A 57,671-nucleotide genomic window follows, 5' to 3' on the forward strand; every position below is an offset into this window, starting at 1 on the left:
GGATACAGTCGGACCGATGACGCGGACGGTTGCTGACGCGGCAGCGATGTTAGAGGTGCTCGCCGGCTATGATCCTGAAGATCCAGTGACGGCAAGAGGAGCTACTGCAATCCCAGATGAGGGATACACGGACTGCCTAAACGATGACGGTCTCCAAGGGGCACGAATTGGTGTCATCAGAGACTACTTCGATTTACAGGATGGCGAACTCGAGCTTGAGGAAGAAAACGAGGCTGTAGTATCGGTGCTAGAGAAGGCAATCGGCGATATAGAAGCCGAGGGTGCAACTATCGTGGACTCGGTCGATGTGATCGATCAGGAGTTCTTAAGTGGGGCTCGAGTCACTGACCTCGAATTCAAACGCGATCTCAACGCGTATTTAGAGAGCCTCGGAAACGACGCTCCCGTCGATTCAATGGAAGAGATACTTGAATCGGGACAGATACACCCGGAGGTAGCCGCGCGGATAGAAGAAGCAGGGATTCCCGATGTAGATGTCGAATCACTAGGAGAGAACCCCGACTACCTTGAGCGTCTAGTGAGGCGGACCGAAATCAGAGATATTGTACTTCAGACAATGGTTGAGCAGGATCTCGATGCGCTTCTCTATCCTCCATCGACGGTACCGCCAGTTTCAATTGAGGAAAACCAACCATTTAGCGAGATGAACTGTGAGCTGAGTGCGCATTCTGGCCTTCCTGCAATTGTTGTCCCCGCTGGATTCACTGGCGATGGACTTCCAGTAGGGGTAGAGTTGCTGGGACGCGAGTTCGCGGAACCAAGGTTGATTGAACTAGCGTACGCGTATGAACAGGCGGTCCAACATCGCTGTCCTCCCAACAAGTTCGGGCCACTTTAGACAGTGCTTGGCAGGGCTCATGCCGGGGGACACTATTGTTTTCGACCGGCCCGGAGGGCGGTCTGAGTCATATGGCAATGGCGGGAATTTCTTTCTTGATCGCTTTCGCGAGCGATGAACCACCCGCGTTCTTGATTCGTAGTAAGCTCACGATCGATGATTTCTTTCGGTAAGGCCCGGATCCGCTCAAAACTAACCAAAAACAAGAACTATAAGAAGTAAAGAAGGATTCAACAAAACACAGAGATATCAGCGCAGGCTGATGCGATATTAGCTATTGACAGCGTCAATGATTGTCGAATTGACGTAATTCCAGTCGGCTACGTCAGTATGACCATTTCGTGCGATGACCAGATCCTCCGACGGGATGACGTGGATTCTCTGATCCGATACACCCGATGCCCAGTAAGCATCTGCAGGCACATCCTCCTGGCTCTCTTGATTCGTATTCAACCACCAAAGGCCCCCATAGCCATCCTCGGCAGCTGATGGTTGTATGACTTCGTCGGTCCACCATGGTGGCAGCACCTGTTCGCCGGCGAACTGACCATCCTGAAGATGAAGGAGCCCAAATCTAGCGAAGTCTCGCGTAGTTGCCCAATCATGTCCCTGCATCAGGAAGTTTCCGTACGGATCCGGATCAACCACCAGGCTCCGTGCACCAATCTTGTCGAACAGTTTGTTTCGAGGGTAGCAGAGATGTTCTTTCGACCCCTGCTCTAGACCGATGGCTCCACGAACCACATCGTTCGCAGATAGGATTGGGTTAGAGTTCCGGTACTGAAATACCGTCCCTGGTGCATGTCTTAAGTGGTTATCTCTTGACCATTCGGCAGCATCGACCGCTCCGTAATAGACATAGATATGATCATCAGCAGGGCCCCAGGCGGGAGTTTCATCTTCTTCCTCCGCTGACCGGTTGAATTCCAATCCGCTAGTCATATCGAGTAGGTCTCTGACCCGGATGTCGCTTCGTGGATCAGGATATTCATCGTTGTAATAGTTGTTACCAACATGTGGGGGACCCCACGGGTCCTCCGATGTCGGGGGGTCTTTCGTCAGCCCTCGTGGACCTGGAGAGCGATCATCAGTATGCCATAGATCTACTGGTGCTGGATCATCCACGTTAATGTGGCCATCTTTAACCGCTGTTCCGACTACAGTAGACGCGATACTCTTCCCCATTGACCAACCAATGTGTCTGGTGTCTTGATCGAATCCCTCAGCATATCGCTCTCCAACAATTTTGCCGTCATAGATGACTACGACACCTCTGGTGAGTTGGGGATCCTCATAGCTCTCATTATCGAACAGTGCATCAAACGCATGCTCTAGGGTTCCGTAATCTACGTCCGGATGATCTTCTTCAATTGCATCTATGTCTCCCATCGGCCACTCCATCTCATCGGCTGGAGGCAGGTCTGTAGAAACGTCAACTGGATCGAAGAATACATCATCCTCCCCCCGCGGCAAAATGCTCACACCAAGACCTCCTCCGTGATGCACGGCTGTCCGTGGTGTCACACCATCGGCTGAGAGTGTAACCCGTTCAGCGTCGTAATCTATGTCGATATCAATATCTTCCCATCGATGGAGATGATTTAGGTGCCAATTGGCATTGAACTCGAACCCTGTCAAATCATTTCTGATATATTCATCGGGATCCCGACCGACAACGAATACTCCGTTAGCTAATTGCTTCGCATGCCACTGGAGACCATATTCGTATCGTCGCCGTTGCCATTCGCTTTCGAACTCCGGACCGGGTATTAGCATACCATCATCGATGGGCCAGTCATCGTAGTACGACTGTGCTGAGCCAGTACCCGGTTCTGAGCCGGTTGATCCACCGACTGTCGACGGTGCAAGAGCCATCAATCCAGTAGCACTTCCAAGCTTGAGCGCCATTCGACGACTGATATTCAATCCACGTTGCACCCCTTTATGCCTGTCATTACCTGGCATATCACTCTAATATTGTCAACTGTATGTAAAAGCGTTTATAATGTTAGTTTATATAAATTTATCATTATAAGATAGTAGGTGGAGCTGATGGTGCAACCATGGATAATCTGAATGTCCGTATCTCTGCCGACTGTGAAGACGTCCCGGAAGATTTTGCGACCAATCGCTTAAATTGGATTTCTCGCTACTTATCTCGTCTGAGAAGACTATTTCCAGTCCGATGAGATCGAGGTGACTATCGAACAAGGATACGAGATGAATCGATCCTCACTGCCTCGACTCCGAGCATCACAATCAGCAGACGGTATCGATATCGAAGTCGGTGGACGCGTACTACCGGTCTTGAGTGGACAGCTCTACTAACTCCATACGTCCTCCAGAGCGGTGCTACTGATGCTCTCTTCATACTTTCTCAAGCAGAAAGCATACAGTAGCACCTCCTCTAAAGGCAGCTGATGGCAGATCTCATCATTCAGTCGGCGGTCAAGAACACGCTCACTGACCACAACGTGTCGGCGGATTTCTACGACGCACTCGACAAGGAAGTCGAGGAGTTACTCGAGGATGCAGCCCAGCGAGCAGCTGACAACGATCGGAAGACGGTTCAGGCTCGCGACCTCTAAGACCGACGGTTTTCTAGTGAAGGAGTGGAGGTGGACTCTCAATGTAGCTGCGGTTCGTAGAGTTCCTTCTGAAGATTGGCTCAAGCAACATATCGGAATCAAGTACCACCCGTAATTGTCCGTCACACGACGGCGATCCGGCGATCATCGATACTTAACGGGCCACGAGCTTGGCCACATGAACGAGTGCTCGTACACAACTCCACCAGCGTCAGGAATAACGCCCTCCAGCAATAGGCGGGCTTTCGCACAGCGACAGCGCTGCACGCCCACTGAGAGCCCTCGCTGTAGTACCCCTTGTCCTGAGTGTAGTCGCCCAACATAGCCACGCTGTCGAAACGCTTGCCAGCCATGGGATGGGCCCGATCGTCTCACTCGTGACACACCGCATTTCCGATGACTAAAACCACAACGAGTACCAACAGTACCGCTAACCGACCAGCCTGCAACGACAAAGAAGCCACCCTCGAATCCATCTACAAACAACTCGAAACGCTCATCGACTGCGTCGAGAAACTCGAAGCCGAAGTAGTAGCTGACTGTCGGAGCGGTTTGAGCGTATAAATATGATTATTGAACGACTGTCACTGGTATCGATGAATTATGTGCTACTGTCTTCGCCACAGTCCCTATAGCAAGCTGCTTTGGATCAGACTTTCCATGAATACCAATAATAATGTGATCAATAGCCTGTTCTTCAGCACAAGCCATGATAGTGGCTGCTGGATCTCCACCGAGAGATTCTGTTGAGATATCTACGCCCTGTTCCGCTGCAGTGACCTCGGCATTACGTAATAGAGCGTCTGTAGTATCGACTCGATCTCGTTGATGGGGGATTTCACCACCATCGGAGAGTGAACGATCAGTCACTGCTTCGCCGGGATCAGCAGCAGTGGTGTCATCGACGTGCAAAACAGTGATTTGGGACGTAGGATGGATATCACACGCGAACTGAAGTGCGTGCTGCGCAGGTGTCGAATCGTCTAGCGGGATGAGAATATGAGTCGCCATATATCTCATCAACAGTGCCTCTACTATAATAGTGTTTTTAATAAAACAAACAGGACATAGATAATTCACAGAATACCTACTTGATTTGGCTACAATTCCAACATGGATAGCAGATTATTAGCGTATAAGTACGGTTTGTCATCCATGATGTGATTTTCTGTGACCACATTCCGTGCATACGTAATGAGAGATTCGCCACCCACCACCCGTTGTATATTGAGCTTGGTAGGAGTTTTTCGATTGACACTGTGAACAAACTCTTGGAGGGGTACTGGTTGCAGGCTCATTCCACGTTGAAGATGGAGTATCTTGCTCAGTCGTGGCTAAGAGATAGAACACTACCCAGCCGACCCAACCGAGTACGCCGAGTGATCCAAATAGAAGAACAATGTTAGGGACACTATTGTATTCAATAAGCACCCATATGAGCCCAATCCAGGCAGCAGAGACCAGCAGTATGCCCTCAAAAGAGTGTGACGAAATTGGACCGATCTTCACTTCCATTTGTTTGAGACCACTACACTAGGAACAGCCTTAATTGATAGCAGTGTCCGTGATTGGCCAGCGGCTGAAAGAAAGACTGATAATACACCGAAACGGCGAGGAAGGAATCGTATTAGTGGGTGAAGTATTTATTGAGGAAGAATATCTTTATTGTTTCCATTATAGAGAGATGTATTGCACAAGTTCCAGTTTCTGAAATCCCTTCCCTACAGACGATATCCCTGCCTAATCATCGGTCCTCAGAGCCATGAGAGTCAATCCAATATCTACAAAATACATTTCGAAATAAAAAGCTGTTCTCAAGCGGGCTATACGGCTGAGCAGAACACGATAGTTACTGTCAGCAGATTTCCAGAGTTTGGATGAATTTTGGACTGGGTTCGGAAAACGCTCTTCTATTGATTGGTGGTGGAATCACACGGTGTGGGCCCCTGGATTCAGACACTACCTGTGGCACACACGACATGCACGATAACAGCCGAATCGTGTGAATAATCAACAACAGAGACAGGACAGAACCAGACTATGACGGAACAATCAGAGACAAACGATGACGCAAAACAGATGCCGGACTTCTCACTCAATCGGAATCCCGAGAGAGAACCCGAACAGGCGCCTACCGCCGAATCCGAGAGCGGACAATCCCGCCGCGGATTTCTCGCTGCATCCGCAGCAGTTGGACTCGGCGCCGCAGGCATGACCGGGTCGGCTAGTGCCCACGACGGTGGCGATGATGAGAGCAGTAAGTACCATGATGACGACGACAACAACAACAAAATGAACGAGATCGAAGTCGACGCAGGCGCTGGATTCACCGTACAGGATATCGTTGATAACCCAGACGGGTTTTTCGTGGACGTCCACACCGAAGAGTTCGTTCCCGGTGCGATCCGGGGGCAAATACACGGCGAACCAGGAGATACGCAGTTCCTCGTGCAGGCCGACGGTGACCAAGTCGTTGACGGTGACTCTGGCGAGGTTGGTATCGGTGATCCAGAGGGAAGTGGTCTCTATGAGCTAGAGCTGCAGCCCGAGGAGAACATCATCTGCTTCGACATCGCCGTCGATGTGACGCCACCATACCAGAGCCCTGCGAACACAGCAACCCACATTCACGAGGCGCCGGAAGGAGAGGCTGGACCGCCACGTGTCGTATTCCCGGATCCGACGCCGAATGATCCGGAGGTACAGCAGGTCCGAGAGAGCGTTGGCTGCCTGCCTGGTGAGTTCGCGACCATGACAGGTGTGATGATTCCTGTCGAGGACAATCCGCGAGTTGACGCCGATAACGTCGAAAAGAAAGAAGTGTACATGCCAAAAGACAAGGATTGTTAACGAAGACGACTGGTGTCTTCCCACGATCCCTTCAGCCGGCCCCAAACGGAGAAACTACCGAAGGGGTCCCGCCCTGGGAATCACTCCGCTGACAATCATCACCCTCTCTACTTCCGGTCTTTGACCAACGGGGAGGAGGCGTGGCAACAGAATAATAAAAAACGACGAAATGGGGCTGTGAGCCCGATACACTGCACAGTTGATGAACAACTCGACGTAACCGAAGCTCGGAGAACACAATGACTGACCACGACGACGCGAACGATAGGACGAACCGACAAACCGGCCGAATGCCCGATTACCCACTAAACAGGAGCTGGTCGGCTGGTCTGCACGTGAGCAATGAAGCAACTAAAGAGGAGACTGACGCTGCTCGTCACAGCTCTTCTCGGCGTGGGTTCTTAGCTGGAACCGCGGCTGTGGGACTCGGCGCCGCCGGACTTGCCTCACCGGCCGGGGCCGACAACCACGACGATAGCGAGAAGGACACTGGAGACTCCGAAATCGAGGACGGTGCACGCATTGTTCACCTCTCGCCCGATGCTCCCATTGTGGACGTCTACGTCGACGGAGAGCTGTGGTTTGAGGATGTCGAGCCATTCGTGACCCAGACACCATACCTTGAGTACGTGCCTGGAACATACACGGTCCAGTTCACCCCTGCCGGCGAGGGGCCCGAGGCGGCGGTCCTCGAATCCGAGGTCACCTTCGAGGAAGGACGCTATACGGTTGCCGCCGTTGGCGAAGCCTGTGCGGGAAGCGACGAACCACTACGGATCGTTTCCTTCGAAGACGATACGACACCAACGTCGTCGGGACACGCCCGTCTCCGGGGTATTCATGCATCAGTCGACGCTCCACGTGTCGATGTCACCGTTCGAAACGGCGAAGAGACCGTCTTTGAGAACCTCGGGTTCGGAGAGGGGGATTACGGCGAAGTGGCGGCTGACGAAACGGTTCTTGAGATACGCGAGAGCGCGACTGGTGAAATCGTTGAGCGCTTTGAGATCGGGTTCGAAGCGGGGGCAGTCTATACGGTGTTCGCCCTCGGATACGTTGATCCAACTACTGCACCCGAAAGCGCGGTCGAAAACGCCTCGTTTGCACTTGGGATTACTGAGGACGCGATACCGGGTGAACGGTAAGCCGATGACACATGTTGTCTAGATTCCGAGTAGTTGAATGGTTCTTCTATGAGCGATCAGAATGAACCGCTATCATTACAGTGGCAAGTGGAAATAAAGAGAATAATGGAGGCCGTTCTCTGGTACGTGCTCACCGGAACTCGCGGGGGGCCGAACCGGGTGCGCCTCCTGCAGGCGATTAATGAACGGCCACGCAATGCCAACCAGTTTGCCGAGGCTCTCGACCTCGATTACACGACGATTCGCCATCACCTCGAGGTCCTGATAGACAATGGGATGGTTCGGAAGAGTGGCGGCGACTACGGCGCGGTGTATCTGACAACCGAGCAGGTCGACCACCATTGGGAGACTGTCGAAACGATCAGCGAACAGGTGGAATGAGTATGGACGAATTTGGGAAAGTGTATATCCGAACACAGCAGAAAGAGGGCGTGTAGATGGGTCCCTGGACAGCAGCCGTCGCTCCGATCATCGGCTTCCCTCCGCTCTCTCTCTCCCTCGTAGCGACGGCGTTGGCGCCGCTGCAGGCCGACCCCGGTATCTGGCCAACGGTCGCTCGAGTCTCGGTTACACTGAACGCTCTCCTATTGCTTGCGCTCGGCGCTCTGTGGGCGCGTAACTATTGGCAGTTCCGTTCAAAACACACGCTTGGGCTGTTCGTTTTCTCACTGCTGCTGCTTGCGGAGAACGTACTGGCACTCTACTATTACATGGCTGATCCGACACTCGCAACGTGGTTTGCGACCGCTGTACCAGCGATCGCATGGCGTGCGATGATGCTGCTTCACGTCCTCGAAACGGTCGCGTTGGTCTTTCTCACGTGGGTCTCGTGGGACTGACCAATTAATTCGTCTCTTAGGCGGCCTTCACTTCCCATTTGAGAAGAGGTAGATTAGTGTTCCCAATTCAGACGAGTGGATAGTCGTTGAGTAGAGTCCGCTTAGATCCTGTCTGACTTTGTGAGGACCACGTAGATCAGGTAGAAGACACCGAGTTTCGAGGCGACTGCAGCGGCTAATGGGAGGAGACCACCGGAGAGGAGGAACGCGGCAATCGAAGCTACCGACACGACGATAGCGAACACCAATAGCGATCCCGTCAGATACAGTCCTCGTGACTCTACTACCATGGGAGAACATAATGGGTGATAACAGATAACAACGTTTCGATTGAACAGAATAGCTGCTCTACACTCAGATTTGAGAACAACAAACAAGTCTTGGTACTATGCACTGAAGTTGACTATGACTTTAATGACAAAGTACTACTGACAGGGTAGCCGATGCGAAAGGCCCTCGTTCCTGGGTTGGTTGGGCCGAGAACTCAGTGGCGAACGCTGAGAGACGCAAACCCGCCCAACCGCAACGTAGTGGGTGTACTACGCTGCGAGAGATAGTCACACGCCCAACTACTCGGCCTTTCGGCCATTGAGTGAATTAATTGTCTATACCAGATGATCCACACTGATATTAATGAATTTTAGATTTGCAGGTTGAGCAGAAGAGAGATTATATCCGCAATCACTATCGATAAGTCACCGTGGCACTAAGCCACAATCGCACACCTCGAAAACAGACGGCCCGTGAGGGGTGTGCACACTCAGCGGGGCAGTCCCGCGAGTTCCCACGATTCCACTGAATCGGGTGGGCGGCCTGACACCCCGGACCGCTCCACCCGCTCGTTGCGCACTCTTGGTACTCTCGCCGTCGTGCTCAGCACCGGCAAAACAGTCCGAATCGGCCGCTTGCGCTCACTCCTGCACCCACCTATTTCACGATTACTTCCTCGGGGAGAGTTGATTTAGTCTCTTCCCAATATTATCAAAGAAGTAACGCTATCATCAATACGAGACCATACAAAACTCATGGCAAACCGAGATACCGACACCGGCGCCACGAATATGATGGACCGCGAGGCCGTTCTCACGCTCTCGGAGCAGCGTGAGGACATGGACGCGCTCGCAGAGGCTGCCGGCCGATGCGAAAGCTATCTAACTATCCTTGGGAACTACCAGCGCTACGGGCGACCCGAATAGGCTCAGGCGGCCACCTGCGGCTCTCAGCGACCGATTGCCTTTCGCGGTAGGGGCTTGACAGTGGGTCGCACCCCCGAACCAATGATCCCATCGCTGGGCAACCTATGGGCATGCGCACAGATACAATATAATAATTACTATATAAAATTTGGACTGAAATTGGTCCGACTTCGGAAAGTGTTTATTCAGTACTTCGGTGTTGGTATAGTCGCGTTCCCACGACTATGTCCGACGACAACTCACAGCAGCCAACCGGAATCGACCGCCTCACAACAACCGTCAACGACCAGCTCACCTCACGTCGGAGGTTTATGACTACTTCGGCTGTCGCTGGAGCGGGTGCACTTGGCATTTCGATGCCAGCAAGTGCTCACGAACACGGTGAGGGTAATGGTGATAATGGCGACGAGGATTCGATGGAAATGATGGATGAGGAAGACGAGCTTGATGACATTGGAATCCTGAATTTCGCGCGAACGCTCGAATTCCTCGAAGCCCGATTCTATCGAGAAGGCCTCGATACGATCGGTGAGCAGGGACTCCGCTGCTCGGACCCATTGCAGGCTGTTGGTGGCGATGTTCAAGATCGTGCGTTCGACGACCTCCGTGTGATCCAGGAGCACGAAGAAACCCACGCTGAGGTTCTCGGAGAGACGATCGAGGATCTTGGTGGGGAGCCAATCGAGGAGCCTGAGTTCGACTTCGGCACCGCAACAGAAGATCCCATGGAATTCCTCCAAACAGCCGCCTTGCTCGAAGCAACGGGGACTGGCGCATACGCTGGTGCTGCACCGATGATCGAGAATGCAGACCTGATCCCGCCGGCCCTCAGCATCCACTCGGTCGAAGCACGCCACACATCGTTCCTGAACGTGCTCAACGGAGAGATCGGCTTCCCGAACGCGTTCGATGAGGCACTCACTGTCGATGAAGTTCTTGAGCGTGCCGGACCGTTCATTGTCGAGTAAGCGGTTAGGGCCAGTCATCAAGAGTGCGATCGACGCTAGACTGCCTTTTTGTAGCGAAATCATACGACCTGTGGTACAATCTTATAGTGCGCAGTTAGTGATCACTGACGGCTCCAAGTGAGATACTGACTGAATTCGAGAGATCGGGCTGTCCGGTTATTCTCAGGAATCAAATCGCAGCTATCGTTCGTGATCCTGTAAGTGAGAATGTACCATGGGACAAATAGACAAAGCATATGAGACTCGACTCAAATATAAATACTGTAGACGGTGCCTGAGGCGTTTACCAGCAACTGAATGATGGCTACCGGCCTACAATTGGATGAGTCTTGAGACGATGTGAGCACCCGTCTCAATTTTTTAACTCATCTAGTGTGGAAGTGAAGATACACCGAACTAAGTGACTTAGAGAACGGAAGCTGCCGAACTCTGCTGAAATCCTCCACAGATGAACTTGTCGGGTACCCAGTGCTATAGATAGGCGACCCATCTAGCGATTATGGTTCTATCTGAAGGGACTGCATCCCCATTTGCTCGTCAAGACGGAACCCGTTGTTTTCGTAAAACGCTCGTGCAGGACTCTCCTGCATCGTCAGTAGATAGACTCGTTCGACACTCTCCTTTTGCAACGTTTCGATGAGATGCGCTATGAGTGTCGTGCCGATACCGTGTCGTTGCTGGGACGGACAGACGCACATCTCTTTCAAATAAAAGTGCTCCCCCGTGTACCATTGCTCGAGATTCCCCATTACCAATCCAACAAGTTCCCCTCTGACAGAGGCGCCGTATCCTCGATAACCCGGCGTTTCAATGATTTGCGAGAGTCGTCTACGAGCTGTTTCGTCGGTCCAGTCATCCTCCCACGGCGGTTCGTTAAACACGGCACGATACAACTGGACTCCCTCGTCCAAATTGTCACGCGGGAAGGACTCGACGGAGACGGTCATTACAGATCGTTCGAGCCTGGGCTAGATAATCATTCCCTGGGAAGGTGCCCAATAGACCTCTTTGCGGCACGACACGATTGTCTCACTATTCACTGTCCCCGATTAGGAGGATTTCAACAAAGCCAATTGTTGGTACTGAATATGAAAGAGAGTCAGGCCTGTGCTCGCTCGACCGTCTCCTCGAGATGCTCTTCGCAGACATACTCCGAGAGGACGTCAGTGGTCAGCACGTAGTAGTCGGCTTCGTGATCACAATCATCGGTCGCACATGACCGTGGCGTATTCCGCTCGTCGAGTCCGAGGACGAGATCGACACCCGACCGATCAAGGCGGTTTGTCATAGCTACTGCTCTCTCAATGGACCATATAGTTCTTCTAGACCTCTGAGAGATATCTGTTCTGCCGTGGCTGTCTGAACCCAGCAGCTATAGACAAATCAAGTCGAGTAACCGTGCTCCACTTAGCTGAGCGATTCGATCGCGGTCGTAACATTCGTCATGGGATACAGCGTTGAGCTCGGCCTCTGCTTCTAGCTCAATAAGGAGTGTCTCACAATCAACCGAAGCAACGGCTGAACATCGAAATTGTCCGCTCACTGATCGACACGAGTTGTCTGGCGGTACGCTTCACGGTCCTCGTGAAAGCAATCTCCGACAACGATAGCATCAGCACCCGAACTGAGAACGGCATTCGCTTTCTGCGCCGAATCAATTCCACCACCGTACAGCAAATACGTCTCACTGAGCACCGTCGCTACGGCGTTGACAGCAGCTGTGCCTCCGAACTGGCCCGAGTACTCGACATAGAAGAGCGGAAAATCGTAGAACACTTCGGTGGCAAGAGCAGCTCCCCGGATCTCGTTTAGTGAGAGGGGTGCTGTAACCCCTGCAGTGGACGCGGCGTGCGAATCAACATTCTGAATCACGTATCCGACAGCACAGATCGTCTCAGCGACGCTTGCCAGAGATTCACTTTGACCCAGTAGCCCCTCAAAGTCCGAGCTAAGCTGCGTGAACATCTGCAGATGTTTGCCGACAAAATGAGCGTGGTCACCGTTGTAGATCGCAGGGACGAATAGCTGATCGATAGCTGCAATTGTCTCGACTGAGACTTGCTGTGACGAATACGGCTCCTGCAACACCGGTATTTCAGGAATTGAATCAGACACCTCTCGAATCGTTGTAAGCGTGTTTTCTTCCGTCACATTGTCTGACCCTCCAACAATGATTAGATCAGTGTACTCAAGCACGCCAAGATCAGTTGGGAGGGGTTTAGCCGGATCGATTTTAGTGATATGAGTAATTGCCGGCCACTCAATCGTCATGCCGAACACTTCAGTCTCAAGGGCGAAATGCGCTTGTATTGGAGAGGAAGCTATTCGGAGGGATCAGTAGTCCGAACTGCCTGCTGGCGACATGCCTGGTAGATCTCTGTTCCCCACTCGATCAGATCTTCGTGGGTACTGACAATAATCGCCGTATGCCGACCTTCACCTACCTCATTGTACGTCCCGATAGCAATCTTTTGCTCATCATACAGTCCAATACCGAGCGTCAATCGCTCATCCAACCGAAGCAGATCGTAGTGCTCGTATGACGAGGTATCCAATAGGTACTGCATATCTTCGTTCTGAGCGATTTTCTCATAGACGGAAGCGTCAATGATGCCTTCTCCATGCATTCCCAGCGAGAGCAGCCGGTAGTACATCTTGAATAGCGTTGGAGAATAGACCGATGTCAACGATCGATAGTTTGAGATTCGAGGATCACAGAGCTTGAGAGCCGCTTCGCTGACTAACCCCGGTGAACCAGGAGTTGAAACTACGAGATCGGCCTCCTGCAGAGCGTACGTTGGAAAGTCAGACCAACGCGGAGAAAGACGTTGGAGGAAGGGTGCTTTCTCTATTGCTTGTTCGGCTACTACCTCGAGATGTTCGTAGGCATGGAGAGTATCTTTACCTGAAGAAGTTAGCTGATAAGAATGGCCATCAGCGTCGCACCAGCCGTACCCAGCAAACGAGTGCAGTGCCCGCCAGACTGTTGTATGAGAGGGAGATTCTGGAGTATCAGATATTACCTCTCCAGGAGTCACAGGATGTACAGAAAGCGTCCGTAGTAATTCTATACGGCGCTGTGAACGGGTTATATCTGCCAGTTGCGTTTGGTTGGCTTCGTCAAGAAACCTCTCCAGTGACTGGAGGATGGACTGCCCACTCACCGTCAACCGGTATTCATTAGTATCCGACATCTGGTTGAGAAGGCCTAACGACAGACAATCCGAAAGGTGCGAAGAGGCGGTTCGTCGTGCAACATCTGCTTGCCTCGCGATTGCAGATGCTCCAGCTGATGAGTCACACTCTTGTAGTGCCTGTAATACCGCAAGGCGACTGGAATCACTGAGCCCGTTGATGAACTCGCGAACGATGATGCGTTTATCAGTAAGTGGATTCCGTGCTATACGCTCTCTGTCTGAATCGGCCACTTCCGTGTATCCCCCCACCATTTCTCTATAACTGCGTTCGACTCTGGACACCGACGGCAGAATAAGAATTGCTATCTGGCGATAATATCACGTATAATAGTCTCTGGGGCAGTTATTGAGGGGTACTGATGAATAGCGTTTACATGTGAGCATATATGATCCTGTAATATGGCCTCTCCGCTTCCGCCAACACCTACTGGTCATCCTGTAGTCGGTCACGCACTCCGATTTGCTCGTGGCCCGTTTGAGTTCGTCGACGATGCAACGACGGAGTGTGGCGACGCCTATCGAATGGAGCTTCCTGGTTCAAACGACATCTATGCACTCTGCCATCCAGAGTACTTCGAGCACGTTCTCGTGGCAGAGGTCGATTCGTTCACCAAAACCGAGGACTACCAGCAAGCATTCGGAAACGGGTTGCTGTCCACTGATGACTCACAGTGGCGCACACAACGGAACACCCTCCAACCGCTATTCTATCGGGACCACATCATGGATTTTGCCGATCAGATGAGCATGTGTACGCAGCGCCGCCTTGAGACGTGGCATGAAGGACAAACGCATGATATCGAATCCGAAATGAAGAATCTGACCTTTGAGATCCTCTTCTCGACTCTATTCGGCCGTGAAGTACAACCCGGCGAAGATGCTGAGCTTCGCGAGGCTGCTGACGGGATTAACGACTGGTTCGTACCTTCATCTTGGATGCTCCCCAACTGGATCCCAACGCCTGCTCGTCGCCGTTTCAAGCAGTCCAAATCCCGGCTTCGTGAGGAAGTTCGAGCCATCTTTGCAGACAATCGCGAACAATCACTCACAGAGAGCAAGGATATCCTCTCGCAGCTTCGTCGTGTCCACAATACGGATGCAGGTCTCTCGAAGAAAGAAATCGAGGATCAGCTCGTCACAATGGTCTTTGCGGGATACGAAACCACTGCGGTAGCTCTCGCATTTGCATGGTACTCCCTCTCTGATGATCCCGAAATTCGACGGGAGTTCCATCAGGAACTCGATATGGTGCTTGATGGACGGACACCGACGTTCAATGATCTCCCAGAGTTAGAGGTCACAGAGCGGATCGTTAAAGAAACACTCCGGTTGTTCCCGCCTGTCCATACGATTCCCCGCCGGACGAAACGGCCCGTCGAATTTGATGGATTCCACGTACCAGAAGGCGAAGAAGTCCATCTAGCTGTACTTCATGCACATCGTGATCCGACTATCTATGCGAATCCCACAGAATTTCAGCCCGACCGGTGGAAGGACGACTTAGAGGACGAAATACACGACTTCGGATATATCCCGTTCGGAGGAGGACGTCGAACGTGTATCGGCCGAGAGTTTGCGCTGTTGGAAGCGAAAATCGTACTAGCGACGATTGGACAGCACTTCCAGCTTACCGCTGACCATACAACAGACATTGAACTAGAGCCCCAGATCACTACTCAGTCAAAGAATGGAATTCCAATGACAGTCCAGCCACGAGAGGAATGATATCCATCTACGAACGAATGAGGGGGATGTAACAGTTAATTTGTCATGCTTTGATTGCGTGGCTATTGCAGGGTGTTTCACGGTGTGAACGTCCATGCAATTATATCTCTTCCAGCGGTTGCTCCATCTACAGAGAAATCACAACCAGAGAAGGTCAAAAATCAATCTTGACCACATGGGAATTCGCTGTCTAACTCCGTTCGGAAGCAGTGTCCGACCATCACCGTAGGACCGTGAATATCGGACGACTGCTTCTGTAGTGACGGAGGACGTCAGTGTATCGAATAGTGTGCGACCGAACGGATCACAATCCACTACACATGACGCCAATCACACCACGAAGCCCTGAGAATAAATGCTTTCTCACGGTACCAGCTGACCATCTAGCACAGCCTGCAGACCACCTGATCAAGGAGGAGACGATCTAATGCGAGTCGAGATCGACACCAGCCTCACCCAACTGTTCGCTGACACTCACCTCCCAACCGGGTCGACATGCACTCATTGCGATCACCCGTTTGACGCCGACGATCGCTGTATTCTGCTTGCAATCTGTCCAGAGGACGCATCAGCTTACACACTCACAGGGCCCTCCTGTCCCGATTGTGCCTATCAGACCATCTCCTCACCGACACTCGGATACAGTGAGCACCTCCTTACAGCACATCTTACGACAACAGCACACTCAAACGACGGGGCTCTCATCCTTTCGGACGTCCACACGATCCAAACAAGCCCGCCAAGCGAAGGATCAGCCATCACTGACGGGCCAGTAGCACTCGTTCCGACCGCTGACCTACCAGAACTCACAAACACTACCTACCATATCGAATGCGACGACGAGCAGCGGACACCACTGTGCAACTGTTCGCTCGACACAGAATACACGCGCGTTGCGTTCGCCGATCTCGAAACACCGAGCGCACACTGCTGTCAGACCTGCCGCAGCGTCTCTCAGAACAAAGATTGCTCGCTAAGAGAGAACCTCCACTACACCCAGGCTGAGACTGCTGGGTCACCTCCCAACCCAGCAATCGGCGAGCTCCAGCGAGCCAGACGCCCAGCACCAGGAACGAGCGCTCACGCCCACCAAGAGTAGTCCATACGAGAATGAGTGGACACTCCCACAGCGACAGCGCTCACTACAAACTGAGAGGCTTGCTGCTCGTTAGCGAGTCCTCACCAACGAGCTACGCGTCTGTACCGTTCTCTAGCCACGAGACAGGCCTGACCGTCTCACTCTCACTCTCTTTCCAATGACCGACACTACTACGACCAAGAGTATCGCTACCAATCGACCGACGGCCGACAATTCTACACTCGAAGCCGTTTGTGATCGTCTTGAGCAGCTCACCGACCGTGTCGATGAGCTTGAAACCGAACTCACACGGAAGGAAGATCGGATCGACGATCTCGAAAACACGGTCGCCGAGCAGGACACTATTCTAAATGCCGTCAGAAAGAAAACGGGCAACACTCGTGAGATGGTGCGAGAACTCCAGGAACGTGAGCTCGAGAAAAACGCGCACCTACGCTGGGAGAACGTCTATCCGCACAAGAACGATTTCGAGATCACCGCTGATAATTTCGAAAGATTCACCAAAGACGATGGCACCACGTACGCCCGCATTCCCGGTGGTGAGGATCCTCTCAACCGCGGCGGCGAACCAGCACTCACGCCAGGCGATCTGCTCCCTATTCAGCAGCTCGCACGGATGGATGATGATATGCTTCACTCGGCCGCTTCATCGAAGCCCATGCGACTTGCAGCAGAGGTCTGGCAGGATCACGAACAAACCCAGAGTAGGCTCTGGAACAAGGGTTGCAACGGGGTGCGCGAATACATCGATGCCGGTGAACTCGCCCAGTGGCTTCGCCACAACGAGCCGGGCGTGAGCAAGGAGTACAGCCAGAAGCTTGCCAGTCGAACGATCGATGCACTCACCGATCTCACGAAAGGCAGGCTCTACGTTAAACAGAAGAATCGTCGGAAGGACGGGCTCTCATACAAGGAACGGCGCGTCGTCCTTCCTGAAGAGTCCGAGATTCCTGGTGAGACCACACTCGAGACGGACTCTCCGGAGACAGCTGACGTCGGTGGCGAGTGATGTCCCCGGGCCCTAATCCCCGTGAGAACGGGTTAACGCTCTAACAAGAACTTATCCAGTCCCCACGCAAGCGGTTGTTTGGACGGTACGATTACTAGCGGGTACGTCCCGTGAACGGCTGGTGACGGCTCTAGCCAAGGACCCCCTTGAGAGGTTCCACTCTCGACAACGGCTGTCCATGGAGACTCGGCCTGTCTATACCCGTCATTTCTACCAGTATCGAGTAGCGGAATCCTCTGTTCAACGATGGCGTCAGTATACTTCTGTTGCCGCTGCTATCTGTTTCGAGTAAACCAATCCCTAGTAGACAACCGTTCCAATGAGAACTGAACTACGGGAGTCTTATTGAAGCTCACACTGAAGTCTCTACTGGTGAGATACCGATCCCTCCTTCCAGTCGGGGCTACCACCCTGACTGGCGCACTGTTTGCCGGTGTGGCGGCACTTCGATCATGCCAACACTCCCCGAAGCGTTCACTCAAACGCGCCATGGACGCGCTCAATCAGGATCGAATCGTCAAGACCCTCATGAAAGGAACCAACCGCGAGACGGAGGTCTACGAAGTCAACGGCCCCAAGGAGGGTCCGACAGCGGTGATTATTGGCGGGATGCACGGCAATGAGGTCAACGGTTATCGGGTTGCGGCCAACGCCACGAATTGGGAGCTCGACGCGGGTCGATTACTTGTGATCCCGCTGGCCAATATCGTCGCTATCGAACGAAACAGCCGCCAAGGACCGGATGGCGACCTCAACCGATTATTTCCCAGCGGACAGAAACCTGAAAGCGCTCTCGCTCGTGCGATCTGGGGCGTCGTCGAGGACACCGATCCAGACGTCGTGATCGATCTCCATCGTTCTCGCGGGCTATTCAATACCCATCATCGGTGGATTGGGCAAGTACTTCTCCTGACGGAAGCACATGGAGACAGAGCAATCGATACCGCAGAATATGTCGTCGATTATATGAACGAAAATTACGTGCCTCGGACGATGCGATTTCATCGGTTTACAATGGCGGACATTCACGATACCGACCGGGACACTGGGATGCTTATTCAGAAGGTCCAGCGCGATATAGGCGCTCCAGGCTTTCTCATTGAGTCGACGGAGTTCCTGCTCGATCTTGAGACGCAACTTCGGTGGACCACGACGATAACCGAACAACTGCTCGACCAGAATGGGATCCAGCGAACTGCATGATGGGTGAACGCGTTACTCTCAGAAAGCTCGTCATCGCGCCTGTTGTTTGGGTAAGTTTCGCGCTGTTGGTCTTTCCGCTTGCTCTGAGCGATATTGACTCGCGATTATTTTCCCCGCTTGCAGTCCCGGGATACGTCCTGTTTGTCTGCATGACGGTCATCGGAGATATCCTCCCCAAAGTTCGAAATTTTGGCTTCCGACTCTACTGGGTGCCCTTTATTGTCGTCTGTTATGGGGTCTCACTTACTCTTGGAGCTGGCTACTATGCGCTTTGTCGACGATACACTATACAACGATAATACGAGGATTTTTGAGATATCTGTGGTGTCGGAAAGTAGTGAAGACGGATCACATCTACGAACACCGACATCGAAGACCCAACCCAGGGTCTGGACGCACCATCCGAGGAGAGACCCGATGAGGGCGCCGATCCCGACGACGCGGTCTCCCAGACTACCGGTACACCGTTGGAACACAACTGTAGGCTCCCTAAGCTGTGATCGTTATCGGTGAACGGACATCGATCTCAAGCCAGTGTCACTCAACGTATTCTCGCAACAGAGCAACAGCCTGATCGACGATCTCTTCGGTGAGCCTTCCTTGCCAATCGGTGATCCACTCCGTCTTCACTGAATTTACCGACCACGGCATTATCGAACTCGATTTAGGGGCACCTCCTTCTTGCCAGTGCTCATCCAGGAGTACGATTCGTTCGTCATGCCACGTTCGCGTCGTCAGTGAAAGAGTGATATACTGTTCACCGTGAAACGGTGTCTCTGCTCGATTGATGAGCAGAAACGGGCGGCCAGTTGTGCTCTCATCTTTGAACGGGTCCGCTGCGAGCACAACGTCTCCGCGTTGCATACTCATCCGGATGGGTCTTCAGCAGCGTGTTCACGCCATTCGTCGAGATCCTCTGCACCGAACCGCTCATCCAGATCCGTTATCGTCCGATGGAATCGAAACGCATCGTGGACTCGTTGCTCATCACCGATCGCCCAGTAGTCACCCTTGTGCTGGACTAGCTCCCGATCCTGTAGCCGACGGAGAACAGTCCCGATCGAACTCTTCTTGATACTGGCCCCTTCTGCAATCTCGGAGGGTGTGAAGGCCTTGTCGTTGTTCCGATAGAGGAATCGAACGACCTTTTCAGCGTTCGTAACCTCGGTCAGCTCCTCACTGCTGCCGTCAGTGAACGTTTCAATATCGATTGGCATGTCTGTCAGTAGTGTCTCTAGTGTCATAAGCACTTGCTCGTCATTGGGTCATCGATATCACTACTACAGTATCGCAGTATAGACTTTGGAAATATGATATTTCTTAGTAGGTACTAGTAATTCTATTTGATTCTACCGAACTACCCAACGTACTTTTTGTGGCATTTCCGAACCTATCAAGATGTCTCCTGGGTAGCCTGTATCCAATCTTTGATGAGTTCGTTTACGTTGTAGAAGATAATCCCTACTGTAAGCAGGGTTGTTGTGAGAGAGACAATAAATCCTGGAGCGCCGCCGATAGTAGTGCCAACTAGACCACCGACAATTCCAACGATCATCAGCTCAACCCATGTTATCAAGATCCGCGAGCTGAGACGGGGCGTTGATGCGTTGCTACTCTTGTCGATCGCCTTGTTGTTGTCATTCATTAGTATGACTCATCTGCCTCTATTGGACCACTGAACACCGAGTAAAGGACGCCAAAGTAGAGGAAGATCAACGGCAACAAGAGCGCAGCCCCAATTGACATAATATTCAGCGGTAGCGGTGAAACAATAGCTGTCCCAACAGTGAGTCCCTCAACACGATCAATAGCCGGATACATCAATCCGGCAATGATACTAACTAATGTAAAAACGAGCCCTGCACCAGCAATAAATGCCACATAGTAGCGATCAGAGCGTGTTGCTACCGCATAGATTCCAGTAAGAACGAGATTTACGACGACAAGGCCTACAACTAAGAGCGATAGCAAAGCCGAGCGTAATTCAGGGGCAGTAAGATACACGGCACTCAGCGTCAGTACGACTAGAATGAGATAGAGTGCAAGTGCTCGATAGCCATCCGTTTTGAACTCGTCACGCAACTCGTTACGCGTCTTTAATCGAAGGAATGCGACGCCATCAACGACAGTCAGTGTGACGACCGTCAGCCCCACGATAATTCCTGGTAGCGTCATAAGGGTTGTTGCACCGAGCAACCAGTTCGCTAGGAATATCCCAAGTAAAAACGGTGCTGCGAAACTTCCGACGATGAACGCTCGTCCCCACCACCGCTGCCAGGGTTCGTCTTCACGCTGTTCGTACATCTCAGGTGCAAGACCACGGAGAATGAGTGCCCCGAGAATAGCAAACATCAGCAAGTAGTGGCGACTGAACAGATTCGCATACACAGCTGGGAAGGCTGCGAACAATGCGCCGCCGAACACAACCAACCACACTTCGTTACCGTCCCAGAACGGCGTGATAGCTGCGAGCAACTGCTCACGCTCGTGCTTGTCGTCTCGAGTTGCAAATAGGATCCCGACACCGAAGTCGAACCCATCGAGAAAGAGAAACATCCCGAGGATGAAAAATACGAGTCCAAACCAGATATCGGCCAGTGGGAGCCCAAACAGCGTGTCGCTTGCGAGGGTGCCAACGTCAGTCATCCGTACTCACCTCGGTTTGTGGCGGTGACGAACTCTCCGCCGTCGTGAGTTCGTCTCCGTCCGGCGGACCGGCACGGATGATACGCACAACAACGTATGTATACAGCGTTAGCAAGCCGAGATACACGATCGCGAATCCGACGAGAGTTGCCGTCGCCTCGGCACCTGTAAGCCCGGGTGAGACACTATCACTTGTCTTCATTACACCTTGGATAACCCATGGTTGGCGGCCGACCTCCGTGACGATCCATCCAAGCTCGACAGCTAGGAGTCCTAACGGCGCAGAGAGCATGAGCGCCTTGTGGAGGAGATCATCCTCGTACAGCTCACTGCGCCACCAACGGTAGACGCCCCAGAACGCAAGCAAAATGAACCAGAACCCAAGAGCAACCATGATTCGGAATGACCAGAAGACGATGGCGACAGGTGGCTGTGGGCCTTCGAACTCATTGAGGCCTTGAATCGTTGCTTGTGGATCGCCACCACTGGCAAGCCATGAGGCACCACCTGGAATTCCAAGTCCGAAGATCTCCTTCGCTCGCGGGTCTAAGAGATCTTGAATACTCGTTGGAAAAGCAACGATATATTCAGGGACGTATGAATCCGTCTCCCAGATCGCCTCCATTGCAGCGAACTTCTGTGGTTGGGTTTCAACGACGTGGCGGGCATAGAGATCGCCATGAATCGCTTGGAGCGGTGCCGTGATGACCAAGACGACGAGAGCGATTTTCAGCGTCGCTTCCCAGAACTCGATATTGTCAATCGGATACCCCCAGATGTGATGTCTGAAGACGTAGTAGGCGCCAATACCAGCCATAAGAAGGGCTACTGATTCAACGGCCGCGTTCTGCATATGAACGAACATCCAGGGGAATCGGGGATTCAGGTAGGCTGCTATCGGATCGACGAGATGGACAATCGGCTGGCCATCCTCCATCACGACTTCGAATCCACGTGGGGTCTGCATCCACGAGTTCGCGATGAGGATCCAAACTGCCGAGAGCCACGTCCCGAGACCAACAGCAATACTCGATAAGAAATACAATCGGTCAGAAACCCGCTCTCGACCGAAGACGAAGATACCGAGGAAGGTTGCTTCCAGCATGAACGCCATCATTCCTTCGAGTGCAAGTGGTCCCCCGAATAGCTCACCGGCAGTTTTCGAGAAGGCAGCAAAGTTCGTCCCGAATTCGAACTCAAGGACGAGCCCGGTCACGGTTCCAGTAGCAAAGCTCACGGCGAAAATTCGCGTCCAGAATCGACGGAGCTGCTCGTAGATTACCTTGTCCGAACGAATATCTTTCCACGTGAAGTAGATGAGAAACGGCGCAAGTCCCATACTCACTACCGGAAAAATGATGTGAACGATAACTGTAAGAGCGAACTGGATCCGACTCGCCAATACCGGATCAAGCATTGGTATCACCGTCTTGATGGTATGCCAATGAAGGCTCTACTATGCACAACGGAATGTTAGTGAGACCCCAGACTCTCAAAGGAGAGGGATCCATGGCTGCTCCCGATTGAGGAAGTGGGAGAATGTATCGTTGCGCCATCAGCGATATTTTGGATACCAGCGTAGATCAATCACCGGCGGATTCCTAATCAATTGGAATCCGCGTAAGAGCCCTATAGATACAGGCCTATTAGGCAGTCAGAAACGAAAAAGGAGGGAGGTTTTTGCGTATTTAGAGAACGGGAAAAGGGATATGATCAATACCCAGCTATATATCTCCGATCTCGGAACTAGCGATATATACATGTGAGAATTACATGTTATTAATTGGACTATGTGCGTTCGAGGTACAGGGAATACATAATGATCGCGAACCCGATCGCGACGAGAACACTGTTAATCAAGACACCCATCTCTAACGAAACCGATAGAAGTTGGTCAGCTACTCCAGCAAGTAGTGAACCAAGTGTAATAACACCAAATCCGATACCGAGTGCCCGCAGTGAGGGCGCACCAGTCCGACGGTACGCTTTATATGCGATATAGGTGATGCCAGACCCCAATAGTAAAATTACTGTCTTCATGACGACGACTGCGGTGCCGATCCATATCATAATTCATCACCCATCTGAGACCAAATATCCGCGAGTCGTTCATCGGCCTTTCGGGAAGGACGGTCCACGGTTACTGAGAAATCATCACTCTCTATCGAAATCATCACGTTATCAAAGTCTCGTTCGTATCGTGTGGTTCGTCCCCCTTGCGGATTAATCGTATCTCGCTCACGGACGAGCGATGCATCACTCAAAAGTTCTAATTTTCGATATAAGGTTGACTGGGCGATATCACATCTGGTACTGAGTTCAGTTGCGGTCATAGGTTGTGCTGTTTCACGAAGGACCGTTCGGCAATCAGCGTCGTCCAACGCATCAAGAATCGCTTGCAGAGATGGTGAATCCGCTGATGACGCTGAACTACGTCCCATTGATTATTCCCAGATATTCTGTCGCATATACTGCTTGGTTTGGCGCATACCAGAAAGTACAGAGAGTGGCTTCCATTCTATTTCACAGCGCGTAGACAGCCCGTCGTTTGAGAGCATTTCGGTCGATTTCTTTCCACTCATCTTCGTCGTTCTCAGAAGAAGGCGGTACATTTCGTGCTTACCTCTATTGAGCGTCATCACGCATTGTGCCCTTCTGCACCATACACCTCGAGCAACTCTTGATAGCGGATTCGGATCGTCATTCTACTTACGTGAGTTACAGCTCGTACAGTCTCTTGTGTGACTTGCTCGTTTGTTAATCGAGTAGCTGCATAAATAGCACCAGCGGCAAGCCCAGCAGGACTCCGACCGCTATGAACCCCCTGCGCTTTTGCCGTTGTGAGCAGGTCCCGAGCCCGACGTGTTGCTTCATCACTCACATTGAGTTCGGAGGCAAACTGTGGAACGTATTGAAGTGGATCCACTGGTTCCATTCGTAGGCCAAGCTCACGGGACAAATATCGATAGGCACGCTGTATACGGAGTCGCTTAACTCGACTTACAGTCTCGAGCTCTGCCAATGTCCGTGGTGTCGAATGTTGTCGGGCCGCTGTATACAACGATGCTGTAGCCATCCCTTCAATGGATCGTCCGGGAAGCAAGTCGTCTTCAACAGCTCGTCGATAGAGCACACCAGCAGTTTCACGAATGGGATCAGGCAAACCAAGAGCGGAGGCCATCCGACGAATCTCGCCGAATGCCTGCTTGAGATTTCGTTCGTGTGCATCCTTCGTTCGAAACCGTTCGTCCCACTGGCGAAGGCGTTGTAATTGTGCTCGTTTTTGCTCTGATATCGCGTGCCCATATGCATCCCTATCTCGCCAACCAATCATTGTACTCAACCCCTTATCATGCATCAATTGTGTTGTTGGGGCACCAATCCGACTTTTTTCATCACGCTCCTTGCTATCGTATGCACGCCAGTCCGGACCATGATCGACCACATCAGTATCGAGAACCAAGCCACAGTCCTCGCAGATGGTTTCACCATGCTCATCGTCCTGAATGACAAGTCCATCACATTCTGGACACACTGAGGCCGACTGAGATAGTGAATTCGAGGATGCCTCCTTGCCATGGTCATCGATGATTGTAGGGACAGTGTTAGTCATGATTTCTGGAGTTCGACGCTGGTTGTGCCGTCTTCGATCTAATACTGTGAGAGAGATACTCAAGAAAACAGGGCGGATTCCCAAACGCTGGGAATCCGTCGATTTGAGGAGCGACGATACTGATTCCCTACTCACGTCTCAGTATGATACAACAGAACTATATCAATAAATTATAGTAAGCTTGCTAATGGCGCATGGGTCGACTAGCCAACACCTCTCTCTCACTCAATACGGTGTTCGAGCTATTAGCCAAAAGCGGCGCCGTCTTGCGCTGTATTCGCTGCTTGACTTCTTCGACGTTCCCATCGGGTTCGGAGCGGCTCGAATAGGCATGTGTGACGAGCAGTCTTGCGCCACCTCGGCGGTCTTGGAGACTGGCTATCGATATCTCAATGCTGCATAAAAGTATGACACCAGGAGGCGGTTGGCAACGATCCGCTAAACGAGATGATCGATCGCTGATTCCGTTTTGAGTGCAATCTCAAAACTGCCGGTGAGCGTCCGCTACGCGATTACCTGACGCTTTCTATCGCCCGAGCTACGTAGACGTGCCTGACCGCACCGACGGTAAATGCAAGTACACCGAAAATCATCGGGGTGTCCCCGAATGTTCGGACCCAGAGCAAGGCCTACACCCGCGGACGTTCATAGAACTCGAGATTCCGGACGACAGCGTATCCTTCCGAGTAGGATCGCCATCCGTCGGTTTTCGACTGATTCTCGGTCGTGGTAACCGACGCTATCTCCAGAATCAAGTCACGGAGCAGTATCTCTTCCACGACGACAACGACCAGTGGTTCAAACTCCAGCCATCGGCGAAGGACTCGGAAGGTACGTTCATTCGCTGGGTGTGTCTTCCGGATGACAGACCAAAACGACTGGCGCGGTCGGCACTTCGTCGACGGACGGTGATCGGGTACGACTACGTCCGACAGTCAAAGCACCAGATCCAGTCGGGTTGACGGTGACAGCGATGTTCGTCGCGGAATGCTGGCCTGAGACGACCTACGAGTGTGGATCATGCGAGCCCGATTCGACACCCCACGAAATCATGCACTGCATTGCTGGGATGCACATCCCTGAGTGCCAAATCCGGAGCAGGTACGCCGCCGATGTCAGACTGATTGAATTATTGAACTGCTAGGTGTCAAACACCTCGGTAGTGACGGCGGGTACTCCCAAGCATTCCAGACAGCGCGAGAGTGAGTTCAACAAGCGGTTCTCGAACGGGATAGGCGACCCAAGTGAGGCTCAGCGGCGACCGGGATATGTCGTTGTGGCTGTGTTCGTGCTATCGGGTATTGACACCGTTCGGGGTGGGAATTTTGCTACAATCGCGCTGGTTCAGGTGCTCGCCAGGCGACCACTATCCCGCAGAGAGCGAGGATGCCAGCGAGTACAAACGCCGTGTCGAATCCAGCCACATCAACAATAACGCCGCCTGCAATCGGCGCAAGGAACGCGCCCGCCAACCCAATACTCGTTTGGAACGCGACCGCTGTCGCCGCGACCCGCGGATCGACGACTTCCCGGACGTATGTAAAGGATAAGCCCAGCGTTAGCTGGACCGCAAATCCAGTGAGGAGCAGGAGAGCAACAAGTAGTGGGAGTGACCGAAATCGAGTAAAGACTAACACCAGCGGAGCAGCAACCCCAAAGGATCCTAAGACAATGGGTTGGCGCCGACCGCCGAAGACACGATCAGAGATGAGCCCGCTACTGATTCGGGAGACGACACCGATCGCCGGGAACAAAGCTACCAGGAGGCCACTTATTGCAAGTGAGAATCCCAGTTCTACCGTGAGATACGACGACCCCCAGCTATTCACGAACAGGTATAGCGCATACCCCAGAAACCCGAGCAGCCCAATGGACCAGACACTCCGATTGCGGAGGACCGCACCGAATTCCTGAATCGAAGGCGCTTCTCCTCGGCTCGTTCCAAACCCGCGACTTGCTGGCCAGAACACGACTAAGCCAACAAACGTGAGCCCAGTAAATGCGAGAAAGATTGCGGGCCATCCAAATCGCTCCGCAATCAGCGGGCCGGTCCCTTGGCCAAGCGCAAACCCGATCGGACCACTTGCGGTGAAGATACCGACAGCTGTCGCTCGATTTTCACTGTTCGCAGCCCGACTCACGATATCGATGCCAGCGTTCCAGACGACAACATACGCGACCCCACCGAGTGCTCGCGATGCAATCACAGATCGATAGTCACCATGATGCCCAGCGACCCAGCCCCACGTTCCGGCAACGAACAGTGTGAGAACGGCGAATAGCATCGCGGTTCTTGAATCCGTTCGGTCGAGAATTGCTCCAGCCGGAAGGCTTGCAATCACTGCAGTGCCAAACATAATCCCGACGAGAAACCCCGCGATTGTCGGGCCGATATGCAGCGAGTCACGAATGACGGGGGTGACACTCGCGGGGACGATTTCATAGGCAGCTAGCCCTGTCGAAATGAGACTCGCGCCAGCGACGATTCCCCACGTCGACTGGCTCTTCTGTCGTGGTTCATCAACGGAGGGTTCGTCTGAGTTGGTGTTGTTAGTTCGGATAGTCATTAATCGATGGAATGGTCAGTAGGTATTACGCGGAAATCGGGAAGGCCTTTCAACCGCAATTTTTCCTGAGATTGACATAACTACGTTACGTATCACACATATTGTGTTCGAGGGTTACATAGCAAACGTCTTTGTCCTTCGTAGGTTAGATAGTTAACTAGCGATGAGCATAAATCTCAATTTAGCACAACAGAGGTGGGCCCGAATCGACATCCAGCTGTATTCCCGCAGGCACTCGAATATCGAATAATGCCGCGTTCTCCAGCCATCCTCGATTCATCGACTGTCTTGCTCGTTGGAACAAGTGAGTGGGTCACACAGTTCGCTACAGTGGTCAATACACAGACTGATGCAACTGTACAGAGGGTTCAGACCAAAGCGGAAGCGCTTGAAGTTTTCCAGAGGGAGACCATAGACTGCCTCATCAGCGAGTACGCACCAGAGGAGACAACTGGCCTCGACTTGCTCAGAGAGATCCGGACCGAAACCACCGCGCTCCCTGTGATAGTTGGCACAGCTTCTGGAAGTGAAGCCGTCGCCAGTGAGGCCATCGGAGCCGGAGTTACTGATTACGTTGCACTAACGGAGTCGACTGATCAGTTGGTGGCTGATCTGCTGGATCGAACTGAACGAGCAGTCCGGTCCGCACAGCGATCAGCCACACAGCGAGACCGAGCCAGACAGTTCGATGCAATCTTCAACGATTCACAAACGGCGACGTGGGTACTCGATCCGGATGGTGCCCTTACTCGAGTAAACCAGACAGCACGGGAAATGATAGACGAGGATGTCGAAGCCATCGTTGGCAAGCCATTCTGGACACTCCCGTGGTGGTCACAGACCGATGCGACAGAAGCGGAGGTCCACCAGATTGTAGAGAACGCACTCGACGGTACGTTCGGGAATGTAGTTATCTCACAGCCATCGCATATCGACAACCCGTGCGTGATCGATCTCTCTGTGCGCCCCGTCAAGAACGAACGGGGCGATCTCGTCTCAATCGTCGTGGAAGGCGTCGATATCACCGAACGCGTTGATCTCGAACGGAATCTCCGCCAATCCGAGGAACTCCACCGCGTGACGCTCAACAATATGACCGATACGGTCCTCATCACGAACGAAACCGGGGAATACACCTACGTCTGCCCCAACGTCCACTTCATCTTCGGGTATACGGCCGCGGAGATTCGTGAACAAGGACCCATCCATGAGCTCCTCGGCGAGGACCTATTCGACCGAGACGAACTCGCTGAAGAGGGAGTCCTCAAGAACATCGAGACGACGGCGACCGACAAAGCTGGCCGTGAACACACGCTGTTGGTTAACGTTCGCGAGGTCTCGATTCAGGATGGGACCATTCTCTTTAGTTGTCGAGACATTACAAAGCGCAAGCAACGGGAGGAAGCACTGGCAACCCTCCACGAAACCGCCCGGGATTTCCTGTACACCGAAACGCACCAGGAAATCGCACAGCACGTTGTTGATGACACGCCCGGTGTGCTCAATCTCGATGCGAGTGCCGTCTATCTCTTTGATGCTGATGCGAACGAACTCCGTCCTGCAGCACACTCCGCGAGGTTGAAAGAACTGAACGGACCGCTTCCGACCGTGCGTGCTAATGAGGAAACCCTCCCGAGTTACAGTTTCGTCGAGGACGAGTCACTGTTCTTTGACGATGTCCACAGCGCAAGCCGGCTCAAAAACAGGGCGACAGACCTCCGGAGTGCGATCTATATCCCACTCGGCAACCATGGCGTGTTCATCGCTGGCTCAAACGAAGTGGGAGTCTTCGATGACGTGACCCGAGAACTGGCCGACCTACTCGCCGCAACCGCTGAGGCAGCTCTCGACCGCATCACACGGGAATCACGACTCCGGGAACAAGACCGAACACTCCGAGCACAAAACGAGCAATTGACCGCTCTGAATCGCATCAATGAGACAATTCGAGAGATCGATCAGGCCCTCGTCCAAGCTGAAACACGCGAGGAAATCGACCATACCGTCTGTAAGCTGTTGACCGCCAACGACTGGTTTAGATTCGCCTGGATCGGGACGATCGATCCAATGTCCGACACCGTCGACCCTCGAGCCTGGGCAGGAACCGACCAGGGGTATCTGGATAGTCAATCATTCTCCGTCGCAGCCTCAGGGACAGATCCCGCCGGGCAAACCGCGGCGACTGGCGACGCGACAATGATCTCAAACGTTGCTGCTGGCCTTCGCGACGAAGTATGGCGAAAGGACGCTCTCGCTCGCGACTATCTCTCCGTGTTGAGTATTCCGCTCGTATACAACGAGCTCACGCACGGCGTATTGACGGTCTATGCACCGACACAAGATGCGTTTGACGATACTGCGAAGGCTGTCTTGGCCGAACTCGGTGAAACCATCGCGTCGGCACTCAGTGCGATTGAACGGAAGAACGCTTTGCTCACGACATCAATAACTCGCGTCGAGTTCTCCATCGACGACTCGGCGTTCATCCTTTCACGACTTGCAAAGGATGCGGCGTGTACTCTTTCGTACCAAGGTGGTGTTCAGCAATCGACTGAGGGGAGTTATGTGTTCGTTACGGTCGAAGACGCGTCTCTGGAGGATGTTGCTGAAGCGGCCTCACAGCTGGTCGCACTCGACGACGTACAGCAAATCAGTGCAGATGGTGAGGGGGGCGTCCTCCGGTTGCGGCTTGCACAGCCGTTCCTCGCCTTAGAACTCGCCGATCATGGGGCCGTCTTCCGCGAGGCAACTGCTAATCCAACCTCGACAACGCTTGTCATCGATATCCCGGATAGGATTGACAGCAGAACGATCACACAGCTCGTCCGTGAATCGTTCTCTGCTGTCGAACTTCGGTCGAAGCAGACGCTTAATCAGTCGATAGAGCAGGATCTCTACTCGACATTCCTCAAGAAACTGACTGAGCGACAACTGGAGGTAATTCAGACAGCATACTATAGCGGGTTCTTCGAATCACCACGCGAACGGACAGGCGAGGAGGTTGCTGAGACATTAGGAATCTCCCCGCCTGCATTCTATAAGCATGCTCGCACCGTCCAGCGGAAACTGTTTGCAACGCTGTTCGAGGAGAACAACCGCTCTATCACGGATTCCGTTGTAGGTTAAATAACTAGCCATCCTCTTCAGATTGGGTTTGATAGTCAACTACCGAATATTCCCTAATACACTCATTACGTCTTTATAGAGTGCGCTGGATTCCCTGGCAGCACTCGTGAACTCACTATGAGAGATGTCAAATCAGAATCAAACGAGGAGACGGCATATGAGTGCTTCCGGTGTGGCAGCATTATCATCGCAACAACCAGCCCCGGACGCTGTCCCGACTGTAACGGTCCACTTCGAAACCGACAGGTGCCACTCGAATAATCATGGTCTCTCAAACTGATACTACGCACAACGAGTCAAGTGAAGCGACAACGGAATTAACTGAGTCAGAATCGTCACTTGAAACGGCTCGCCGGCAGCTGTATCATGCTGCGGATCGTCTGGATATCGGTCCGAATATCGTCGAGCGGCTCAAGCATCCAAGGAAAGTCCATGAAGTAGCGATTCCAATCAAACGGGATGATGGCACGGTCGAGGTGTTTACTGGCTACCGAGCACAACACGATAGTGTCAGAGGCCCGTTTAAAGGAGGTCTTCGATACCACCCCGACGTGACCAGAGACGAGTGTGTCGGGCTCGGAATGTGGATGACGTGGAAGTGTGCCGTCATGGACCTCCCGTTTGGAGGCGCGAAGGGTGGCATCGCTGTCAACCCAAAGGAGCTGAGTCCCGGGGAAAAAGAGCGGCTTACCCGGCGATTTGCACAAGAGCTTCGGGACGTTATCGGCCCCAACCAAGATATCCCAGCCCCGGACATGGGGACCGATCCGCAGACGATGGCGTGGCTAATGGACGCGTACTCGATGCAAGAAGGCGAAACGACACCGGGTGTCGTCACTGGCAAGCCGCCAGTCGTTGGCGGAAGTGAAGGCCGTGAAGAGGCTCCGGGACGAAGCGTTGCGATCATCACGCAATTGGTTTGTGAGTACTACGACCGCCAGCTTGAAGATACGACGGTCGCAGTCCAAGGCTATGGAAGCGTTGGGGCAAATGCGGCCCGCCTCCTTGACGACTGGGGTGCGACCATCGTCGCCATCAGCGACGTGAATGGAGCGATGTACGAGCCAGACGGAATCGATACGGCGTCCGTCCCGTCACATGACGAGGAACCGGAAGCAGTCACGACGTATGCTGACACCGTCATTTCGAACGACGAATTGCTCACGCTCGACGTCGACGTGCTCATTCCTGCAGCACTCGGGAATGTAATCACCAAAGAGAACGCAGAGGCGATTGCGGCAGATCTCGTCGTCGAAGGGGCAAACGGCCCGACGACGTCCACGGCTGATTCGATCCTTGCTAAGCGAGACGTTGCAGTGGTGCCCGATATTCTTGCCAACGCTGGCGGTGTCACAGTGAGCTATTTCGAGTGGCTTCAAGACATCAATCGGCGATCGTGGTCGCTTGAACGGGTGAATGATGAACTCGAAGCTGAGATGCAGGCCGCATGGGATGCGGTTCGAGTAAAGTTCGAGCAACGCGATGTTACCTGGCGTGATGCAGCCTATATCGTCGCACTGTCCCGCATCGCAGAGGCACACGAAGCACGAGGGCTCTGGCCGTAGCCAGATGACTTACCCCTCTGCTCTGCGGACGTGGCATCCATCGACGCCGCTTGAACGAGAGCTTTATCGAGTATTTCGGCTGTCAACAGTTGGGAGCGCAGTGACAGTGGTCGGTTTTGTTGGGTATCTCTGCATCGGCATTGTTCTCCATATAGCTGGTATCTATATGCCCCCATTCCCATTTCTGAGTTTCTCAGATCCTGTGTTCATGATTCTGAGCTTTGGCATCGGAGGATTCATCTGTCTCCTCTCTGGATCACTCATATCACTCACACTTCTTACAAGTGTGAAGGATGCCAACGCGGAGTTTGTCCTCTTGATGAGTCTCATTGCCTTCGGTTTTGGCGTAGCCACGGTCCGATTCACAGCCGGTCCAGTCCTGTCTTGGCTTGTAGCACTCGGATCGGTGTAGAACCCAGAAAATGACGGATCCTGCTGACTGCTACACATTAATTCCAATACAACCACCTTTAAGATATGAGCAAGCTAACAGTAGCTGTCCTCCGACCCGATGACGATCGTATCGATGAGGCAGTTGAGTATCTCCGTTTACGTGGAGTTTCACCAGTTGCAGATCCCATGCTCACGGTCTGTCCAACCGGAGAGATGCCAGCGGCGGCAGATTATTACGTTTTCACAAGCCGGACTGGGGTACAGATAGCTGCCGATCAAGATTGGGAGCCTGGTAGGGGAACAGTATGTGCCGTCGGCCAGCAGACCACTTCGGCATTACGAGTTAACGGTTACCCAGTGGATATTGTGCCGTCGACGTTCACATCTGCCGGTCTCGTTGAGGCGCTCGCTGATAAGATCAGTGGATCAACTGTCGAGATTGCTCGCAGCGCAAATGGCAGCAACGTATTGCCCCAAGGATTGGAGTCCGCCGGTGCAGATGTCCATGAGACGCAGCTGTATCAGTTAGAGAAACCGGAAACCGCTGGTCAATCCGTTTCACTTGCAATCGACGGCCAATTGGATGGAGTTCTATTCACGTCATCGAGAACGGTCGACCACTTTTTCGAGATTGCTACAGAGCAAGCTGATGTGACGGAACTCAAACGTGGACTAGAGGAGGCAGTCGTCGGAGCAATCGGCGCGCCGACGGCACGTGCGATACGTGACAATGGGCTGGAAGTCGATATTATACCGGAGTCGGTAGATTTCGAGCAATTAGCTGGACTCACTGTCCAAGAGGTTAGAAATAGGGCATCAAACAGATGAGTGGACTTCCCAAGCGTGCACAAGAGATTCTTGGATTTTCTCGATGGTGGCAGATCGTCGCAGCAGCTGTAATGATGGCGCTGGTTAGCCCGTACCAGTACGTTTGGTCCTCGATAGAGGGGCCACTGGCAACTGACTTGTCCATCCCACTCCCAGCACTCGGACTCGTCTTTACGTTGTTTGTCGCTTTTCAATCGCTCTCCCAATTCCCGGTCGGATGGTGGCGAGATACTCACGGTCCCCGTCGAATTAGTCTTCTTGGCGGCGTTCTCGCTGGTGGCGGCTATCTCGGACTCGCGTACGCGACTGCCATCTGGCAGATATATATGCTGTACTCGCTCGGGGCTGTGGGTGTCGGTATTGTATATACAGTCGCAATCAATTCCGCGTTGAAGTGGTTTCCTGATCATCGAGGACTTACGACCGGCATTGGAACCATGGCATTTGCTGCTGGGAGTGCCGTGTTCATTCCTTACGTCCGTGCCAATGCGACACCAGGGGCGTATTCTGGCGTCCTTAGAAATATAGGTGTCCTCATCGGAGTTGGCGTTATCTGTGGCGCGGTTGTCCTCCGAGATCCACCCGCTGGCTGGAGCCAAGAGACATCGACCACGGCTGCGACACCCGAAAATCCAACAACGACGGAGAAAGAAGGGTTCACCTGGCGTGAGATGGTCCGAACGTGGCAGTTTTGGACGTTGCTGGGCATGTTTGCTTTTGTGAATACGGCGGGACTGATGCTGACTGCAAAGGTTGTTTCGTTCGCTCAACAGTTTGGACTCACAGCGATTGTTGGAACTGTCTCAGCAACAGTCCTCGCTCTTGTCGGCGGGATCAGTCGAATCGTAGTGGGTGGTGTTTCCGATTGGGTCGACCGCAAGTGGGCGATCGCTATTTCATCAATCTTGACAGGAGTTGGCTTATTCTTGCTCGTCTGGTTCGGACAAATTGGTTCCAGTCTGGGATTCATCCTTGCTGTCATCATTGCAACGTTCTTCTGGAGCCCGCAATTCGCTCTCTTCCCGAGCATCGTTGGTGACTACTACGGCCAAGCACACTCTTCGACCAACTATGCGTTGGTCTATCTCGGGAAAGTCGGTGGGGGCGTCGCCGGTGGTGTACTCGCCGGCGTCCTCATCACAATGACCTCCTGGTCGATGACGTTCCTCGTCGGTGGTATATTGGCGGTCGTTGCAGGATTCGGTGCGTTGCTTCTTCGTCCGCCATAAAGAGTCGTCCGAGTATCTCGAGAGCAGTGTGAATATGAGAATTACAGGATTACAACCCGGCGAAGAATATCGGATTGCAGCCTCTCGGTCGCAGACAAAACACAGGCGAGGGAGACACATCTGTAGATGTGCGCTTAAATCGCGGGAACCTGAACGTGAGCAGAGAGCGTACCCCTGCCTCTGCTGAGGCATAGAACGGGAATCCATGGAAAGCATTGGGGTCGTTCGGAAAATCTTCGATCTTCTGTGGTGATGAGACACTTCATGTTTCGAATCTCTTGACCCTAAATCGGTTCACCGCAGAGGATACTGATCCGTCCACGGCCGAGATCGTTCGAGTGCTGCAGCGATGCTCAAAATATCTGCTTCAGCAAATCGCCGCTGCAATAAGTCGACTGGGCTATCAGGCCCACGGTCCCGACGAGGAAAACGACTCGCTGCGCTCGCGCGTCGAATTCGGCAAATACCGTGCGGTACTCGCGGCGGTACTGATGATGCCCGTGTTGATTCTCTACGTCCTGTTCATCTATCCGGTATAGCTCGGCATCTATCCCGAGAGCTTTCTCTACGGGAGTACCGTTGAGGCGATGGTGTTCGGGCCGCTAGCGGTCTGGAGCACACTCATCGTTATCGGGCTCGGATACCCGGTCTTCCGCGGGGCCTATGTGTGCCTGAAAGTCGGTCGCCCGAACATGGACGTGTTGATCGCCATCGCGGTACTCGCAGCGTATCTCTACTCGATGGCCACCTATCTCACGGGCGGGCGCGATCCATACTTCGACGTCGCAGTGATGGTGCTCGCGGTCGTCCAATCGGCAACCATCTCGAGTCACGCGTCAAACGCGCTGCACTCGGCAATCGCGCTGACCTCACTGATTCACGCGTCGATGACGCCCGCCGGCTCGACGACGACAGCGAGGCCACCGAAACCATCGACATTGAAGCGTGTGAGCCTGGCGATCAACTGTTAGTCAAACCTGGCGAACGAGTCCCAGTCGACGGCCAGATTGCCGACGGGACCGCCGCGATTGACGAGGCGCTGGTCACGGGTGAATCTCTCCCACAGCGAAAGTCCGTCGGGGACAGCGTACTCGGCGGGTCGATCCTTACTGACAATGCGATCGTCGTCGAAGTTGGTCCGGAAAACACCAGCACGATGGATCGCCTCGTCGAACTCCTCTGGAACGTCAAGAGTTCTGCGACAGGCGTCCAACACATTGTCAATCGCTTTGCAGTACTGTTCGTTCCGTTCGTACTCGGACTCGCCGCGCTGACTGCCACTGGCTGGTTCGTCCTTGGCAACGACCCGAATACAGCTATAATGGCCGGTGTCTCCGTGTTGGTGGTCTCGTGTCCGTGCTCGCTCGGGATCGCTACCCCGCTTGCCCTCGCGGCGGCCACCCGCGATGTCACCGACAATCGAATTCTCGTTCTCAACGAGACAGTGCTCGAACGGATCGACGACTCCTCAGTCGTTGTGTTCGACAAGACAGGAACGCTCACCACGGGGGCGATGGAGCTTGTGGACGTCGTTGGCGACGATCCCGATGAAGTGCTCGCGGTGGCGGCCGCCGTCGAACGCCAGTCGAGCCATCCTATCGCTGCTGCGATTGACGATGCCGCCCCGCTGACCACACGCTCTGTGTTAAGCTTCGAGCGCGCCGACCGTACCATGTCGGCGCTCGTCGACGATACTCGCGTGATTATCGGTCATCCAGACTCCTTCGACGCTGACGAGTGGACGATTCCCGCGGAGATCGAGGCAGCCGTCACGGACGCCTACGAGTCGTGCACTCATCCCACGGCGGTTGCCTGGGAGGGCGTCGTCCGAGGGATCGTCACGGTCCGAGATACGCCGCGCGAGAACTGGGAACGTGTGGTTTCCGATCTCGCGGACGCGGACCGGGAAATCGTCGTCCTGACCGGCGACGACGAGCGGATGACCGAGACGTTTGCGAACCATCCAGCAGTCGATCACGTATTCGCAGACGTGCGCCCCGAGTCGAAGGAGGTGATTGTCCAGGGACTTCGTGAGCGCGGAACGACAACAATGATCGGCGATGGAACGAACGACGCGCCCGCACTCGCGAGCGCGGACCTCGGGATCGCAGTCTCAAGCGGCACCGATCTGGCGATCGAGGCGGCCGACGCAGTGGTACTGGACGACCGGCTCGACGCCGTTCCCGAGGTCTTCGAGCTGGCGAGTGAAACGCGAGACCGAATCAAACAAAATCTCGTCTGGGCGGCTGGCTACAACACGATCGCGCTCCCATTGGCAATGGCCGGCGTGATCACGCCGTTGATCGCCGCCGTTATGATGGCGATCAGTAGTCTCATCGTCGTCTTCAACTCGAAGCGCCGCCTGTTCTCGGCGAACGGAGATCAGGTGACTGCAACCGACTCTAGCGAAGGCAACGATCAACTTGGATCTCCCGCACACTCGGACTGAACGGTCGACCGCCAAGCATCAACTGTAACCAGCCTGCTACGCTTTCTATCTACAGTCTGCTACAGCACCAGTTTAATCAGCAGATCGCACTCACTCGCTGAAAGCACCCGCTACAAGCAGTGGGAAGACGAGCGTTGCTTCTGCTTCAACCTGCGTGTAATTCGTCCGCTCATCGTCTTTGATTTTTCCCCACGATACTGCCTCGTTCGGGGGCGCTCCAGAGAGTGAGCCATCCCCTTCCATACCAGTCGAGATGTAGACGACGTAATCCGCCCCGCCACGGAACAGATTTGTCATAATCGCGTGGTGTTTCGGGACGCCCCCTCCAACTGCGATCAGACCTGTCGTGTCAGCAAGCATCCCGTCCTCGATAAGCGAGTCATAATCGTCGAGGATTTCGATGCCGACCTCCGAGTCGTATCCCTGTCTGTAATAGTAGAGAAAGTTCCCAACTTCAGCGTCCGTCAGCGCCGGACAGTACACGGGAACGTCGTTGTCCGCCGCTTGCTTCAGGATCGAATTGGGATCGTCGAGTGTCTCCCCTAACTCGCGGGCAAACGCCGTCGGCGTTCGGACCTTTTCGTCGGCGAAGAACTCCTCGAAGAAGTCGTACAGGTACTCCTCCAACCAGACGTATCGGTCGGAAGGAACAAAGAGATTCCCAAGACGGTTGATTCCCTGTTCCCGGAGCGCGGCCTCGTCCGCATCCCACTCTCCCATTTTGAACGGCTTCGCCGTTTTGATAACATCCTCCGCCAGCGATCCCGCGGTCGTGATAAGCACGTCGACGTACCCTTCACGAACGAGGTAGGCGACGACTTCACGCAATCCCGACGAAATGATATTCGACGTGCATGTGAGATAGATCGTGGCATCGGCGTCTTGCATTTGCTCGGCGATGTCGATGGCCTCTGCGAGTTGCGTCGCCTGAAAGCCCGTCGTTGCATACGCTTCCAGCATCTTCTGAAAATCGAATTCGCCACGGAAGTCGTAGCCCTGCACGTCTGGCGTGGTCAACTCTTCATCACTTCCCGGAACAACGTGGTCGTGAGACTCCTCGTCCATACCGGCAATTAGCAGGATGCCGGTTTGAATCGTTCGAGACTGGTCGCCGATTCTCGATACACACAAGTCCAGCATCGGCTAACTGTTCAATATGTCCCAGCCGACGGTGGCTGTTCTCCGACCCGACGACAGCCGTATCGTTGAGGCGGTCGAGTATCTCCAGACACTCGATGTATCCCCGATTCCAGACCCGATGCTGGCAATCACACCGACCGGTCAGGTTCCCCAACATGCGGATTACTGTATCTTCACAAGCGAGACCGGTGTCGATCTAGCTGCGACAGCGGGATGGAAACAACGAGGAACCACTGTTTGTGCTGTCGGAGATCAGACTGCAACCGCATTATGCAATCGGGGCTATTCAGTCGATATCGTTCCATCGACGTTCACATCCACAGGACTCGTCGACGAGTTATCTACTGATGTCGAGGGCCAAATCGTTGAACTTGCTCGGAGTGCACACGGCAGCGAAGTACTTGTTGAAGGACTGGAAGCAGCTGGTGCAATTGTCAGCGAAATATGCTTATATCGCTTGGAACGACCGGAGACTGCGGGACAGTCGGTCTCACTTGCGGTAGACGGTAAGCTGGATGGTATACTGTTCACCTCGCCAAAGACGGTAGAGCACTTCGTTCAAATTGCGACTGAACGTGACGCTGTCGCTGCACTCCAACGCGAGCTAGAGGAGACGATTGTTGGAGCGATAGGAGCACCAACAAAACGTGCTGTCGACAAGCGTGGGATCGCTGTCGATGTTATGCCGGATACAGTGGGTTTCACACAGCTTGCCGAGATCACCGTACGTCGAATTCTGGATACCCACTAATGAACACATTCCGTCTCCAATCTGTTAGCTGACTTTGAGTGTTCACTGACGTCTCACCGTAAACCACGTTACTCCGATCAAGAAGGCAGCGGTACCAGACACTAACAGGGTTTGACGATAGCCGAACAGTGCTGCAGCCCCGACACTAAGCGGCGGACCGACCGTCGTGCCGAGTCTGAGAACACTTGTCCGAATACTCATAATGCTCCCGCGGAATTCGTCCGGTGCTCGTTCGTTGAGTGCCGTATCCGTAATCGGCTCTGCAAGTCCTTGACCAAGTCCGAATAGAAGGAGTGCGCCAGCAACTACGTATATAGAGTCCGCGACGGCGACGCCGACGAGTCCGATCCCATAACTCACGAATCCAAGCGCTATCGATTGGAAGCTCGTGAGCGACCGAAGCACGCGATCACCTTGCATTGCTGTCGCTCCCATCGTAACCGCGGGTAATCCCACGAGAAGACCGATACCGGCTGAAGAGAGCTGATATTCGTTGGCGAGCAAAAACGGAACGGCGGTGAGTTGCGCGCCGTAGAGGATGACAAAAATACCGAAGATTGCCAGATAGAGCACGACGAAGGGAGTCATCGATGTGGGCCCGGTGAGGAATGCACGGATACTCGAATTCGTATTGTTCTCGTCGCGCTGTGGCTCCTCGAGCAAGGTTATGCCGGGTACAGCGACGATCAGCGCGAGGAGGAAACACGCAAAGGGCGCCGACCAAGCGACTGTTGCGAGCGCACCGCCGAGTAACGGATAGCCAGCAGCACCCATCGCGAGAATCGCCGCATTGGTCCCAATCAGCACTCGCCGTTGTTCACCGGAATAGAGGTCCCCGAGGAGTGTGACCGTCAGCATCGCGATTGCACTACTCGCCGCTCCCTGAATCGCTCTCAGTACCAAGATCAGGGTGAAATCGGAAGTGAAGATGATGCCGCCCCCACTGAGTCCGAAGACGACAAGCGCGGGAATTAAAATCGGTTTCCGACCGATTCGGTCGGTCAGCAGTCCAATCGGGAGGGTGAGAAATATGCCGGGGAGCGTGAACGCCGACAACAACAGGCTGGCTTGTGCCTCCGAAATGTCCCATGCCTCTTGGACTGCTGGAAGTGCAGGACTGATAAGTGAGACACCCATGACAGCGACGAGCGTGCTCGCAAAAATCACGGCTGCTGCTGGCGAGTTCCGGAGTTTACGTATCCATTTCATTCGTTCTATTAGTTTCTCGGTAAGTGTGCCCCGTAAGTCATCCGCTACTAAGAGGTGGTCACGCTGAATCGGTGTTGGATGAATATACTACCTCTATTGCATGTACTGATTTGAGTGAAGTAGCAGCTTCCACGGATGGAGCCGACGGATCTCAATTCGATGTACGATACGACGAATCAGGCAACGCTGAGAACGAGTTTCCCTTGGACGTGTTCTGTCTCACCTATTTCGTGTGCCTGAGCTGCATTTTCGAGTGGGAATTCGGCACTGATAGTGGGCCGCACCTCCCCAGCGTCAATCAGTTCGCTAATGGTGGTTAGGAGCGACGGTGAATTCGACCGCCCACTTACCACTTCCACGTCGATATCGTGGTTGGTGGTGAGAGCGTCGGATGGTTGTCCAACAACTGAGACGAATACTCCCTCTTCCTTGAGTACGTCCACTGAGCGTGTTGGGATTTCATCCCCGACTGTATCCACCACGATATCGACATCGTCAATCACTGATTCGAAGCGCTCTTCGCGGTAGTTAACGAACTCGTCGACGCCCAATTCTCGGAGATAGTCTTCACTATACCCCGACGCCGTAGCGATTACGTCGGTCCCCTTCCATTTCGCCAATTGGACGGCCATGTGGCCAACACCACCGGCTGCGCCGTGGATGAGCACCCGCCGGTCGGCCGTGCAATCAGCATACTCGAATAGCGCTTGCCAGGCGGTCTGCGTGACGACCGGCACGCCAGCTGCCTCCTCGTGGTCGAGCGATTCAGGTTTCGGGGCTAGTTGCTCGGCAGGTGTGGACGAATACTCTGCATAGGAACCTAACTCCGGGAAGCCATTGACACCGAACACGGCATCGCCACTTTCGAATTCAGTGACTGACGCGCCAACCTCCTCAACGACGCCAGATACGTTCATCCCGAGGATGAGGGGAAAGGGATTCTCCGGCAGCATCGATACCAGCTGCATTCCCTGACGAATCCGCCAGTCGACTGGATTGACACCCGCTGCGTGAACTCGAACAAGAACGTCATCATCGAGCGGATCCGGACGGGGAGCATCCTCGTACCTGAGAACATCCAGCGAACCGAACTCGTGAATGCGAACAGCCTTCATCTCATTCAGAGTTCACTCCACCGCTCCATTAAACGCTCGAACAATTCCCCCTATCTATGCAGATGGAGATCGAAACGAGAAATCTCAAGGCAAGCGTCGAAGTTCTGGTTGGAATCGTCACGCTGACATCCGGTTCGTGTCGTGGTCAAGCGACTGCATGGGAAATTGAATTTATACCATGAGCGTGACTCTCATGACAGGATGTCATCCGATCAGATCTCGTTAGGCGAAGCACTCGCAATGGCGATCGGTGGGATGGTTGGAGGTGGGATTTTCGCGGTACTTGGTGTTGTCGCTGTCGAAGCCGGGCCTGCCGCATGGCTGGCGTTCGTCGCTTCTGGCGTCATTGCATTTTGCGCTGGTTACTCTGCGCTGCGGCTCAACGCACAGGCCGACGGGCAGTTGAATCCGATCGCCTACGTCGAGCAGTTTACCGGGAGTACGACGCTCGCTGGCATGACCGGCTGGACGTTCATTGCAGGGTACGTGGGAACGATGTCGCTGTACGCCTACGCCTTCGGCGGGTATTTCGCTGAATTGGTGGGTGTCGAATCGGTCGTCGGGCTTCCACTTCGCTCACTTATCACGCTGCTCGCTATCATCGTGTTTGTGGGTCTCAATCTCGCGGGGGCACACGCGTCAGGACGAACCGAAGACGTACTCGTCGGTCTCAAGGTGCTCATTCTGCTTGTGTTCGGTCTCGGCGGACTCTACTATGGATTTCAGCAGGGAATGATTCGGTCTGGGCTCGGAAACCTGGAAGTGAGCGCATTGCTGGCTGCTGCCATCGGATTTGTCGCGTTCGAAGGCTGGGAACTCCTCCTCTTTGATCAAAACAGCATTGAAAACCCCCAACAAACCATCAGGAAGGCGATTTACGGCTCGATCGTGGGCGCAACCGCACTCTACGTCATCGTCGCCGTCGTGACGACAAATCTGGTGAGTACACAGGTCATCCAGCAGAACTCTGAAACGGCCCTCGCAGTCGCCGCCGAACCGTTCCTCGGCCAATTCGGCTTTCTTCTGATTTCCGTAGCGGCGTTGTTTTCGACCGGGAGTGCGCTCAACGCGACGTTGTTCAGTGCCTCACGTCTCTCGAAGATGCTTGTCGCGGACGATTTGCTCCCAAACGAACTCCATGGTAGCAATAGCGACGAGCCAGTCCGGCCACTGCTCGTACTCGGCGTACTGACAGCGCTGCTCAGCAGTTTGGGAAGCCTCAACGCAATCAGTTCGTTTGCATCACTGTCGTTCATCAGCATCTTCGGCGGCCTCAGTCTGTTGGCGTTTCTCGAACGAGAGTCGGTCGTAACGGCCCTGCTCCCGGCGATCGGTTGCCTGGGAGCGAGTGGGGCTATCGTGGGCCTCCTGTACCATCTCGCAACGGCCGAACCAGCGGTGTTCGTCACAGTACTCGCCATTGCAATTGCGGTCATCACCACAGAGCTACTGTATTTCGAACGGTCGTCGATTCTCGCAGAAGCCCGCGACCTCGAGCACCGTCTCTGAGTGGCAACCACTATTTTCGGCGTCGATTACGATATCAATCCACTAATCGGTAGGACAACAATCCCGCTACGTGACCGATTCATCTGCGAAGAAGAGGGACGTGAGCATTCTTTAGGGTACACTTCCCCCGGTGTCGGTCAGTTCCTAAGGGACGTGCGTTTACCCTTCTCGATCGGTGCCCCCACGGTATTCCCCCACTCAACCCACGACCCGTAGTAGTTCCGGACGTCTTCGTATCCGAGTATCTCGTGGAGACAAACCACGTGAGTGCAGACCGTTCACCGATACGGCAGTACGTGATCACGTCCTCATTCCCGTCGATACCGTGTTCCTCGTACACCGCACGAAGTTCGTCTTCGGCTTTGAAGCAGCCGGTACTCTCGACGACCTGATTCCACGGAATGTTGTATGCCCCGGGAATATGTCCACCGCGCTGGACACCCTCGTTCCACCCGGGCGGAGCGAGTATTTCACCACGAAATTCCTCGGGCGTTCGAACGTCGACGAGGGTTGTCCCCTGTTCAAGCGCATCCATGACATCGGGACGGTCAGCTCGGATTCCCGGTTGCCGAGTATCGATAGAGTACGACTGCGGTGTGAACGCCGGCTCCTCGGTCGTGAGTGGGGCATCACGCGTCTCCCAGAAATCCCGTCCTCCGTCGAGCAGACTGACGTTGGCGTGTCCGTAGTACGTGAAGAGCCAATAGGCGTGCGCGGCAAACCAATTCATCATATCGCCGTAGAAGACGACCGTCGAATCCGGAGTAATCCCAAGCTCACCCGCGAGGTCCTCAAAAGCCGCTTCGGTTGGCACGTCGAACGTCGTCGAGTCTTGGAGATCAGTATGCCAATTGACCTTGCTCGCACCGGGGATATGTTCCCGCTCGTAGTTGCTGGGATCGATGTCGACTTCGAGTAAGCGTATCGACGGGTCGTCCTTCTGCACCTCGTCAAGTTGGTCGACGAGCCACCCAGCAGAGACGACTGCGTCGGTGATAAAAGTAGTTCAATCTGAGGACTCGACGGCAGACGCATTAATTTCCTGCTGTCACACCGGCTTAGCTATTTGAGCCATCGGGTGGTTTCGTCCCTATCGACGAATCGGTGGATGAGGGTTGACTCGGCTTGCCGAAGCCGGTAGGAGAGCATCGATCGAGGGATCTCAAGTTCGGCAGCGAGCTCGTAGAACGTTATCTGCCGTGGTGGGACATAATACCCCGCGGAGACGGCTGTGCGGAGCGCAGTTTCTTGCGACGGTTAGCTAGGACCGCGCGGATAGCGAAATTCCCGTTGAACAGGTGCCACACCAGCAGATTGGACTAGCTCGTATCGTGCTAGGCCGTATCGTCAAAACTGCCGAGTACGGTATCGAGCGCGTCCAGAAGACGGTCTGCGTGCGATTGCTTAAACACAAGTGGGGGACGAATTTTTAAAATATTTCCGTGCTTTCCAGTCGAACCAATAAGGATTCGGTGCTGCCGAAGTCGATTGACGATATCTGTTGCCGCGGTGGTCGCCGGTGTCCATGGCTCTGTGTCTTGGACAAGTTCAACACCGATCATCAACCCACTCCGACGGATCTCACCAATAAGATCGTATTCCGCAGACAATTGTGCTAATCCCGTCTGTAGATATTTCCCGACTGCGTCGGCATGTTCCAACAACTGGTTCTCTTCAATAATATTAAGCACGGCGAGGGCCGCTACTGATGACACCGGATTCCCTCCATAGGTGCTGAATATCCCAGGGTCATCCCTAAGTGCTGAAACGATATTCGATCGGGTTACCACGGCCGCGACAGGGTGACCATTGCCCATCGGTTTGCCCATCGTGACGATATCAGGAACAATGTCTGCCGCCTGAAATCCCCACATATTCGAGCCAGTTCGACCGAACCCGGCCTGTACTTCGTCGGCAATCACTAATCCACCTGCCTCATGCACGCGATCAACCATCTGGCGTAACTGTTCCGTGTCTGGTGGGAGAATGCCAGTGCTCGTAAACAAGGGATCGAATAGAAACGCAGCGAGCTCGGTGTCTCGGGTCTCAAGTGAGTTCAGCGCCTCGGTGATCAGTTCTGCGGAATCAGCCGTCCTCCCGTGGTGATTGGACTGGTCGACTGGTGGGGGGACAGCTTCGACGTGAGTTGGCTGGTCCTCGGCTGGCCAGTCCTCCGGTGATAACCGTGTCGTCGCCTCGGTGATCCCGTGGTACGCGTGTTCGGTCACGATAGCGCCTTCCCGATTGGTCAATGCGGTTGCCAGACGCCACGCGATATCGTTCGCTTCACTCCCCGAGTTGACCAGTAGAACCCTGTCGAATTCGGCAGGCATCGTCGCTAACAGTCGCTCAGAGAGAGAGACAACTGCTTCGTGCAAGTACCGAGTATTAGTAGTCAATGTCCGAGCTTGCCCCGCAATGGCAGCCGCTACATCGGCGTTTCCATGCCCCACGATTTGCACATTGTTGTACGCATCGAGATAGCGCTGGCCGGACTGATCAAACAACCAGACCCCATCGCCAGCCACAAAATGCACGGGGTCACAATAGGACAGCCGGGCCGAGCCGAGAACCTGCCGCCGCCGCGAAAGCAACTCCGACGTTTCGCTCCGGGAATATGGTACATTGCCTCCGAGGGCGGCAGTACGCAGGTGACGCCCGATCACGTCTGAACCGATTTCTTCGAATGTGATTAGCGATTCCCACAGGTCGCTTACATTGTCGGTATTGTGTTCGTATTTCTCACGCTGCCATACGTGCATGATGCCCCGAACGGCGAGTCGTGTCAATACGAGATCCGGCAATAGACGGAGTTCAGCTTCCTCTAAGGGTGTCACACTAACGTATCCCTTGACAACTGACTGTGCTGCTGAAATCGGGTTGTCGTGACGGTTCATCACGTTCGTGAGCACGACCGCGAGGTCACACACGAGTGCCGTGTAGGTGAGATCACCGAAGTCTGTAATCCCGCTCACCCGATCGTTGTCATCAAACAGAACGTTATCCGGCCCAAGATCATTATGAACGACCTGCGCACGGAGCGTCTCGAATTCGGGGGCCACCCGCTCGTCGAATCGATCGAGCACGAGCTCGGCAGTAGCGCGTCGCCGATCATCACTGATAGTGTCGAGCACCGACCGGAAATCCGATGCATGTCGGAGATCCCACAGAATATCGTACTGAGCATCGGGATGGAAAAAGCCCCGCAACGCCTGCCCCGTCCGCGCAATGCTCTCACCATACGCAAACAACGCATCGTCATCAAAGTCGGCAAGTGAAGCTTTTTGTCCTGAGACAAACGTGTACAGCTGCCCGAAATAGGTATCCCCGTTCTCAGAAATCGATGTCCAGGGGTCGCCATCGAGTGTTGGAACGATGTTCATGACCGGCAGATCGAGGTCCGTGCGCTGAATGTGTTGAATCGCCTGTGTCCGAAAATCCAGCACCCCAGGATCATCCGCCCGATTGAAAATCTTCAGAACAAACCGATTTCCGCAATTTGTGTCTATGCGAAAGTTTTGGTCTCGCTCCCCACCCAGCTCTAACGCAGTGCCACTTTTTCCAAAGTTGCGTTCAGCGATTTTCGAAGCGCTCACGGCATCGATTTCTGGTGGGTCGGTAAGGATAGGCTCGGACCCGTGCAGATTGTTATTCATCCCTTAGCCACCTGGGGGGTAAAACCCATACACTGAGATGTGATGAATAGGGGTTAAAAGTTTGGAGGAGCGCGAGAAACTCTACACTGGATAAGGAGTAGCTACGTAACGCTCGTGATTCGGATGAGCCGTCCGCACAACCTTTCTCGGGGAACATGTAGAACACTCCCGAGCCGCCTCCGAGGCGACTATTAGCTTGTCTCGATGTCGTCGATCAAAATTATTCGGTGGCATTTTCGATCAGTGTCGTCACCTCTCGAAGGATGGGCCAGCGGGCAGGGATCGTTCTCCGTCCTAACGACACTCTCAATCGACGTTCCAAACACGTATCTCATCCGCAGCGACTACTATACAGCTGTGACACTCAACTTCGACGAATTTAATCACGACGAACATATGCGCGAGACTTTCGAACTCGCGCAAGAGGCTACCGCCCGTGGCGACAAACCATTTGGCTCCGTGCTCGTCCGCGACGATACAATCATCATGAGCGATTCGAACCGCGAGATTACGGAGGACGATATCCGACGCCATCCCGAACTCCATCTCGCGTACCGTGCGTGCCGAGAGTACGACGCCGACGAACGCGCTGCGATGGTAATGTATACGAGTACCGGACCCTGTCCGATGTGTGCTAGCGGGATGGCGACAGCTGGGTTCGGGCGCGTTGTCTACAGTGTCGGAAGTGATGGAATTGCGGTGTTCACGGGGATTGAGCCAACAGTCCGTTCCGCAGAGATTCTTGACGGAATCAGTGAAGTCGTTGGACCCGTGTTGAACGATGAAGGACGACGAATTCACCAAGAATTTGACTGGTGAGTACGTGACATCGGATTTTTAGATACCGAGGATAGCGATCAGCAGTTTGGTGTTAATAGCAGGAAACCCGACCAAACGAATCGCTGAAATCGACGACCAGAAGTGTATAATATTCGTGCCAAGAACAGGTGTATCACTTAGCATAGAACAGATTGGATAGTGATTGCCATGAGAAAAATCCTGTTCATCCAGTACAATCTGATGAATGATAAGTCGGCGCGCACAACACACAGTGCAGGTAGCCATGATAGAGTTGGTGCCAGCACCGATTGGAGGTGCAGTAGCTTCAATAAGGCCACGAACAAAACGACCAGGCCCAGGGATGCCTCCTCTTCCTCCGTTAACTCCTATCGTCCCACTTCTTCTTGCTGTTAGTATCCTTGTGCTGGCGGGATTCATCAAAGGCACCCTCGGATTCGGTGTCGGACTGGTCTCAGCAACGTTATTGCTGCAACTGTTTCCGGCGAAGCCGACGCTAATGATCCTGGTTCTTCCGATCGGCTTGTCCGAGGTCGGATTATTGGTTACCACGGGGATTTCGTGGCGGTTCTTGCGTGCCCATGCAGCATTTTTCCTCCTGCTCATCCCAGGCGCAATTCTCGGCGTGCTCGGCCTGCTCGTCGTATCCACTACCGCCCTCTATACAGTCTTGAGCGGCTATATTATTGTTTTCTTGGTGATGCAGCGATACGAATCCCGTGCGTATAATTTCGTCCAGCGACCAGGATACGGCATCGCGTCCGGCGTCGCGACCGGCATTCTTGGTGGCGGATTCGGCGCAGCAGGCCCACCGGCAGTGCCGTACCTATACCTGCATACGCGAGACCAACCACGTTCGGTATTCGTCAGCGGAATGGCTGCCGCATTTGTTGTCCCACAGATAGTGCGTCTTCCAGCACTTATTGTCGCTGGTCGCTTTGGCGTTCGAAAGTTCATCCTTGGTGGTGTCGCAGCGATACTTGTCCTCACTGGCCTCGCCTTGGGGTCCTGTTTCCGACCGCACATCCCCAATGATATTTTTGAGGTGGTCGTTAAGGGGGTACTCTTGCTCATGGCCGGTCAACTTATGATCAACGCAATCGTCTAAGTGCTCTTATAAGGTGAACTGGGGCATTCACTGAATTCAAGTTAGCTAGTGTCCCCAGAGACGAGATGAAGACCGACGATCCAAAAATAATCACAGAGATGAAGAGAAGGCGAGCACTCGTTGCTGGCTCATCAAATATGATGATACCGAGCGAAGCGGTTCCGACGGCGCCAATTCCCGTCCAGACAGCATACACGGTTCCGATCGGTAGATCCTGGACTACCTTCGCGAGCAACACCATACTGATGATGAGCGCAACAACTGTACCCACCGTTGGGAGCGGTTCCGAGAGCCCGTCAGAATATTCTAACCCAATCGCCCAAGCAATCTCAAATAGTCCAGCGACGAAAGAACGAACCACGACATCTCTTTAGCCTTTTTCTCACTCCGTAGGCTATGGCTTTCGATATTAAGAGTAGTGGATCGCGGTCAATTTCTGCCCAATGTAAGCTCTCCGACCCAGTGCTATACTAAACAATATTCCATAGCCAGTGGACAGCGACTGTCACCGGGAGTTTCACTATCCTAGCCTGCTACCCTTGAGATAGTAATCATGACTACCTCCGGCCTCCTCGAGGACACCTATGTTGCAGCGCTACAGTATGATCTCGTGGACGTTTCTCCGGAAGCCACACTCGTGGGGGTAGTTCGACGGCCGACCGGCTGGTTCAGAACGACAATCGACGAGAACTTTCCTGCACTCGGCCCTCCGGAAGATCTCCTTAATGGTTTCAAACAGCGTCACGAGGATTTCAAAATGCAGGGGCTATGCGACGAAGGCGCGCATAATGCTGCCTGGGACGGGATCGGATTCGAAGATCGGTACCAAACACATCTCACCGAAGCTCCAAATGCCCAGGACGCAGTCGCTGAACTTACTGATCGGCTTCGGAACGAGGAACACCTTGTGTTAGTCTGTTTCGAGAACACCAGTCAGAAACGATGTCATCGAACGCTTCTCAGAGAACACATCACTGGCCGGCTGTAGTCGGTAGGTTAGTCGTGGGCATACCGCCGTTCGAGTTCCTCGATCTGCATGATGATCTCAGCGAGCTCAGTACCCTTCTCAGTCAACGCATACGAGACGGTCGGTGGTGTAGCTGCTTCGTCAACCGTACGAACCACAACGTCCACTTCTTGAAGATTCTTGAGCCGCGTCGAAAGCGTGCTCGCTGGTAACCCGTCGATACTGTTTTTGATCTGATTGAACTGCACATCGTCGCAGGCCAGCAACCGCAGGATGTGGAACGTCCATTTGCAGCCGAGCATCTCCCAGATTCCGCTCCACTCAGTCGAATCCGGAAGATCTGTATCGATTCCCATGAGACTACTTTGTTCACTATACTGAAGCAACTACCTTCAAAATTACTACCCCATTTAGGGATCCAACCGTGGTAGTCAACGACGGTGAATCCAGATGAGCAACGACCAGATCCCCGGCTACACGATGGGCGAGGACTCAGTGCAGGAGGCATCGATCAGTATGGAGGAATTCGAGCAGCTGAAACAGTCTGTGATGTTTACTGAGGAGGACGAGGAATATCTCCAAGAAGCTGGTGATATTCTTGAGTCGCAGATCGATGATATTCTCGATGTTTGGTATGGCTTTGTCGCTGATCACGATTTCTTAGTCTATTATTTCAGTCAGCCCGACGGGGAGCCGATCGACGAGTATCTCGACCGAGTACGTGATCGGTTTGGGCAATGGATTCGAGATACCTGTGATACGCCCTACGACGAAGCGTGGCTTGACTACCAATTTGAGATTGCTCGCCGGCACCATCGGACGAAGAAAAATCAGACCGACGATGTCGACGCCGTGCCGAACATCGACCTTCGGTACGTAATCGCATTTATCTACCCGATTACCGCGACGATTCGAGAGTTCCTCGATGACGGTGAGCACGATTCCGATAAAGTCGATGCCATGTACCACGCGTGGTTCAAATCCGTCGTCCTGCAGGTAACGCTCTGGAGCTATCCCTACGTCCATGATGGCGACTGGTAAAGACGCACCCATTCAGGGACACAGTTCGTGACTAATTGAGGTCCCTCACCTCTTTCTCCACCAATAGGCGCAAATAGAACTGGTGAAACCCATCTTACGAGCTGCTAGCGCGCATGCCACTAGGTCGCGAGCTTATAGCGTCCAGTAAAGGTAGCGAACGCTCCAACAGTGAAATTACCAAATAAATTTACAATATTTTTAGGAATGAAAAATCTATCACGTAGCCATGAGAGGCGTTCTGAACTCGTGACTTGTATGGACTTACTGATGGTAGAGCGACCGCGAGTTACCGGATTATACAATTTTATTGATAAGTTCCTCGCCAGCGTCGATATGGACGAGGTTCTCTCGAACGAGATCGGCAACATTCCGATAGTAGTCCTCGGTGAACCCCGCACAGTGTGGGGTGATGAGAACCTCTTCGAAATCCCAGAGTGGGGAATCCTTAGGGAGCGGTTCCGCCTCGAAGACGTCAAGTGCAGCGCCACCGATTATCCCAGCTTCGAGGGCATCAACGAGCGCGTCCTGGTCGACCACAGGGCCACGAGCGACGTTAATCAGAATCGCGTCGTCTCGCATTGCGGCGAACTCCTCGGTGGACATCAGATGGTGAGTCTCGTCGACGAGCGGAACTGCGAGCACGACAAACTTTGATTCCCGGATCGCTGTATGGAGATCATCTGGTGTGTAAACTGTTCGAACCCCATTGAGAGACTCACCTGAACGACGAACGCCGATGACGTCGAGTCCGAGCGCGGATGCCTGCTTCACGATTCCCCGGCCGAGCGTCCCTAATCCGACAATACAACAACGCTCGTCTGCCAGCGTATATGCGTCATCCCATGTGGGGGGTGACCACTCTCGCTGGGTCTGCGATTTCACAGCAGGCAGTAGTCGACGTGCGAACGAAAGCATGTATCCCGCGACGGTCTCGCCGACCGCCGAGCCGTGGATACCACTGCTGTTTGTAAGGATCACCTCGTGCTCGCGTAACTCGTCAAAGGGGAAGCGATCCACACCCGCCTGAATCGAGTGTATCCAGTAGACTCCCTCGAGGTAGCTGTCGTGATAGGCCATCGTGACGACAGCGTCGTACGGTTCAAGTGAGTCAACGCCAGCGTCGATGATCATCACGTCGACGATATCCACGAGGGCGTCTCGCAACTGTTCGGGAGGAAAGACGGTCGAGACAGACTCATCGACTGCGATGCTCGAAATCTCCATACTCATTTGTTCGGTCGAATGGATATTTAAGGATTCGAAGCGCACTGGAACAGAATTGTTCCTGCAACCCAGTTCAGAGTTGTGACAGTCTCCGATTCTGCCTCTCACCGGACTCATCGGTACGCGTCTTCGGTCTCAATTGGGCACTGACTATCGAATAGAGTTTCTCGAACTTCGGGGTTACAGCAGGCCCAACTCAGCCATCGGCACAACTCCGCCAGAATGCTTAGAATTGATTTACAACTTCCGGATAAATAATATTGGTGAGGTGATGGATCACAGATTCGTCGATGCACGGGTATCGTAGGCAAATTGGATTACGGTGATGAGGAAGATGGTTGAGCCGTCTGAGTCGCCGGTCAGCAACGCGATAATTGCTGGAATCACACGCATTGACCTGCCGAGCACGGCTAAGAGACCAATCCCGTAGGTAGCGAGCCGTTGCCGACCCAGACGCTGGCTACTTATCACATCCATTCACACGTCTCGTAACTATCCACATTTGTCTCTTCGTTGAGTATGCGACACCTTGTGCAACAACACTGTAGAAGTGGCGTTGTTGCACAAGGCTCCAGTCGACTCATATCCCATCTATCGTCCGAATACGTAGTCGAACCCAATCTACTATTAACTTGAACTTATATTAATATAATATGAATAGTGGGACGTCTTCTATGTCACTAGATCGACGACAGTTCCTCAAGCAGACGGCAGCAACAGCAGCTGGCGGGATACTGGCCAGTAGCGCAGGCTGTCTCCAACTACTCGGCTTGAGTGGTTCGACAACCGGCCTCAGAGGCGGCCCCACGTTTCAGGATGTCCGCCGTGAGGATGCCGACGTCGTGGTTGAGTCAGCCGCCGATCTCGAAGCCGAAGTCACACGCGGCGGGGGACGCGTTATCTGGATTCCATCCGATACAGCGATCGATCTGAGTGGCCGGAATTTCACGCTCCGCCATGCAACGATCGCCTCTGACCGTTCGGACGACAGCTCAGGCGCGCTCCTCGCAACGTCGGATCGAGGCCGCGGCTCACCAGCGATGAGCAACGCTCTCTTCACACTCGAGGAAGGGGGTCGCCTCACCGGCGTGACGATTCGTGGCCCGCATTGGAACTACACTGCCTCACCAGTCATTCCCGGCTACATTCCCTTTGCACCGGGCGAGACACGTGATGAACGCGAACAGTGGCGTAGTGAGTGGTACGCGCGTGGTGTCTCGATGCAAGCCGACAGTAGCCAGTTCGACAATTGTGAACTGTGGGGATTTTCGACGGGGATCATGGTCGGCAGTCGAGAATCACCGGCCTCACCGTCGATTCTCTACTCGGCACTGCACAATTGTATGATGACCTCTGCGGGGTATCCGATTGACATCAATCGCGGGACACCAACGATCTATCGGTGTGCCTTCGATGCGTATCGTCATGCGATCTGCGGCTACGGCACTGCGGATGCCGGTTATCTCGCGATCGAGTGCGATTTCGGCCCCCACGCATCGAGCCACCCGATCGATATGCACCGCATCGGTGAGAACGAAAGCGGAACAACCGATCAATCCGCGCTACGGTGGCAATGGTGTGCTGGGGGAACGATGCTCGTTCGCAACTCGATCATTCGCCCGACGAGGGTGGTCGATCAGCGTCATCACAATGGCACGAATGCCGGGCCGTATGAGCCCGATCTGTACATCAATCACAACCGTGGCGGCTTCACACCGCACGTCTTGATTCGGGGTGCACCGGTCGATGGGATCTACCTTGAGGGTAACCAATGTGCTCATCCTGACGCTGAAACTGGGATCGACCAATCATCCTTCCCGGGTCGCCAGCGGATGAACGAGTTCGGGTGGCACAACATCTTTACCCGACAGAATCAGTGGAATGTCCCGTTCAGTCAGTAACGTCGTAGACCGTTCGATTTACTTCGATTCGCTCGAGATCCCTCGCTATCGTCCCGGTGTTCGGTTGGGTCTCGAACTCGCGACTCTCAGCAGGCCCGAGATCGCGGACAGTCACGAGTGTCGCACTGAGATACGCGTCGTTCGTCCCGTAGAAGACCAGCTCGATATCGACGACATCGATCGCTCGGTCGCTGACGTTCGTTATCGTTCCGGAAACGAGCAGCGAGCCATCGGTTGCCTGCTGTGCATCGGCCGTTATCTCGACATCACTCGGATCACGAGCAGTCGTCTCGTACTCGCCGTAATTCTCGTCGTACTCGTCACGATTGATTTGGGTAGCGTTCTCGTCAGGATGCTGCTGGCGGTCCGTGTTGTCCTCATCGATCGTCTCGTTCGCGTTCTTTCGCTCACTATCGGTGTCGCTCGTATTGTCACTCTCAGCAGTATCCTCAGCAGTCGTGTTTTCCTGTGATTCAGTATCAGTACCACCGGTGGGACGATCCGCGTCATCATCGTCTTCCCACCAGCGGGTCTCGATACACCCGGAAAGAGAAGCCACCGTTCCCATACTCCCAAGAAATTTCACGAAGTGTCGTCGTGAGATCATTGTATCTCGAGTTTGTGGATCGTTTACTATCGAGTCCGTTCTCTCGTCTCGTTAGTCGACCCCAACGCCAATTCCCAGAAGGAGAAACAGCCAGTAGAACACGAACAACCCGAAATTACGAATGCTGAATCGAGGCAGTTCATCACCCGCGCCTAAGAACAGCACTCCGCCAGCGGTGGCCAGGAAGAAGGCTGCAAGGAGCCCCCACTGACCGACGACGAAGATAGCAAGGACGACCGTTCCAAGCCCGATCACTTTCGCGGCACCGGCATTCGTTGAACTCAGAAATCCCATTACTGTCCTAGTTCTAATAATACTCTAATATTAATCTTTGGATGAGATAGAGCGAGAAACGAGGCTACAAACCGAATGGATCGCGAGTTATCAATCCGATTCCTGTTCCCGTCGGAGACAGCGCTGGGCATGCAGCAACATTCCGCGCCACGTAAACCCGTTCGTCTCTTTCGTCTCCGAGAGTTCCTCGTACTGCTCAAGTGGAACTTCGATCAGAATGGATTTCATTTCGTCCTCGTCGGAAGCGTCCGCTTGGCCACCATCCGGGAGAACTGTCGTCTCGTCGTCGAGGTGTGTTTGATATTTGGATTTCATTGTATCAAAAGTGCGTGTAGGTTCGACACCAGAGCTCTGCAGAGCCATTCGTTCGTGGCCCTATTAGTCTTAGCAAAGATTTATCACTGCTGGCTATTGTACTAGACTTATAGAAAACTAATACTGATGCAATAGTGAACGAGGACGAATAGCGATCCCTAACTAGAGTATTCCCACACGAAACACAAACTTCAAAATTCCATGTCATCGACAGGCGATACCCCTCCCGAAGACGAGTCGATAGACGACCAACCACCTCTACACCCACTCATCGCACGCCTGATGAACGTGTTCCAGAACCCAACACGGGTTCCAACAGCGTATCTCGCGGCAGGAACCGCCATCGGTCTGCTCGTCATCATCGCGAGCACACCCGCTGCAGCCCAAGAGTTCTGCGATGATCCCGCCGGGCAATTGCTGATCTCGATCGAGACGATGCTAATCAACTACGGGACGATGCTGTTGTTTCTCGCCTTCCTGATCGGCGTCGCGATGTGGGCGCTCACGCCCATCTTTGCCGGTCAAAGCGCGATCGGGCTGGGGATGATCCTGCTGTCGTTCGGGGCAGCGATCGCCTTGGTCGTCGGCACCCAGTTCTTCGGAATGACGTTCGAGATCGCCGGCGCCGGTGGTCAGAGTTGTTCGACCGTTCTCAACTAACCACAGTCTATCGAACCTCGCGATTCGCTACCCGGACTAATCGCCTATGGATCTCCCACTGAACCCGCGTCGCCTCGTCGTACTCGTTCTCGTCATGGGCCTTGCCATGACCTCGATAGCTGGCCCTGTCGCTGCTGCTTCAGAGACGACTGCTACGCTCGATACTGACGGAATCGTTCTTCAGACCGACGCAAGTGATCTCACCGACGACAACGAGAGTGACAGTGCAACTTCCAACGGAGAAAACAATGAGTCGACTGTCACTGCAGAGGACCTAGAAGAGCTCCCGATCGATGTCGACGAAGACGAGGTCAATCTCGAGGAGATCAACAGCGAATCCGAGAACAACACGACGAACACCACCAATGGAACTAGCGCCGAGAACGGGGGCGGCACACCGCAAATCGGTGGCGGTGGTGGAACGGGTAGTATCGGCCCAAGTCTCTCACCCGAAGAAAACGCCAAGGATCTCGCCGAATGGCTCCGAGGTCACCTTCGCGGAGCGACCGTCTACCTCGTCGATGAGGTGATTAACGACATGCTCGGGACGCCTACGCCCGAGAATGACGGGTGGCACGGCATCCTCGGTCAGCCCGTTGGAGACACCTACAGCGACCTCTACGAGGAGGTCTATATGCAGATGATCCTGCCACCGGCGTTCCAGTTCATGATCATCGGGTTCATCTTCTTCACCCTCTTTGTCGTGCCGTTTTCGCCGATGACCGGCCAGCGTGTCTGGTCGGTGTTGCTCGCGATGTTCGGCGCTGGAGCCTTGGTCATGCTGAGCTGGAACGTCGCGTCGTTGCTCCATCACGTCTCGGACGCCGTGACGATGTGGTTCCTCCCGCAGGGTGAGGAGATTCTCGCCAGTGGCGATCCGAACAATCCCTTCTCCGAGGAGAACATCAAGCTGAACGCTGGGCCGCTGGCGGTCGGTCTCGGAGTCTATCTCGCGAGTTGGAACGTCGGTCTGATGTTGGCGTTGATCCACGGGATCCGCCATGCAATCTTGTTTCTCATGCCGACGATCCTCCCGATCATTCTTGTTGGGATGTACTTCGGGCCCCGAACGTCGAAAGCTGCGTTCTCGGTACTGTTCTGGCAGTACATTGGCCTACTCGTGATGAACTGGCCGACAGCACTCCTGCTCTCGATCGGGTACCACGTTGGCTTTGACTTTGGCATGGGTGCTGCGGGATCGCTCGCGAATATGGCAGTAACGATCGGGGTGATCATCCTCGCGGTCGTCCTGCCACTGACGATTCAGACGTCGTTCCTTGGAGGATCGTTGGTTGCGATCATCACGAAGGGATCAGTACTGTCGGCAGGCATGAACACGGCCCGGCGAGTCCTTCCGTCGCGCGGGAAGTCAACGCGATCGAAGCGGGGTGGCGGCTACATCAATCCCGTCTCTCGATTCACTCGCGGTCGGTCTAGTATCGGTAAAAGACAGCGGCGACGGGACGTAGCGACGAAGTCGACAACGCGCTCTCAGCGCGGCCAGACGGCAACTGACGGCGGTTCGTTAACCCAATCACGGCTAACGAGCTACTCGCAGTCTCACTCCCGATCAACTACAACTCGTCGATCGGGGCCACCTCGTAGTCAGCGAGATGCCGGTAGTATCGACGCTCGACGGCGTGAACGCTACCGTCGCCTTCGCCGGAACTCTGATTGACAATGAGCACCGGAACTGATCAACAACGAGCAGCAGACAGACGCAAAGTTCTCCCCAACCGACTAACCGGCCAACGGATTGCCGGCGTCTCGAAAGTCGCGATCTACGCCGGCGGTGGCACAGCTGCGATGACGTGGTTCGCCGCGGATATGTACATCCCTCCGGGCTATCGAAGCCCGGCCTACGGGCTTGCAGTGTGCATGTTCGTCGGCTCAATCATCGCCTCGTTTCACACACCGAACCATCTCTCGGTTCACGAACACTTGCGGCGACGACTCACTCACCATACTCGACAACACACTATGCTTAGTGCACGAAACGGCAGCAAAAAGGAACAGCCTACGAACGACACGCTTCCCGGTCGCATCGTTCGACTCCCGATCGTGCGAAACGTCCGTGGGATCGGCGTCGACGAGGAAGAACGCTCGCAAGATGCTGTGCAGGTCTCCCGCCCGTTCTACAATTCCCCGGCCATCAAAACGTCCGACGGCGGTATGATCGGCGCGATCAAGATTCGTCCGGCGGCAATGGCCGTCGCTGACGAGGGTCACTGGACACGTCGTGTGGAGCGCCTCGCGAACGTTATCGACTCGTCAGTCACTGC

Annotated in this window: 52 protein-coding genes and 5 pseudogenes (2 of these 57 cut by a window edge); 28 read left to right on the top strand and 29 right to left on the bottom strand. The window is 53.8% G+C overall.

The window, feature by feature from the left end:
- A protein-coding gene (locus tag HACJB3_RS17730; RefSeq protein WP_238532930.1) for an amidase crosses the window boundary here: on the top strand, nt 1–859 show its 3' portion. Its footprint begins 746 nt before the window's first position; 859 of the gene's 1,605 nt are visible here — the last part of the coding sequence; the start codon falls outside the window, past its left edge; it ends in the stop codon at nt 857–859.
- Nucleotides 860–1,129: 270 nt separating this feature from the next.
- Here the strand turns inward: HACJB3_RS17730 and HACJB3_RS19350 are convergent, their stop codons facing one another.
- Nucleotides 1,130–2,824 carry a serine hydrolase domain-containing protein gene (locus HACJB3_RS19350; RefSeq protein ID WP_148258284.1) on the bottom strand — a complete coding sequence of 565 codons (1,695 nt, stop codon included), beginning with the start codon at nt 2,822–2,824 and terminating at the stop codon, nt 1,130–1,132.
- A 455-nt stretch (nt 2,825–3,279) separates the two neighbouring features.
- Between HACJB3_RS19350 and HACJB3_RS17740 the strand changes: the two genes are divergently transcribed.
- Entirely contained in the window at nt 3,280–3,447 is a 168-nt protein-coding gene (locus tag HACJB3_RS17740; protein ID WP_008413732.1) for a DNA-binding protein, read from the top strand.
- Nucleotides 3,448–4,017: 570 nt separating this feature from the next.
- Here HACJB3_RS17740 and HACJB3_RS19360 read toward each other — a convergent pair.
- Complete coding sequence (locus HACJB3_RS19360) at nt 4,018–4,458, bottom strand: universal stress protein (protein WP_008413730.1); 441 nt, start codon at nt 4,456–4,458, stop codon at nt 4,018–4,020.
- Nucleotides 4,459–5,487: 1,029 nt separating this feature from the next.
- Between HACJB3_RS19360 and HACJB3_RS17750 the strand changes: the two genes are divergently transcribed.
- The 4 genes from HACJB3_RS17750 to HACJB3_RS17765 all read left to right on the top strand — a co-directional run bounded on the left by HACJB3_RS17750 (nt 5,488) and on the right by HACJB3_RS17765 (nt 8,281).
- On the top strand, nt 5,488–6,297 hold the full coding sequence (locus tag HACJB3_RS17750) for a hypothetical protein (protein ID WP_238532931.1): 810 nt from the start codon (nt 5,488–5,490) through the stop codon (nt 6,295–6,297).
- Between the two features lie 239 nt (nt 6,298–6,536).
- Entirely contained in the window at nt 6,537–7,442 is a 906-nt protein-coding gene (locus tag HACJB3_RS17755) for a DUF4397 domain-containing protein (RefSeq protein WP_238532932.1), read from the top strand.
- A 105-nt stretch (nt 7,443–7,547) separates the two neighbouring features.
- Entirely contained in the window at nt 7,548–7,823 is a 276-nt protein-coding gene (locus HACJB3_RS17760) for a winged helix-turn-helix domain-containing protein (RefSeq protein WP_008413725.1), read from the top strand.
- 131 nt (nt 7,824–7,954) lie between these two features.
- On the top strand, nt 7,955–8,281 hold the full coding sequence (locus HACJB3_RS17765) for a hypothetical protein (protein ID WP_238532962.1): 327 nt from the start codon (nt 7,955–7,957) through the stop codon (nt 8,279–8,281).
- Nucleotides 8,282–8,382: 101 nt separating this feature from the next.
- On the opposite strand, the gene HACJB3_RS17770 is transcribed toward HACJB3_RS17765, so the two are convergent.
- Nucleotides 8,383–8,571: a hypothetical protein gene (locus HACJB3_RS17770; protein ID WP_008413723.1), complete on the bottom strand. Its 189-nt coding sequence runs from the start codon at nt 8,569–8,571 to the stop codon at nt 8,383–8,385.
- 735 nt (nt 8,572–9,306) lie between these two features.
- On the opposite strand from HACJB3_RS17770, the gene HACJB3_RS20420 reads away from it, so the two are divergent.
- On the top strand, nt 9,307–9,477 hold the full coding sequence (locus tag HACJB3_RS20420; protein WP_008413722.1) for a hypothetical protein: 171 nt from the start codon (nt 9,307–9,309) through the stop codon (nt 9,475–9,477).
- A gap of 224 nt (nt 9,478–9,701) precedes the next feature.
- Nucleotides 9,702–10,445 (top strand): ferritin-like domain-containing protein, encoded by a 744-nt coding sequence (locus HACJB3_RS17775; protein ID WP_008413721.1) that lies wholly within the window; start codon nt 9,702–9,704, stop codon nt 10,443–10,445.
- 497 nt (nt 10,446–10,942) lie between these two features.
- Here the strand turns inward: HACJB3_RS17775 and HACJB3_RS17780 are convergent, their stop codons facing one another.
- The 4 genes from HACJB3_RS17780 to HACJB3_RS20915 all read right to left on the bottom strand — a co-directional run bounded on the left by HACJB3_RS17780 (nt 10,943) and on the right by HACJB3_RS20915 (nt 13,873).
- Nucleotides 10,943–11,392 carry a GNAT family N-acetyltransferase gene (locus tag HACJB3_RS17780; RefSeq protein WP_008413720.1) on the bottom strand — a complete coding sequence of 150 codons (450 nt, stop codon included), beginning with the start codon at nt 11,390–11,392 and terminating at the stop codon, nt 10,943–10,945.
- Nucleotides 11,393–11,544: 152 nt separating this feature from the next.
- Nucleotides 11,545–11,733: a hypothetical protein gene (locus tag HACJB3_RS17785; RefSeq protein WP_008413719.1), complete on the bottom strand. Its 189-nt coding sequence runs from the start codon at nt 11,731–11,733 to the stop codon at nt 11,545–11,547.
- Between the two features lie 251 nt (nt 11,734–11,984).
- On the bottom strand, nt 11,985–12,716 hold the full coding sequence (locus HACJB3_RS17790; protein ID WP_013199679.1) for a heptaprenylglyceryl phosphate synthase: 732 nt from the start codon (nt 12,714–12,716) through the stop codon (nt 11,985–11,987).
- 50 nt (nt 12,717–12,766) lie between these two features.
- Entirely contained in the window at nt 12,767–13,873 is a 1,107-nt protein-coding gene (locus HACJB3_RS20915; RefSeq protein WP_238532933.1) for a transcriptional regulator FilR1 domain-containing protein, read from the bottom strand.
- 168 nt (nt 13,874–14,041) lie between these two features.
- Here HACJB3_RS20915 and HACJB3_RS17800 point away from each other — a divergent pair, with 168 nt between their 5' ends.
- From HACJB3_RS17800 to HACJB3_RS17810, 3 genes are all read left to right on the top strand, one after another.
- Nucleotides 14,042–15,367, top strand: coding sequence for a cytochrome P450 (locus HACJB3_RS17800; RefSeq protein ID WP_049934761.1), 1,326 nt, complete (start codon nt 14,042–14,044; stop codon nt 15,365–15,367).
- 1,256 nt (nt 15,368–16,623) lie between these two features.
- On the top strand, nt 16,624–17,475 hold the full coding sequence (locus HACJB3_RS17805) for a hypothetical protein (RefSeq protein WP_008413712.1): 852 nt from the start codon (nt 16,624–16,626) through the stop codon (nt 17,473–17,475).
- A 489-nt stretch (nt 17,476–17,964) separates the two neighbouring features.
- A complete protein-coding gene (locus HACJB3_RS17810; protein WP_008413711.1) occupies nt 17,965–18,678 on the top strand; it encodes a succinylglutamate desuccinylase/aspartoacylase family protein in 714 nt (237 codons plus the stop codon).
- Nucleotides 18,679–19,215: 537 nt separating this feature from the next.
- Here the strand turns inward: HACJB3_RS17810 and HACJB3_RS17815 are convergent.
- From HACJB3_RS17815 to HACJB3_RS17845, 9 genes are all read right to left on the bottom strand, one after another.
- Nucleotides 19,216–19,542 carry a type II toxin-antitoxin system PemK/MazF family toxin gene (locus HACJB3_RS17815; RefSeq protein ID WP_238532934.1) on the bottom strand — a complete coding sequence of 109 codons (327 nt, stop codon included), beginning with the start codon at nt 19,540–19,542 and terminating at the stop codon, nt 19,216–19,218.
- 2 nt (nt 19,543–19,544) lie between these two features.
- Nucleotides 19,545–19,895, bottom strand: coding sequence for a MarR family transcriptional regulator (locus HACJB3_RS17820; protein ID WP_049934827.1), 351 nt, complete (start codon nt 19,893–19,895; stop codon nt 19,545–19,547).
- A gap of 176 nt (nt 19,896–20,071) precedes the next feature.
- A complete protein-coding gene (locus HACJB3_RS17825; protein ID WP_008413708.1) occupies nt 20,072–20,323 on the bottom strand; it encodes a hypothetical protein in 252 nt (83 codons plus the stop codon).
- Nucleotides 20,323–21,324 carry a cytochrome d ubiquinol oxidase subunit II gene (gene cydB, locus HACJB3_RS17830; RefSeq protein WP_008413707.1) on the bottom strand — a complete coding sequence of 334 codons (1,002 nt, stop codon included), beginning with the start codon at nt 21,322–21,324 and terminating at the stop codon, nt 20,323–20,325. The genes HACJB3_RS17825 and cydB overlap by 1 nt, the downstream gene beginning before the upstream one ends.
- A complete protein-coding gene (locus tag HACJB3_RS17835) occupies nt 21,317–22,741 on the bottom strand; it encodes a cytochrome ubiquinol oxidase subunit I (protein WP_008413706.1) in 1,425 nt (474 codons plus the stop codon). Before HACJB3_RS17835 ends, cydB begins: the two co-directional genes overlap by 8 nt.
- 371 nt (nt 22,742–23,112) lie before the next feature.
- Nucleotides 23,113–23,394, bottom strand: coding sequence for a DUF7521 family protein (locus HACJB3_RS20920; protein ID WP_049934763.1), 282 nt, complete (start codon nt 23,392–23,394; stop codon nt 23,113–23,115).
- On the bottom strand, nt 23,391–23,765 hold the full coding sequence (locus tag HACJB3_RS19370; protein ID WP_008413705.1) for a winged helix-turn-helix domain-containing protein: 375 nt from the start codon (nt 23,763–23,765) through the stop codon (nt 23,391–23,393). The genes HACJB3_RS20920 and HACJB3_RS19370 overlap by 4 nt, the downstream gene beginning before the upstream one ends.
- Nucleotides 23,766–23,962: 197 nt before the next feature.
- Nucleotides 23,963–24,937 (bottom strand): transcription initiation factor IIB, encoded by a 975-nt coding sequence (locus tag HACJB3_RS19375; protein ID WP_081461388.1) that lies wholly within the window; start codon nt 24,935–24,937, stop codon nt 23,963–23,965.
- Nucleotides 24,938–26,265: 1,328 nt separating this feature from the next.
- Complete coding sequence (locus tag HACJB3_RS17845) at nt 26,266–27,504, bottom strand: MFS transporter (RefSeq protein WP_008413701.1); 1,239 nt, start codon at nt 27,502–27,504, stop codon at nt 26,266–26,268.
- Between the two features lie 249 nt (nt 27,505–27,753).
- Between HACJB3_RS17845 and HACJB3_RS17850 the strand changes: the two genes are divergently transcribed.
- From HACJB3_RS17850 to HACJB3_RS19395, 7 genes and pseudogenes are all read left to right on the top strand, one after another.
- Entirely contained in the window at nt 27,754–30,630 is a 2,877-nt protein-coding gene (locus HACJB3_RS17850) for a bacterio-opsin activator domain-containing protein (protein ID WP_008413699.1), read from the top strand.
- A gap of 117 nt (nt 30,631–30,747) precedes the next feature.
- Nucleotides 30,748–30,891 (top strand): rubrerythrin-like domain-containing protein, encoded by a 144-nt coding sequence (locus HACJB3_RS19865; RefSeq protein WP_008413698.1) that lies wholly within the window; start codon nt 30,748–30,750, stop codon nt 30,889–30,891.
- A 2-nt stretch (nt 30,892–30,893) separates the two neighbouring features.
- Nucleotides 30,894–32,195: a glutamate dehydrogenase GdhB gene (gdhB, locus tag HACJB3_RS17855; RefSeq protein WP_049934765.1), complete on the top strand. Its 1,302-nt coding sequence runs from the start codon at nt 30,894–30,896 to the stop codon at nt 32,193–32,195.
- A 477-nt stretch (nt 32,196–32,672) separates the two neighbouring features.
- Nucleotides 32,673–33,416 (top strand): uroporphyrinogen-III synthase, encoded by a 744-nt coding sequence (locus HACJB3_RS17860; RefSeq protein ID WP_049934767.1) that lies wholly within the window; start codon nt 32,673–32,675, stop codon nt 33,414–33,416.
- 71 nt (nt 33,417–33,487) lie between these two features.
- Nucleotides 33,488–34,645 carry an MFS transporter gene (locus HACJB3_RS17865; protein ID WP_008413694.1) on the top strand — a complete coding sequence of 386 codons (1,158 nt, stop codon included), beginning with the start codon at nt 33,488–33,490 and terminating at the stop codon, nt 34,643–34,645.
- Between the two features lie 21 nt (nt 34,646–34,666).
- Nucleotides 34,667–34,839 (top strand): annotated as a pseudogene (locus tag HACJB3_RS21365) (RNA-guided endonuclease TnpB family protein); the annotation flags it as partial.
- 180 nt (nt 34,840–35,019) lie between these two features.
- Nucleotides 35,020–37,094, top strand: a pseudogene (locus HACJB3_RS19395) (heavy metal translocating P-type ATPase); the annotation flags it as partial.
- A 90-nt stretch (nt 37,095–37,184) separates the two neighbouring features.
- Here the strand turns inward: HACJB3_RS19395 and HACJB3_RS17890 are convergent.
- Nucleotides 37,185–38,159 carry a deoxyhypusine synthase gene (locus HACJB3_RS17890; protein ID WP_049934829.1) on the bottom strand — a complete coding sequence of 325 codons (975 nt, stop codon included), beginning with the start codon at nt 38,157–38,159 and terminating at the stop codon, nt 37,185–37,187.
- Between the two features lie 91 nt (nt 38,160–38,250).
- Here HACJB3_RS17890 and HACJB3_RS19400 point away from each other — a divergent pair, with 91 nt between their 5' ends.
- The gene (locus tag HACJB3_RS19400; protein ID WP_008413685.1) at nt 38,251–38,985 is read left to right on the top strand and encodes a uroporphyrinogen-III synthase; all 735 of its coding nucleotides are present in this window, start codon (nt 38,251–38,253) and stop codon (nt 38,983–38,985) included.
- Nucleotides 38,986–39,027: 42 nt separating this feature from the next.
- Here the strand turns inward: HACJB3_RS19400 and HACJB3_RS17895 are convergent, their stop codons facing one another.
- Both HACJB3_RS17895 and HACJB3_RS17900 read right to left on the bottom strand, forming a co-directional pair.
- On the bottom strand, nt 39,028–40,194 hold the full coding sequence (locus HACJB3_RS17895; RefSeq protein WP_008413683.1) for an MFS transporter: 1,167 nt from the start codon (nt 40,192–40,194) through the stop codon (nt 39,028–39,030).
- Nucleotides 40,195–40,370: 176 nt separating this feature from the next.
- Nucleotides 40,371–41,309 carry an NADP-dependent oxidoreductase gene (locus HACJB3_RS17900; protein ID WP_008413682.1) on the bottom strand — a complete coding sequence of 313 codons (939 nt, stop codon included), beginning with the start codon at nt 41,307–41,309 and terminating at the stop codon, nt 40,371–40,373.
- A gap of 201 nt (nt 41,310–41,510) precedes the next feature.
- Between HACJB3_RS17900 and HACJB3_RS17905 the strand changes: the two genes are divergently transcribed.
- Entirely contained in the window at nt 41,511–42,818 is a 1,308-nt protein-coding gene (locus HACJB3_RS17905) for an APC family permease (RefSeq protein WP_008413680.1), read from the top strand.
- A 137-nt stretch (nt 42,819–42,955) separates the two neighbouring features.
- Here HACJB3_RS17905 and HACJB3_RS17910 read toward each other — a convergent pair.
- The 3 genes and pseudogenes from HACJB3_RS17910 to HACJB3_RS17915 form a co-directional block, all read right to left on the bottom strand.
- Nucleotides 42,956–43,815, bottom strand: a pseudogene (locus HACJB3_RS17910) (sulfurtransferase).
- A 65-nt stretch (nt 43,816–43,880) separates the two neighbouring features.
- Nucleotides 43,881–44,060, bottom strand: a pseudogene (locus HACJB3_RS19405) (helix-turn-helix domain-containing protein); the annotation flags it as partial.
- Nucleotides 44,061–44,152: 92 nt separating this feature from the next.
- Entirely contained in the window at nt 44,153–46,474 is a 2,322-nt protein-coding gene (locus HACJB3_RS17915; protein WP_049934773.1) for an aminotransferase class III-fold pyridoxal phosphate-dependent enzyme, read from the bottom strand.
- 357 nt (nt 46,475–46,831) lie between these two features.
- Between HACJB3_RS17915 and HACJB3_RS19410 the strand changes: the two genes are divergently transcribed.
- Nucleotides 46,832–47,293, top strand: coding sequence for a nucleoside deaminase (locus HACJB3_RS19410; protein WP_238532935.1), 462 nt, complete (start codon nt 46,832–46,834; stop codon nt 47,291–47,293).
- An 18-nt stretch (nt 47,294–47,311) separates the two neighbouring features.
- Here the strand turns inward: HACJB3_RS19410 and HACJB3_RS20030 are convergent, their stop codons facing one another.
- Nucleotides 47,312–47,692, bottom strand: coding sequence for a hypothetical protein (locus HACJB3_RS20030; protein WP_162148000.1), 381 nt, complete (start codon nt 47,690–47,692; stop codon nt 47,312–47,314).
- Between HACJB3_RS20030 and HACJB3_RS17925 the strand changes: the two genes are divergently transcribed.
- Entirely contained in the window at nt 47,676–48,380 is a 705-nt protein-coding gene (locus HACJB3_RS17925) for a TSUP family transporter (protein ID WP_238532936.1), read from the top strand. The genes HACJB3_RS20030 and HACJB3_RS17925 overlap by 17 nt on opposite strands.
- A gap of 41 nt (nt 48,381–48,421) precedes the next feature.
- On the opposite strand, the pseudogene HACJB3_RS19415 reads toward HACJB3_RS17925, so the two are convergent.
- Nucleotides 48,422–48,746 (bottom strand): annotated as a pseudogene (locus HACJB3_RS19415) (DMT family transporter).
- A 187-nt stretch (nt 48,747–48,933) separates the two neighbouring features.
- Here HACJB3_RS19415 and HACJB3_RS19420 point away from each other — a divergent pair.
- Entirely contained in the window at nt 48,934–49,368 is a 435-nt protein-coding gene (locus HACJB3_RS19420) for a DUF488 family protein, N3 subclade (protein ID WP_013199690.1), read from the top strand.
- 8 nt (nt 49,369–49,376) lie between these two features.
- Here HACJB3_RS19420 and HACJB3_RS17930 read toward each other — a convergent pair whose 3' ends face one another.
- Nucleotides 49,377–49,703: a winged helix-turn-helix transcriptional regulator gene (locus HACJB3_RS17930; protein ID WP_008413668.1), complete on the bottom strand. Its 327-nt coding sequence runs from the start codon at nt 49,701–49,703 to the stop codon at nt 49,377–49,379.
- A gap of 94 nt (nt 49,704–49,797) precedes the next feature.
- Here HACJB3_RS17930 and HACJB3_RS17935 point away from each other — a divergent pair, with 94 nt between their 5' ends.
- A complete protein-coding gene (locus tag HACJB3_RS17935; protein WP_008413666.1) occupies nt 49,798–50,388 on the top strand; it encodes a protoglobin domain-containing protein in 591 nt (196 codons plus the stop codon).
- A gap of 294 nt (nt 50,389–50,682) precedes the next feature.
- On the opposite strand, the gene ddh is transcribed toward HACJB3_RS17935, so the two are convergent.
- On the bottom strand, nt 50,683–51,618 hold the full coding sequence (ddh, locus tag HACJB3_RS17940; protein ID WP_008413665.1) for a D-2-hydroxyacid dehydrogenase: 936 nt from the start codon (nt 51,616–51,618) through the stop codon (nt 50,683–50,685).
- Nucleotides 51,619–52,286: 668 nt separating this feature from the next.
- Here ddh and HACJB3_RS17950 point away from each other — a divergent pair.
- On the top strand, nt 52,287–53,513 hold the full coding sequence (locus HACJB3_RS17950; RefSeq protein ID WP_158306600.1) for a twin-arginine translocation signal domain-containing protein: 1,227 nt from the start codon (nt 52,287–52,289) through the stop codon (nt 53,511–53,513).
- On the opposite strand, the gene HACJB3_RS17955 is transcribed toward HACJB3_RS17950, so the two are convergent.
- The 3 genes from HACJB3_RS17955 to HACJB3_RS17965 form a co-directional block, all read right to left on the bottom strand.
- Nucleotides 53,503–54,081: an FxLYD domain-containing protein gene (locus HACJB3_RS17955; protein WP_238532938.1), complete on the bottom strand. Its 579-nt coding sequence runs from the start codon at nt 54,079–54,081 to the stop codon at nt 53,503–53,505. The genes HACJB3_RS17950 and HACJB3_RS17955 overlap by 11 nt on opposite strands.
- A gap of 90 nt (nt 54,082–54,171) precedes the next feature.
- Entirely contained in the window at nt 54,172–54,414 is a 243-nt protein-coding gene (locus HACJB3_RS17960) for a hypothetical protein (RefSeq protein ID WP_013199693.1), read from the bottom strand.
- A 90-nt stretch (nt 54,415–54,504) separates the two neighbouring features.
- Complete coding sequence (locus HACJB3_RS17965) at nt 54,505–54,729, bottom strand: hypothetical protein (protein WP_008413656.1); 225 nt, start codon at nt 54,727–54,729, stop codon at nt 54,505–54,507.
- 201 nt (nt 54,730–54,930) lie between these two features.
- Between HACJB3_RS17965 and HACJB3_RS17970 the strand changes: the two genes are divergently transcribed.
- The 3 genes from HACJB3_RS17970 to HACJB3_RS17980 form a co-directional block, all read left to right on the top strand.
- Entirely contained in the window at nt 54,931–55,389 is a 459-nt protein-coding gene (locus HACJB3_RS17970) for a hypothetical protein (protein ID WP_238532939.1), read from the top strand.
- A 46-nt stretch (nt 55,390–55,435) separates the two neighbouring features.
- A complete protein-coding gene (locus HACJB3_RS17975) occupies nt 55,436–57,067 on the top strand; it encodes a hypothetical protein (RefSeq protein ID WP_008413652.1) in 1,632 nt (543 codons plus the stop codon).
- A gap of 302 nt (nt 57,068–57,369) precedes the next feature.
- Nucleotides 57,370–57,671: the beginning of a VirB4 family type IV secretion system protein gene (locus tag HACJB3_RS17980; RefSeq protein ID WP_013199694.1), read on the top strand. It continues 2,977 nt past the right edge of the window; the window shows 302 of its 3,279 coding nt (coding positions 1–302); the start codon lies at nt 57,370–57,372; its stop codon lies beyond the right edge, outside the window.

The sequence above is a fragment of the Halalkalicoccus jeotgali B3 genome (genome assembly GCF_000196895.1).
In the GTDB taxonomy this organism is placed as follows: Archaea; Halobacteriota; Halobacteria; order Halobacteriales; family Halalkalicoccaceae; genus Halalkalicoccus; species Halalkalicoccus jeotgali.

What these genes read in the sequence shown, in the direction of transcription:
- HACJB3_RS19350 (WP_148258284.1), bottom strand. Translation starts at nt 2,824, where the DNA reads ATGCCAGGTAATGACAGGCATAAAGGGGTGCAACGTGGATTGAATATC.
- HACJB3_RS17740 (WP_008413732.1), top strand. Translation starts at nt 3,280, where the DNA reads ATGGCAGATCTCATCATTCAGTCGGCGGTCAAGAACACGCTCACTGAC.
- HACJB3_RS19360 (WP_008413730.1), bottom strand. Translation starts at nt 4,458, where the DNA reads ATGGCGACTCATATTCTCATCCCGCTAGACGATTCGACACCTGCGCAG.
- HACJB3_RS17750 (WP_238532931.1), top strand. Translation starts at nt 5,488, where the DNA reads ATGACGGAACAATCAGAGACAAACGATGACGCAAAACAGATGCCGGAC.
- HACJB3_RS17755 (WP_238532932.1), top strand. Translation starts at nt 6,537, where the DNA reads ATGACTGACCACGACGACGCGAACGATAGGACGAACCGACAAACCGGC.
- HACJB3_RS17760 (WP_008413725.1), top strand. Translation starts at nt 7,548, where the DNA reads ATGGAGGCCGTTCTCTGGTACGTGCTCACCGGAACTCGCGGGGGGCCG.
- HACJB3_RS17770 (WP_008413723.1), bottom strand. Translation starts at nt 8,571, where the DNA reads ATGGTAGTAGAGTCACGAGGACTGTATCTGACGGGATCGCTATTGGTG.
- HACJB3_RS20420 (WP_008413722.1), top strand. Translation starts at nt 9,307, where the DNA reads ATGGCAAACCGAGATACCGACACCGGCGCCACGAATATGATGGACCGC.
- HACJB3_RS17775 (WP_008413721.1), top strand. Translation starts at nt 9,702, where the DNA reads ATGTCCGACGACAACTCACAGCAGCCAACCGGAATCGACCGCCTCACA.
- HACJB3_RS17780 (WP_008413720.1), bottom strand. Translation starts at nt 11,392, where the DNA reads ATGACCGTCTCCGTCGAGTCCTTCCCGCGTGACAATTTGGACGAGGGA.
- HACJB3_RS17785 (WP_008413719.1), bottom strand. Translation starts at nt 11,733, where the DNA reads ATGACAAACCGCCTTGATCGGTCGGGTGTCGATCTCGTCCTCGGACTC.
- HACJB3_RS17790 (WP_013199679.1), bottom strand. Translation starts at nt 12,716, where the DNA reads ATGACGATTGAGTGGCCGGCAATTACTCATATCACTAAAATCGATCCG.
- HACJB3_RS17800 (WP_049934761.1), top strand. Translation starts at nt 14,042, where the DNA reads ATGGCCTCTCCGCTTCCGCCAACACCTACTGGTCATCCTGTAGTCGGT.
- HACJB3_RS17805 (WP_008413712.1), top strand. Translation starts at nt 16,624, where the DNA reads ATGACCGACACTACTACGACCAAGAGTATCGCTACCAATCGACCGACG.
- HACJB3_RS17810 (WP_008413711.1), top strand. Translation starts at nt 17,965, where the DNA reads ATGGACGCGCTCAATCAGGATCGAATCGTCAAGACCCTCATGAAAGGA.
- HACJB3_RS17815 (WP_238532934.1), bottom strand. Translation starts at nt 19,542, where the DNA reads ATGCAACGCGGAGACGTTGTGCTCGCAGCGGACCCGTTCAAAGATGAG.
- HACJB3_RS17820 (WP_049934827.1), bottom strand. Translation starts at nt 19,895, where the DNA reads ATGCCAATCGATATTGAAACGTTCACTGACGGCAGCAGTGAGGAGCTG.
- HACJB3_RS17825 (WP_008413708.1), bottom strand. Translation starts at nt 20,323, where the DNA reads ATGAATGACAACAACAAGGCGATCGACAAGAGTAGCAACGCATCAACG.
- cydB (WP_008413707.1), bottom strand. Translation starts at nt 21,324, where the DNA reads ATGACTGACGTTGGCACCCTCGCAAGCGACACGCTGTTTGGGCTCCCA.
- HACJB3_RS17835 (WP_008413706.1), bottom strand. Translation starts at nt 22,741, where the DNA reads ATGCTTGATCCGGTATTGGCGAGTCGGATCCAGTTCGCTCTTACAGTT.
- HACJB3_RS20920 (WP_049934763.1), bottom strand. Translation starts at nt 23,394, where the DNA reads ATGATATGGATCGGCACCGCAGTCGTCGTCATGAAGACAGTAATTTTA.
- HACJB3_RS19370 (WP_008413705.1), bottom strand. Translation starts at nt 23,765, where the DNA reads ATGGGACGTAGTTCAGCGTCATCAGCGGATTCACCATCTCTGCAAGCG.
- HACJB3_RS19375 (WP_081461388.1), bottom strand. Translation starts at nt 24,937, where the DNA reads ATGACTAACACTGTCCCTACAATCATCGATGACCATGGCAAGGAGGCA.
- HACJB3_RS17845 (WP_008413701.1), bottom strand. Translation starts at nt 27,504, where the DNA reads ATGACTATCCGAACTAACAACACCAACTCAGACGAACCCTCCGTTGAT.
- HACJB3_RS17850 (WP_008413699.1), top strand. Translation starts at nt 27,754, where the DNA reads ATGCCGCGTTCTCCAGCCATCCTCGATTCATCGACTGTCTTGCTCGTT.
- HACJB3_RS19865 (WP_008413698.1), top strand. Translation starts at nt 30,748, where the DNA reads ATGAGAGATGTCAAATCAGAATCAAACGAGGAGACGGCATATGAGTGC.
- gdhB (WP_049934765.1), top strand. Translation starts at nt 30,894, where the DNA reads ATGGTCTCTCAAACTGATACTACGCACAACGAGTCAAGTGAAGCGACA.
- HACJB3_RS17860 (WP_049934767.1), top strand. Translation starts at nt 32,673, where the DNA reads ATGAGCAAGCTAACAGTAGCTGTCCTCCGACCCGATGACGATCGTATC.
- HACJB3_RS17865 (WP_008413694.1), top strand. Translation starts at nt 33,488, where the DNA reads ATGATGGCGCTGGTTAGCCCGTACCAGTACGTTTGGTCCTCGATAGAG.
- HACJB3_RS17890 (WP_049934829.1), bottom strand. Translation starts at nt 38,159, where the DNA reads ATGGACGAGGAGTCTCACGACCACGTTGTTCCGGGAAGTGATGAAGAG.
- HACJB3_RS19400 (WP_008413685.1), top strand. Translation starts at nt 38,251, where the DNA reads ATGTCCCAGCCGACGGTGGCTGTTCTCCGACCCGACGACAGCCGTATC.
- HACJB3_RS17895 (WP_008413683.1), bottom strand. Translation starts at nt 40,194, where the DNA reads ATGAAATGGATACGTAAACTCCGGAACTCGCCAGCAGCAGCCGTGATT.
- HACJB3_RS17900 (WP_008413682.1), bottom strand. Translation starts at nt 41,309, where the DNA reads ATGAAGGCTGTTCGCATTCACGAGTTCGGTTCGCTGGATGTTCTCAGG.
- HACJB3_RS17905 (WP_008413680.1), top strand. Translation starts at nt 41,511, where the DNA reads ATGTCATCCGATCAGATCTCGTTAGGCGAAGCACTCGCAATGGCGATC.
- HACJB3_RS17915 (WP_049934773.1), bottom strand. Translation starts at nt 46,474, where the DNA reads ATGAATAACAATCTGCACGGGTCCGAGCCTATCCTTACCGACCCACCA.
- HACJB3_RS20030 (WP_162148000.1), bottom strand. Translation starts at nt 47,692, where the DNA reads ATGAATCCCGCCAGCACAAGGATACTAACAGCAAGAAGAAGTGGGACG.
- HACJB3_RS19420 (WP_013199690.1), top strand. Translation starts at nt 48,934, where the DNA reads ATGACTACCTCCGGCCTCCTCGAGGACACCTATGTTGCAGCGCTACAG.
- HACJB3_RS17930 (WP_008413668.1), bottom strand. Translation starts at nt 49,703, where the DNA reads ATGGGAATCGATACAGATCTTCCGGATTCGACTGAGTGGAGCGGAATC.
- HACJB3_RS17935 (WP_008413666.1), top strand. Translation starts at nt 49,798, where the DNA reads ATGAGCAACGACCAGATCCCCGGCTACACGATGGGCGAGGACTCAGTG.
- ddh (WP_008413665.1), bottom strand. Translation starts at nt 51,618, where the DNA reads ATGAGTATGGAGATTTCGAGCATCGCAGTCGATGAGTCTGTCTCGACC.
- HACJB3_RS17950 (WP_158306600.1), top strand. Translation starts at nt 52,287, where the DNA reads ATGTCACTAGATCGACGACAGTTCCTCAAGCAGACGGCAGCAACAGCA.
- HACJB3_RS17955 (WP_238532938.1), bottom strand. Translation starts at nt 54,081, where the DNA reads ATGGGAACGGTGGCTTCTCTTTCCGGGTGTATCGAGACCCGCTGGTGG.
- HACJB3_RS17960 (WP_013199693.1), bottom strand. Translation starts at nt 54,414, where the DNA reads ATGGGATTTCTGAGTTCAACGAATGCCGGTGCCGCGAAAGTGATCGGG.
- HACJB3_RS17965 (WP_008413656.1), bottom strand. Translation starts at nt 54,729, where the DNA reads ATGAAATCCAAATATCAAACACACCTCGACGACGAGACGACAGTTCTC.
- HACJB3_RS17970 (WP_238532939.1), top strand. Translation starts at nt 54,931, where the DNA reads ATGTCATCGACAGGCGATACCCCTCCCGAAGACGAGTCGATAGACGAC.
- HACJB3_RS17975 (WP_008413652.1), top strand. Translation starts at nt 55,436, where the DNA reads ATGGATCTCCCACTGAACCCGCGTCGCCTCGTCGTACTCGTTCTCGTC.